Annotated in this window: 55 protein-coding genes and 2 tRNA genes (1 of these 57 cut by a window edge); 31 read left to right on the forward strand and 26 right to left on the reverse strand. The window is 67.4% G+C overall.

From position 1 onward, the window contains the following. Nucleotides 1-196: 196 nt before the first annotated feature. Genes CLV54_RS01510 through pknB form a run of 7 tightly spaced genes read left to right on the forward strand, consistent with a single transcriptional unit; the run spans nt 197 to nt 9,099 of the window. Entirely contained in the window at nt 197-946 is a 750-nt protein-coding gene (locus CLV54_RS01510; protein WP_100343186.1) for an FHA domain-containing protein, read from the forward strand. Continuing rightward, a complete protein-coding gene (locus CLV54_RS01515) occupies nt 943-1,482 on the forward strand; it encodes an FHA domain-containing protein FhaB/FipA (RefSeq protein WP_245861224.1) in 540 nt (179 codons plus the stop codon). Before CLV54_RS01510 ends, CLV54_RS01515 begins: the two co-directional genes overlap by 4 nt. A 4-nt stretch (nt 1,483-1,486) precedes the next feature. Then, nucleotides 1,487-2,722 (forward strand): Stp1/IreP family PP2C-type Ser/Thr phosphatase, encoded by a 1,236-nt coding sequence (locus tag CLV54_RS01520; RefSeq protein ID WP_100343188.1) that lies wholly within the window; start codon nt 1,487-1,489, stop codon nt 2,720-2,722. A gap of 19 nt (nt 2,723-2,741) precedes the next feature. After that, nucleotides 2,742-4,133: an FtsW/RodA/SpoVE family cell cycle protein gene (locus CLV54_RS01525; protein ID WP_245861226.1), complete on the forward strand. Its 1,392-nt coding sequence runs from the start codon at nt 2,742-2,744 to the stop codon at nt 4,131-4,133. Further along, complete coding sequence (locus CLV54_RS01530) at nt 4,130-5,584, forward strand: peptidoglycan D,D-transpeptidase FtsI family protein (protein ID WP_100343190.1); 1,455 nt, start codon at nt 4,130-4,132, stop codon at nt 5,582-5,584. The genes CLV54_RS01525 and CLV54_RS01530 overlap by 4 nt, the downstream gene beginning before the upstream one ends. Next, nucleotides 5,581-7,317 (forward strand): protein kinase domain-containing protein, encoded by a 1,737-nt coding sequence (locus tag CLV54_RS01535; protein WP_100343191.1) that lies wholly within the window; start codon nt 5,581-5,583, stop codon nt 7,315-7,317. The genes CLV54_RS01530 and CLV54_RS01535 overlap by 4 nt, the downstream gene beginning before the upstream one ends. Nucleotides 7,318-7,377: 60 nt before the next feature. Beyond that, a complete protein-coding gene (gene pknB, locus CLV54_RS01540) occupies nt 7,378-9,099 on the forward strand; it encodes a Stk1 family PASTA domain-containing Ser/Thr kinase (RefSeq protein ID WP_100343192.1) in 1,722 nt (573 codons plus the stop codon). Nucleotides 9,100-9,149: 50 nt separating this feature from the next. Here pknB and CLV54_RS01545 read toward each other — a convergent pair whose 3' ends face one another. Genes CLV54_RS01545 through CLV54_RS01550 form a run of 3 tightly spaced genes read right to left on the reverse strand, consistent with a single transcriptional unit; the run spans nt 9,150 to nt 10,813 of the window. Continuing rightward, nucleotides 9,150-9,803, reverse strand: a complete 654-nt coding sequence (locus CLV54_RS01545; RefSeq protein ID WP_100343193.1) for an anthranilate synthase component II — start codon at nt 9,801-9,803, stop codon at nt 9,150-9,152. Then, nucleotides 9,800-9,958 (reverse strand): hypothetical protein, encoded by a 159-nt coding sequence (locus tag CLV54_RS17655; protein WP_170061939.1) that lies wholly within the window; start codon nt 9,956-9,958, stop codon nt 9,800-9,802. Before CLV54_RS17655 ends, CLV54_RS01545 begins: the two co-directional genes overlap by 4 nt. Before the next feature lie 6 nt (nt 9,959-9,964). Beyond that, the gene (locus CLV54_RS01550; protein ID WP_211294406.1) at nt 9,965-10,813 is read right to left on the reverse strand and encodes a class E sortase; all 849 of its coding nucleotides are present in this window, start codon (nt 10,811-10,813) and stop codon (nt 9,965-9,967) included. A 136-nt stretch (nt 10,814-10,949) separates the two neighbouring features. Between CLV54_RS01550 and CLV54_RS01555 the strand changes: the two genes are divergently transcribed. Continuing rightward, a complete protein-coding gene (locus CLV54_RS01555; RefSeq protein ID WP_100343194.1) occupies nt 10,950-11,195 on the forward strand; it encodes a cell division protein CrgA in 246 nt (81 codons plus the stop codon). A 295-nt stretch (nt 11,196-11,490) separates the two neighbouring features. On the opposite strand, the gene CLV54_RS01560 is transcribed toward CLV54_RS01555, so the two are convergent. Continuing rightward, entirely contained in the window at nt 11,491-12,339 is an 849-nt protein-coding gene (locus CLV54_RS01560) for a rhomboid family intramembrane serine protease (RefSeq protein WP_100343195.1), read from the reverse strand. Nucleotides 12,340-12,424: 85 nt separating this feature from the next. Then, entirely contained in the window at nt 12,425-12,964 is a 540-nt protein-coding gene (locus CLV54_RS01565) for a peptidylprolyl isomerase (RefSeq protein WP_100343196.1), read from the reverse strand. Nucleotides 12,965-13,109: 145 nt separating this feature from the next. Here CLV54_RS01565 and CLV54_RS01570 point away from each other — a divergent pair, with 145 nt between their 5' ends. Next, nucleotides 13,110-13,646 (forward strand): hypothetical protein, encoded by a 537-nt coding sequence (locus CLV54_RS01570; protein WP_100343618.1) that lies wholly within the window; start codon nt 13,110-13,112, stop codon nt 13,644-13,646. A gap of 110 nt (nt 13,647-13,756) precedes the next feature. Here the strand turns inward: CLV54_RS01570 and CLV54_RS01575 are convergent, their stop codons facing one another. From CLV54_RS01575 to dnaA, 12 genes are all read right to left on the reverse strand, one after another. Then, nucleotides 13,757-14,179, reverse strand: coding sequence for an NUDIX hydrolase (locus CLV54_RS01575; RefSeq protein ID WP_100343197.1), 423 nt, complete (start codon nt 14,177-14,179; stop codon nt 13,757-13,759). Between the two features lie 87 nt (nt 14,180-14,266). After that, entirely contained in the window at nt 14,267-14,713 is a 447-nt protein-coding gene (locus CLV54_RS01580; protein WP_100343198.1) for a DUF7832 domain-containing protein, read from the reverse strand. Between the two features lie 122 nt (nt 14,714-14,835). Next, nucleotides 14,836-14,908, reverse strand: a tRNA-Ala gene (locus CLV54_RS01585). Nucleotides 14,909-14,959: 51 nt separating this feature from the next. After that, nucleotides 14,960-15,033: transfer RNA gene (locus CLV54_RS01590), tRNA-Ile, on the reverse strand. Between the two features lie 86 nt (nt 15,034-15,119). After that, nucleotides 15,120-15,524 (reverse strand): DUF3566 domain-containing protein, encoded by a 405-nt coding sequence (locus tag CLV54_RS01595; protein ID WP_100343199.1) that lies wholly within the window; start codon nt 15,522-15,524, stop codon nt 15,120-15,122. Next, nucleotides 15,517-18,045, reverse strand: coding sequence for a DNA gyrase subunit A (gene gyrA, locus CLV54_RS01600; RefSeq protein ID WP_425430255.1), 2,529 nt, complete (start codon nt 18,043-18,045; stop codon nt 15,517-15,519). Before gyrA ends, CLV54_RS01595 begins: the two co-directional genes overlap by 8 nt. Nucleotides 18,046-18,211: 166 nt before the next feature. Beyond that, a complete protein-coding gene (gyrB, locus tag CLV54_RS01605; RefSeq protein ID WP_100343201.1) occupies nt 18,212-20,185 on the reverse strand; it encodes a DNA topoisomerase (ATP-hydrolyzing) subunit B in 1,974 nt (657 codons plus the stop codon). Nucleotides 20,186-20,307: 122 nt separating this feature from the next. Beyond that, complete coding sequence (locus CLV54_RS01610) at nt 20,308-20,838, reverse strand: DciA family protein (RefSeq protein WP_100343202.1); 531 nt, start codon at nt 20,836-20,838, stop codon at nt 20,308-20,310. Further along, nucleotides 20,828-22,039 (reverse strand): DNA replication/repair protein RecF, encoded by a 1,212-nt coding sequence (recF, locus tag CLV54_RS01615; RefSeq protein WP_100343203.1) that lies wholly within the window; start codon nt 22,037-22,039, stop codon nt 20,828-20,830. Before recF ends, CLV54_RS01610 begins: the two co-directional genes overlap by 11 nt. Before the next feature lie 19 nt (nt 22,040-22,058). After that, on the reverse strand, nt 22,059-22,946 hold the full coding sequence (gene gnd, locus CLV54_RS01620; RefSeq protein ID WP_100343204.1) for a phosphogluconate dehydrogenase (NAD(+)-dependent, decarboxylating): 888 nt from the start codon (nt 22,944-22,946) through the stop codon (nt 22,059-22,061). 34 nt (nt 22,947-22,980) lie between these two features. Then, the gene (gene dnaN / locus CLV54_RS01625; RefSeq protein WP_100343205.1) at nt 22,981-24,132 is read right to left on the reverse strand and encodes a DNA polymerase III subunit beta; all 1,152 of its coding nucleotides are present in this window, start codon (nt 24,130-24,132) and stop codon (nt 22,981-22,983) included. 376 nt (nt 24,133-24,508) lie between these two features. Continuing rightward, the gene (dnaA, locus tag CLV54_RS01630; RefSeq protein WP_100343206.1) at nt 24,509-25,933 is read right to left on the reverse strand and encodes a chromosomal replication initiator protein DnaA; all 1,425 of its coding nucleotides are present in this window, start codon (nt 25,931-25,933) and stop codon (nt 24,509-24,511) included. 495 nt (nt 25,934-26,428) lie between these two features. Between dnaA and rpmH the strand changes: the two genes are divergently transcribed. The 8 genes from rpmH to CLV54_RS01670 all read left to right on the forward strand — a co-directional run bounded on the left by rpmH (nt 26,429) and on the right by CLV54_RS01670 (nt 32,842). Further along, complete coding sequence (gene rpmH, locus CLV54_RS01635) at nt 26,429-26,566, forward strand: 50S ribosomal protein L34 (protein WP_022895130.1); 138 nt, start codon at nt 26,429-26,431, stop codon at nt 26,564-26,566. A 9-nt stretch (nt 26,567-26,575) separates the two neighbouring features. Further along, entirely contained in the window at nt 26,576-26,917 is a 342-nt protein-coding gene (gene rnpA / locus CLV54_RS01640; protein ID WP_100343207.1) for a ribonuclease P protein component, read from the forward strand. Next, nucleotides 26,914-27,228 carry a membrane protein insertion efficiency factor YidD gene (yidD, locus tag CLV54_RS01645; RefSeq protein ID WP_100343208.1) on the forward strand — a complete coding sequence of 105 codons (315 nt, stop codon included), beginning with the start codon at nt 26,914-26,916 and terminating at the stop codon, nt 27,226-27,228. The genes rnpA and yidD overlap by 4 nt, the downstream gene beginning before the upstream one ends. An 8-nt stretch (nt 27,229-27,236) precedes the next feature. Then, on the forward strand, nt 27,237-28,211 hold the full coding sequence (gene yidC, locus CLV54_RS01650; protein ID WP_100343209.1) for a membrane protein insertase YidC: 975 nt from the start codon (nt 27,237-27,239) through the stop codon (nt 28,209-28,211). A 2-nt stretch (nt 28,212-28,213) separates the two neighbouring features. After that, nucleotides 28,214-28,756 (forward strand): Jag family protein, encoded by a 543-nt coding sequence (locus CLV54_RS01655; RefSeq protein ID WP_100343210.1) that lies wholly within the window; start codon nt 28,214-28,216, stop codon nt 28,754-28,756. A gap of 14 nt (nt 28,757-28,770) precedes the next feature. Further along, nucleotides 28,771-29,400, forward strand: coding sequence for a 16S rRNA (guanine(527)-N(7))-methyltransferase RsmG (rsmG, locus tag CLV54_RS01660; protein WP_100343211.1), 630 nt, complete (start codon nt 28,771-28,773; stop codon nt 29,398-29,400). A gap of 1,523 nt (nt 29,401-30,923) precedes the next feature. Further along, nucleotides 30,924-31,868: a ParA family protein gene (locus CLV54_RS01665; protein ID WP_100343212.1), complete on the forward strand. Its 945-nt coding sequence runs from the start codon at nt 30,924-30,926 to the stop codon at nt 31,866-31,868. Further along, complete coding sequence (locus CLV54_RS01670) at nt 31,868-32,842, forward strand: ParB/RepB/Spo0J family partition protein (RefSeq protein WP_100343213.1); 975 nt, start codon at nt 31,868-31,870, stop codon at nt 32,840-32,842. The genes CLV54_RS01665 and CLV54_RS01670 overlap by 1 nt, the downstream gene beginning before the upstream one ends. Here the strand turns inward: CLV54_RS01670 and CLV54_RS01675 are convergent. The 6 genes from CLV54_RS01675 to CLV54_RS17340 form a co-directional block, all read right to left on the reverse strand. Next, entirely contained in the window at nt 32,839-33,825 is a 987-nt protein-coding gene (locus CLV54_RS01675; protein ID WP_100343214.1) for a D-alanine--D-alanine ligase family protein, read from the reverse strand. The genes CLV54_RS01670 and CLV54_RS01675 overlap by 4 nt on opposite strands. Before the next feature lie 15 nt (nt 33,826-33,840). After that, nucleotides 33,841-35,163 carry an aminotransferase-like domain-containing protein gene (locus CLV54_RS01680; RefSeq protein ID WP_100343215.1) on the reverse strand — a complete coding sequence of 441 codons (1,323 nt, stop codon included), beginning with the start codon at nt 35,161-35,163 and terminating at the stop codon, nt 33,841-33,843. 146 nt (nt 35,164-35,309) lie between these two features. Further along, entirely contained in the window at nt 35,310-35,636 is a 327-nt protein-coding gene (gene trxA / locus CLV54_RS01685; protein WP_100343216.1) for a thioredoxin, read from the reverse strand. An 8-nt stretch (nt 35,637-35,644) separates the two neighbouring features. Beyond that, a complete protein-coding gene (gene trxB, locus CLV54_RS01690) occupies nt 35,645-36,619 on the reverse strand; it encodes a thioredoxin-disulfide reductase (protein WP_100343217.1) in 975 nt (324 codons plus the stop codon). 209 nt (nt 36,620-36,828) lie between these two features. Then, nucleotides 36,829-38,475 carry a murein biosynthesis integral membrane protein MurJ gene (gene murJ, locus CLV54_RS01695; protein WP_100343218.1) on the reverse strand — a complete coding sequence of 549 codons (1,647 nt, stop codon included), beginning with the start codon at nt 38,473-38,475 and terminating at the stop codon, nt 36,829-36,831. Continuing rightward, the gene (locus CLV54_RS17340) at nt 38,468-40,810 is read right to left on the reverse strand and encodes a DUF6049 family protein (RefSeq protein WP_157802759.1); all 2,343 of its coding nucleotides are present in this window, start codon (nt 40,808-40,810) and stop codon (nt 38,468-38,470) included. Before CLV54_RS17340 ends, murJ begins: the two co-directional genes overlap by 8 nt. A gap of 197 nt (nt 40,811-41,007) precedes the next feature. Here CLV54_RS17340 and CLV54_RS01705 point away from each other — a divergent pair, with 197 nt between their 5' ends. The 10 genes from CLV54_RS01705 (at nt 41,008) to CLV54_RS01750 (ending at nt 49,794) form a co-directional block, all read left to right on the forward strand. Continuing rightward, nucleotides 41,008-42,432 carry a CCA tRNA nucleotidyltransferase gene (locus tag CLV54_RS01705; RefSeq protein ID WP_100343219.1) on the forward strand — a complete coding sequence of 475 codons (1,425 nt, stop codon included), beginning with the start codon at nt 41,008-41,010 and terminating at the stop codon, nt 42,430-42,432. A 208-nt stretch (nt 42,433-42,640) separates the two neighbouring features. After that, nucleotides 42,641-43,708: an inositol-3-phosphate synthase gene (locus CLV54_RS01710; protein WP_100343220.1), complete on the forward strand. Its 1,068-nt coding sequence runs from the start codon at nt 42,641-42,643 to the stop codon at nt 43,706-43,708. Between the two features lie 74 nt (nt 43,709-43,782). Then, a complete protein-coding gene (locus tag CLV54_RS01715; RefSeq protein ID WP_100343221.1) occupies nt 43,783-45,027 on the forward strand; it encodes a glycosyltransferase in 1,245 nt (414 codons plus the stop codon). A gap of 230 nt (nt 45,028-45,257) precedes the next feature. Continuing rightward, entirely contained in the window at nt 45,258-45,644 is a 387-nt protein-coding gene (gene rpsF, locus CLV54_RS01720) for a 30S ribosomal protein S6 (RefSeq protein WP_100343222.1), read from the forward strand. 5 nt (nt 45,645-45,649) lie between these two features. Next, the gene (locus CLV54_RS01725; RefSeq protein ID WP_100343223.1) at nt 45,650-46,162 is read left to right on the forward strand and encodes a single-stranded DNA-binding protein; all 513 of its coding nucleotides are present in this window, start codon (nt 45,650-45,652) and stop codon (nt 46,160-46,162) included. A gap of 58 nt (nt 46,163-46,220) precedes the next feature. Continuing rightward, a complete protein-coding gene (gene rpsR, locus CLV54_RS01730) occupies nt 46,221-46,484 on the forward strand; it encodes a 30S ribosomal protein S18 (protein WP_012039648.1) in 264 nt (87 codons plus the stop codon). Between the two features lie 10 nt (nt 46,485-46,494). After that, on the forward strand, nt 46,495-46,947 hold the full coding sequence (gene rplI, locus CLV54_RS01735) for a 50S ribosomal protein L9 (RefSeq protein WP_100343224.1): 453 nt from the start codon (nt 46,495-46,497) through the stop codon (nt 46,945-46,947). Between the two features lie 417 nt (nt 46,948-47,364). Next, nucleotides 47,365-48,771 carry a replicative DNA helicase gene (gene dnaB / locus CLV54_RS01740; RefSeq protein ID WP_100343225.1) on the forward strand — a complete coding sequence of 469 codons (1,407 nt, stop codon included), beginning with the start codon at nt 47,365-47,367 and terminating at the stop codon, nt 48,769-48,771. An 88-nt stretch (nt 48,772-48,859) separates the two neighbouring features. Beyond that, nucleotides 48,860-49,519 (forward strand): HdeD family acid-resistance protein, encoded by a 660-nt coding sequence (locus tag CLV54_RS01745; protein ID WP_157802760.1) that lies wholly within the window; start codon nt 48,860-48,862, stop codon nt 49,517-49,519. Then, nucleotides 49,516-49,794, forward strand: a complete 279-nt coding sequence (locus CLV54_RS01750) for a hypothetical protein (protein ID WP_100343227.1) — start codon at nt 49,516-49,518, stop codon at nt 49,792-49,794. The genes CLV54_RS01745 and CLV54_RS01750 overlap by 4 nt, the downstream gene beginning before the upstream one ends. Before the next feature lie 166 nt (nt 49,795-49,960). Here the strand turns inward: CLV54_RS01750 and purB are convergent, their stop codons facing one another. Both purB and CLV54_RS01760 read right to left on the reverse strand, forming a co-directional pair. Next, nucleotides 49,961-51,346: an adenylosuccinate lyase gene (gene purB / locus CLV54_RS01755; RefSeq protein ID WP_100343228.1), complete on the reverse strand. Its 1,386-nt coding sequence runs from the start codon at nt 51,344-51,346 to the stop codon at nt 49,961-49,963. A 61-nt stretch (nt 51,347-51,407) separates the two neighbouring features. Then, nucleotides 51,408-51,935 (reverse strand): low molecular weight protein-tyrosine-phosphatase, encoded by a 528-nt coding sequence (locus CLV54_RS01760; protein ID WP_100343229.1) that lies wholly within the window; start codon nt 51,933-51,935, stop codon nt 51,408-51,410. Between the two features lie 89 nt (nt 51,936-52,024). On the opposite strand from CLV54_RS01760, the gene CLV54_RS01765 reads away from it, so the two are divergent. Together CLV54_RS01765 and CLV54_RS01770 are read left to right on the forward strand one after the other, a co-directional pair. Then, nucleotides 52,025-52,450 (forward strand): hypothetical protein, encoded by a 426-nt coding sequence (locus CLV54_RS01765; RefSeq protein ID WP_157802761.1) that lies wholly within the window; start codon nt 52,025-52,027, stop codon nt 52,448-52,450. An 81-nt stretch (nt 52,451-52,531) separates the two neighbouring features. After that, the gene (locus CLV54_RS01770) at nt 52,532-54,034 is read left to right on the forward strand and encodes an alpha/beta hydrolase family protein (RefSeq protein ID WP_100343231.1); all 1,503 of its coding nucleotides are present in this window, start codon (nt 52,532-52,534) and stop codon (nt 54,032-54,034) included. Nucleotides 54,035-54,128: 94 nt separating this feature from the next. On the opposite strand, the gene CLV54_RS01775 is transcribed toward CLV54_RS01770, so the two are convergent. Beyond that, nucleotides 54,129-54,521 carry a phage holin family protein gene (locus CLV54_RS01775; protein WP_100343232.1) on the reverse strand — a complete coding sequence of 131 codons (393 nt, stop codon included), beginning with the start codon at nt 54,519-54,521 and terminating at the stop codon, nt 54,129-54,131. A 170-nt stretch (nt 54,522-54,691) separates the two neighbouring features. On the opposite strand from CLV54_RS01775, the gene CLV54_RS01780 reads away from it, so the two are divergent. Together CLV54_RS01780 and CLV54_RS01785 are read left to right on the forward strand one after the other, a co-directional pair. Next, complete coding sequence (locus CLV54_RS01780) at nt 54,692-55,798, forward strand: histidinol-phosphate transaminase (protein WP_100343233.1); 1,107 nt, start codon at nt 54,692-54,694, stop codon at nt 55,796-55,798. 4 nt (nt 55,799-55,802) lie between these two features. Next, on the forward strand, nt 55,803-56,488 hold the 5' portion of the coding sequence (locus CLV54_RS01785; RefSeq protein WP_100343234.1) for a thiamine pyrophosphate-dependent dehydrogenase E1 component subunit alpha. 436 nt of this gene lie beyond the right edge of the window; the window shows 686 of its 1,122 coding nt (coding positions 1-686); it begins with the start codon at nt 55,803-55,805; the stop codon falls past the right edge of the window.

A 56,488-nucleotide genomic window follows, 5' to 3' on the forward strand; every position in this document is an offset into this window, starting at 1 on the left:
AGTCCCGGCGGCACGAGGATTCTCTGGGGTCCGGCGGAGCTTTCGCGAGGCCTGGGCGAACCGGGGCACGCGACGTCCGCGGGCCCTGCACAATCGCCCGCGAACGCCCGCGATCCACCCCGAGAACACCTGGGCTCGTCTTTCCAGCCTGGACAAGTAACATGCTCATAGCCGTGCGAACCAGATCGGGAGACCTGTGGGCATACTGGACAACTTTGAGAAAGGTCTTGAGCGGGCGGTCAATGGCGCCTTCGCCAAGACCTTCAAGTCGGGGCTTCAACCCGTCGAGATCACCTCTGCCCTTCGCAGGGAGCTCGACACGAAAGCCGCCGTCGTCTCACGCGACCGCATTCTCGTTCCCAACCGCTTCGTCGTGCGGATGTCGCCGAAGGACTACGAGCGGATGGCGGCCATGGGGCCCACCCTCGTCGACGAGCTCACGCAGCTCGTGCAGCGTCACGCCTCCGGCCAGGGCTACCAGTTCGCGGGCGCCGTGACCATCGCCCTCACGCGCGACGAGTCGCTCAGCGAGGGCCTCGTGCAGGTCGACTCGCAGAACGTCAAGGGCGAGGTCTCCTGGACCCCGGTTCTCGACATCGGCGGCAAGCGCTACCCGATCGTCAAGTCGCGCACGGTCATCGGGCGCGGCAGCGACGCCGACATCACGATCGACGACACGGGCACCTCGAGGCGCCACGTCGAGGTCATCTGGGACGGCGGCCGGGCCCAGATGCGCGACCTCGGCTCCACGAACGGCTCGCAGCTCAACGGACAGCCCGTCAAACAGGCGCTCCTGGAGCCGGATTCGGTCATAACGATCGGTCGAACCCGTATTGTGTTCCGAGTGCTCCCCCAAGCATCCGCCATCGACCAGTTCGCCGACCTCCGCGTCGACGATCAGACGACCCGCCACGACATGAACGGCTTCTGGGGGCCCGCCTCGTGACCAGCGAACTGACTCTGCTCGTCTTGAGGATCGGATTCCTGATCCTCCTGTGGGCTTTCGTCTTCGCGATCGTCTACGCGCTGCGCTCCGACCTGTTCGGGCAGCGTGTGCGCAAGCTCCAGCCCGAGGCCGCCGCCGCGCCCGCGGCGAGCGCGAGTGCGAGCGCCCCCGCTCCGGTCCGGCCGCCGCAGGCGCCCCTGGCGCCGCAGCCGCCCGTCAGCTCCCGCCCCGTGGCGACGACGACGACGGCGAGCCGCCTCGTCATCACCTCCGGCTCGAAGGAGGGCATGGAGATCCCGCTCGGCCGCGAGCCGCTCACGATCGGGCGCTCGAGCGAGTCCGGCCTCGTGATCCGCGACGACTACACCTCGACGCATCACGCGAGGCTCATGCTCTGGAACGACGAATGGATGGTGCAGGACCTCGACTCCACCAACGGCACCTTCCTCGATGGCAAACGAGTGACGGTGCCGACCAAGGTTCCGCTCAACACGCCGATCAAGGTCGGCGCGACGAGCTTCGAGCTGCGGCGGTAGGTGGATGGCGACACAGACGAAGGGCGCAGCCGTCTCCCACGTTGGAAAGATCCGCTCCAACAACCAGGACTCCGGCTACGCGGGTAGAGAGCTGTTCGTCGTCGCCGACGGCATGGGCGGCCACGCGGGCGGCGACGTCGCCTCCGCGATCGCGGTCAAGCGCATCATCGAGGCCGACACCGACTACCCCACCGTGCACGACGCGGAGTTCGCCCTGCAGGCGGCCCTCGTCGCCGCCAACGCGCAGCTGAGCGAGACCGTCTTCGAGCACGCGGAGCTCACCGGGATGGGCACGACGGTCAGCGCCATCCTGCGCGTGGGCGACCAGATCGCCATCGCCCACATCGGCGACTCGCGCATCTATCTGTATCGCCAGGGCGAGCTCAGCCAGATCACGACCGACCACACCTTCGTGCAGCGCCTCGTCGACAGCGGGCGCATCACCGAGGAGGAGGCCATGGTGCACCCCCGTCGCTCGGTGCTCATGCGGGTACTCGGCGACGTCGACTCCTCCCCCGAGATCGACACCCAGATCATGTCGATCATCCCCGGCGACCGCTGGCTCATCTGCTCCGACGGGCTGAGCGGCGTCGTCATGCACGACGACATCGAGAGCATCCTCGCCTCGAGCGACGACGTCGACACCGCCGCCGACCGTCTCGTCAAGGCGAGCCTCGACGGCGGGGCGCCCGACAACGTCACGGTCGTCGTCGTCGACGTGACGGATGCCCCGGTGCCGCCGGCCGCGCCCGTCACCGTCGGCTCGGCCTCCGTGCCCCTCGCCTTCGACGGCAAAGAGCTCGCCCCCGCACCCCGCGCGCTGCGCCTGCCGAGCCTGCGCCACCACCCGGTGCGCCAGACCCACTTCGAGCCCGAGTCGGAGGACTACCTCGACGAGCTCATCGAGGAGGACGCCCGCCGGGCCCGCCGTCGCAAGATCACCTGGCTCGTCGGCATCGTGCTCGTGGTCGCAGCCCTCGTGGTCGCCGCGATCATCGGCTACCAGTGGACGCAGTCGCTGTACTTCGTGGGCGTCGACGCCGACGGCACGATCGCGATCTACCGCGGCATCCAGCAGAACCTGGGCCCCATCTCGCTCTCGAGCCTGTATACCGACACGGGCATCGACGTCGACAGCCTGCGCGTCTACGACCGCATGCAGGTGGAGCAGACGATCAGCGCCGACTCCCTCCAGGGCGCCCTCGACATCGTGGATCGGTTGAAGAATGCCGGCAACTGAGAACCGCTCGGGGCCCGTCATGGATGCATCGCCCCGACGCACGAGCGCGAACCCCACGGCACCGATCCGTCGTATCCGCCTGCCCAAGAAGCTCCGCAACCTCGAGCTCGCGCTCATCGTCTTCGCGTGCGTGATCAACGCAGGCTCCATCGTGCTCGTGCAGCTCGGCGCCCTCGGGCACATCGACACCCAGCTCGTGATGCTCGGTGCCGGGCTCTCGGTGCTCGTGCTCATCTTCCACGTGATCATGCGCTATCTGGCGCCCAACGCCGATCCGTTCATCCTGCCGATCGCGACCGTGCTCAACGGCCTCGGCATCGCCGAGATCTACCGCATCGACATCGCCGAGGGCGACTCCGGCTGGCAGAGCGCGGCCGTGCGGCAGATCGTCTGGACGGCCATCGCGATCGCCTGCGCCATCGCCGTGATCGTGATCGTGCGCAACCACCGCGTGCTCTTCCGCTACACCTATCTCGCGGGCCTGGTCGCCGTCGTGCTGCTGCTCCTGCCCCTCGTGCCGGGTCTGGGCCGCGAGGTGAGCGGGGCCAAGGTGTGGATCAGCTTCGGGGATTTCGCGACCTTCCAGCCCGGTGAGATCGCGAAGATCGCCCTGGCCGTGTTCTTCGCCGGCTACCTCGTGCGCATCCGCGACAGCCTCAGCATGGTGGGCACCAAGTTCCTGGGGATGACCTTCCCGCGCTTCCGCGACCTCGGGCCGATCCTCGTGGTGTGGGCCCTCTCGATGTCGGTCATCATCTTCCAGCGCGACCTCGGAACGGCCCTTCTGTACTTCGGGCTCTTCCTCGTGATGCTCTACGTCGCCACGGGGCGGCTCAGCTGGGTGCTGCTCGGTCTCGTGCTCTTCATCGGCGGCGCCCTGATCGCGAGCCAGACCCTCGACTACGTCAACGGCCGGTTCACGAACTGGCTCGACGCCTTCAGCCAGGCGAGCTTCGACGCCGACGGCGGGAGCTATCAGCTCGTGCAGGGCATCTTCGGGCTCGCCAACGGCGGGCTCATCGGCACCGGCCTCGGCCAGGGGCGACCCGACCTCACCCCCGTTCCGCAGAGCGACTACATCATCGCGAGCCTCGGCGAGGAGCTCGGGCTCGCCGGCATCTTCGCGATCCTCGCCCTCTACCTGCTCTTCGTCAGCCGCGGCTTCCGCATCGGCTTCGCCGGACAGGACGACTTCGGCAAGCTGCTCTCGGTGGGGCTCGCCTTCGTCGTGGCCCTGCAGTGCTTCATCGTCATCGGCGGCGTCACGCGGGTGATCCCGCTCACCGGGCTCACGACGCCGTTCCTCGCGGCGGGCGGTTCCGCGCTCGTCGCCAACTGGATCATCGTGGGCCTCCTCCTGCGCATCAGCGACACCGTGCGCAACCAGCCCCGGATGGTGGTGGGCCCGTGAACCGTGAACTCAAACGCGTGAGCGTCGTCGTGCTCGTGATGTTCCTGGCCCTGCTCGGCTCGAGCACGGTCATCCAGGTGCTGCAGGCCGACAACCTGAACGCCGACTCCCGCAACACCCGAACCCTCTATGCCAGTTACTCGACCGAGCGCGGCCCCATCCTCGTGGGCGGCCAGCCGATCGCCCAGTCCGTGCCCACCGACGACAACTACAAGTTCCAGCGCGAGTACCCGCAGGGAGTGCTCTACGCGCAGGTGACCGGCTACATCCCCGTCAACGGCGAGGCGACCGGCATCGAGGCATCGCTCAACGACTACCTGAGCGGCACCTCCAACCAGCAGTTCTTCAACAAGATCAACAGCATCCTCACCGGCAAGAAGCCCCAGGGCGCCTCCGTCGAGGTCACGATCGACGCCACGGCTCAGCAGGCCGCCTACGACGCGCTCGGCGACTACCAGGGCTCGGTCGTCGTGACCGAGCCGAAGACCGGGCGCATCCTCGCGATGGTCTCCAAGCCCGGCTTCGACCCGAACGTGCTCGCCGTGCACGACGGCGAACAGGTCATCAGCGCCTACGACGAGCTGCTCAACGCACCCGGGGATCCGCTCATCAACCGCGCCATCGGCGGCGACCTCAACCCGCCCGGATCGATCTTCAAGCTCGTCGTGGCATCCGCTGCGCTCGAATCGGGCAAGTACACGCCCGACAGCAGCTTCCCCAACCTGGGCGAGTTCCAGCTGCCCGGCAGCTCGAGCGTCGTCATCAACTCGGGCGGCGGAACCTGCGGCGGCGGCAGCACCGTGACGATCGCCACGGCGATCGCGCTCTCGTGCAACATCCCGATGGCCGAGCTCGGCATCGAACTCGGCAGCGGGCCCATCCGCGAGATGGCCGAGAAGTACGGCTTCAACGTCGAGCACGAGATCCCGATGACCGTCGAGGCGAGCACCTACCCGGTCATAACCGACGACGCATACACGGCTCTGTCGGCGTTCGGCCAGTACGAGGTGCGCGCGACGCCCATGCAGATGGCCATGGTCGTCGACGGCATCGCGAACGGCGGAGTCGTGATGGCGCCGAACCTCGTGCAGTCGATCACGGAGCCGAATCTGACTCCGATCGAGACCTTCGAGCCGAAGGAATACAGCCGCCCGATCAGCGAGAAGACCGCCCAGGAAATCACCCAGATGATGGTGCGGTCGGTCCAGAGCGGGGCGGCGACTAATGCAACAATAGACGGAGTCAGCGTGGCCGGTAAGACGGGCACCGCCGAGAACGGGGCAGACGATCCCTACACTCTGTGGTTCACCGGATTTGCCCCTGCAGAGGATCCGCAATACGCAGTCACAGTCCTCGTGGAGGACGGTGGTGGTCTCGGCCAGACTGGATATGGCAACGGGATTACTGCTCCGATCGCAAAACAGGTACTAGAGGCGGTGCTGAATAAATGAGACCCACAGCAGGGCTCACCTTCGGGGGACGATACGAGCTGCAATCGCGCATTGCGATCGGCGGCATGGGCGAGGTGTGGCAGGCCACAGACCTCGTGATCGGTCGTACCGTCGCGATCAAGATCCTGAAAGACGAATACCTCGGAGACCCCGGGTTCCTCGAGCGGTTCCGGGCCGAGGCGCGTCACGCCGCCCTCGTCAACCACGAGGGCATCGCGAACGTCTTCGACTACGGCGAGGAAGAGGGCAGCGCCTACCTCGTTATGGAGCTCGTGCCGGGTGAGCCGCTCTCGGCGATCCTCGAACGCGAGCACGTTCTCAGCACCGACCGTGTGCTCGACATCATGGCCCAGACCGCGGCCGCTCTGCAGGCTGCGCACTCCGCTGGCCTCGTGCACCGCGACATCAAGCCCGGCAACCTGCTCATCACCCCCGAGGGCCGGGTCAAGATCACCGACTTCGGCATCGCGCGCATCGCCGATCAGGTTCCGCTCACGGCGACCGGTCAGGTCATGGGAACCGTGCAGTACCTCTCACCCGAGCAGGCGAGCGGCCACCCGGCGTCACCGACGACCGACATCTACTCCCTCGGCATCGTGGCCTACGAGTGCCTCGCCGGCCGCCGCCCCTTCACGGGCGAGTCGCAGGTCGCGATCGCGATGGCCCAGATCAACGAGGCGCCGCCCGAGCTGCCCGTGACCGTCGCCGTGCCCGTGCGCAACTTCGTGCTCGCGTGCATCGCGAAGAACCCCGCCGACCGTCCGGCCTCCGCCGCGCATGTCGCCCGCGCGGCTCAGGCGCTGCGCCGCGGGGACATCGCCGCGGCCGCTGCCGCCGTTCCGGCGATCCTCGGCGGCGCGGCGGCGCTGCCCACCCAGGCGACGACGCTCCTTCCCTCGTCTGCGCCGACCCAGGCGACGACCCTGCTCCCCGCCGGCGCGCCGCTCGACGAGCAGGAGGAGCCACTCGAGAAGAAGAAGCGCAGCCCGTGGACGTGGCCGCTCATCGCGCTCATCGCGCTTCTGGCGATCGCGCTCGTCGGCACGATCATCGCGATCCTCATCCCCCAGGGCGGCGGCACCACACAGCCTTCGCAGTCGACCACCTCATCGTCGACCCCGTCCAGCACCCCCACGCGGACGAGCACTCCGACGACGACCCCGACTCCCACGACGGTCACCGTCACCGAAGACCAGTTCCTCGGCAAGTCGAGCGGCGAGGCGCGCGACATCCTGCAGAACGAAGGCCTCGTGGCCGACGTGCAGCAGGGCAACGCGGCGACCACGCCCGAGCAGGTCGACACGGTCTACTCGGTCAACCCGACCGGGAACCTGCAGGAGGGCGCGACCGTCACCCTCAAGGTCTACGGGCCGATGGCTGCGATCACCCCGCCGAGCTCCTCACCGGCGCTCAACGGCGGCGGCCCGACCTTCGAGCCGAACGCGAGCGTCAAGGTCAAGTGGGCGGCCGGGCAGTGCCCCGCCGGCCAGGAGCTCACGGGCTACAAGCTCTACTCCAACGATCCGAGCGTCTCGATCCCCAACGCCGGAAGCTTCCAGGCCTCGGTGACAGACACGACGATCACGGCGGGCAGCGACTCCTTCAGCCTCACCTACACCTTCTTCTGCGGGCCGGTCGAGTCGGGGCAGTCACCTCCGCTCGACGTCACAGTGCAGGCGGCCTCGAACCCGACGAACACGCCCGCGGGTGACGAGGGCGACGGACAGGGATAGCCTCACGTCGTCCCATTACACTGTCGGTAGTTCTTTCACTGCCATACCTGGAGTTGCACCGTGACCGAAGACACTCGCCTCGTTGCGGGCCGCTATCAGGTCGGTGAGCTGGTCGGCCGGGGTGGTATGTCAGACGTCCACAAGGGCGTCGACACACGCCTCGGGCGCACCGTCGCGATCAAACTCCTGAAGACCTCCCTCGCGACCGACCCCGTCTTCCGCACGCGCTTCCGCCAGGAGGCGCAGGCGGCGGCGAGGATGGCGCACCCGACGATCGTGCGCGTCTTCGATGCGGGCGAGGAGACCATCACCGGTCCGGGCGGCGCCGAGGCGCAGCTGCCGTTCATCGTCATGGAGTACGTCGAGGGCACGCTCCTGCGCGACATCATCAAACGCGGGCCGCTCGACCCGAGCGAGGCCGTGCGGATCACCGAGGGCATCCTCACGGCTCTCGAGTACTCCCACCGGGCGGGAGTCGTGCACCGCGACATCAAACCCGGCAACGTGATGATCACCAAGACCGGCCAGGTCAAGGTCATGGACTTCGGCATCGCCCGGGCGATCTCCGACTCGTCGACGACCGTCGCGCAGACGACGGCGATCCTCGGGACGGCATCGTACTTCTCGCCCGAGCAGGCGAAGGGCGAGACGGTCGACGCGCGAACCGACCTCTACTCCACGGGCGTCGTGCTCTTCGAGATGCTCACCGGCAAACCGCCGTTCCGCGCCGAGACCCCCGTCGCGGTCGCCTATCAGCACGTCAGCGAGACTCCGGTCAAGCCGAGCAGCATCAACTCGAGGGTCTCGCCGGCACTCGACACCGTCGTCATGCGCGCCCTCGCGAAAGACCGCTTCGAGCGGTACCAGAGCGCTGCCGAGTTCCGTGACGACGTGGAGATCGCCGGCCAGGGCCGGGTCCCCATCCACAAGACCTTCGACGAGACGGCGGGCCTCTTCGGAGCGCCACCACCACGCACCTCCGGCTCCGAGCTCGCGCTCAAACAGCTCACCGAAGACGACAGGATGGTCCGCACCCAGAACCGGCCGCCCGTCGTCTGGATCTGGGCGGGCATCGCGAGCATCGCGGTGATCATCTTCGCCGTCGTGTTCTGGGTGCTCAGCCTCACGCCCACCCAGGTTCTGCCCGACACCTCCCGTGAGGTCCCGAACCTCGCAGGAATGACCTACGACCAGGCACAGACGGCCCTGCAGGAGGACGACCTCGCCGCGACGCGTGTCGACGTGCCGAGCGAAACCGTAGAAGTCGACCAGGTCATCGAGACGATGCCGCCGGCCGGAACGATCGTCTCGCCCGGCCAGGTCGTCAAGGTCTCCGTCTCGACCGGCAAGCAGCCGGTGGAGATCCCCGATCTCACCAACCTCCCGCTGGGTCAGGCCGAGGCCGCTCTCGCCACCGCCGGGCTGACCCTCGGCACGGTCGACAGGGAGAACTCCCCGACGGTGCTCGCCGACGTCGTGCTGCGCTCCGACCCGGCGGCGAAGGCGGCCGGCCACGCCGGCGACACCGTGAACCTCGTCGTCTCGAGCGGCGTCGTCACGATCCCGGATGTCGTCGGCCAGCCCCTCGGCTCGGCCACGGTCGTCCTCACGGGCGAGAGCCTGCAGCTCGTCGTGACCCCCCAGCCCGATCCCGCCTGCCCGGCGCAGCCGGGGTCACCGGTGACCCAGCAATCGCTCGCCCCGGGCGATGTTCCGCAGAAGTCGGCGGTCACCCTCACCTACTGCGCGGGCGACGCACAGCCGGAGGCTCCGGCCGGCTGACCCGAGCCCTGCTGAAGGCCCCCGCGCGGCTGCAGCCCCGCATTCGGCCTCTAGTCGCGCCCGGGCTCGCTCAGACGCACGAGCGGGTTGAGCGAACGCGCCGCCTCACGCGCGGCGGGCAGACCGGCGACCGCCAGCCAGTTGCCGAGCATCCGGTACCCGCCCTCGGTCAGCACCGACTCCGGGTGGAACTGCACACCGTAGATGTGCGCCTCGCGGTGCCGAAGACCCATGATGACTCCCCCGCTCGTGCGCGAGGTCACCTCGAGCTCGAGGGGAACCGTGCCGTCGACGACGGCGAGGGAGTGGTACCGCGTGGCCGTGAACGGCTGAGGCACCCCGTCATAGAAGTCGCTGTCGTCATGGCTGATGAGCGAGGTCTTGCCGTGCATGAGCTCTTCGGCGTTCGTGACCGTGGCGCCGAAGGCCTCGGCGATCGCCTGATGCCCGAGGCACACTCCGAGCAGCGGCGTGCCGGTGCTCAGCGCCGCGCGCACGAAGGGGATCGAGGTTCCCGCGTCGGCCGGCTTACCGGGCCCCGGCGAGAGCAGCACCGCGTCGTACTCGGCGATGCGCGCCGCTACGTCGGATGCCGGGAAGAGATCGTTGCGCACGACCTCGGTCTCGGCGCCCAGCTGCAGCAGATAGCCGTTGAGGGTGTAGACGAAGCTGTCGTAGTTGTCGACGACGAGGACGCGGGTCATCCGCCCACCGTCGCTTCCTGCGGGTTGATCATCTGGTCGACCCAGGGGAAGACCCAGGTCGCGAGCACGAAGAGCACGGCGGCCACGAGGATGAGCACGAAGATGATGCGCAACCAGACCGGTCCGGGAAGGATTCTCCACAGCGATGCGTACATGTCTTTTTATCCTTGAGCTTGGACGTCGGCGTTCACGGCCGCGGCGATGTCGGCGGGCGGGCCGGCCGAGGTCGGCTGCCACGACTCGAAGACGCCGTAGGCGATGATGCGTTCCGCCGTCGAGTACAGGGGGTTGCAGCTCGTGAGCGTGATGATGCGGTCGGTGGGCGCGATGCCGTCGACACCGGGAACCGGGTTCAGCACGTCGACCTGGGTGTCTTGCACGTACTCCAGGTCACGGAAGCGATAGGTGTACCAGCCGTCTTGCGTCTGCACGTAGATGGGGTCGCCGAGCTGGAACTCGTTGATGAGATGCATACCGCCGCCGTAGGCGCTGCGGTGGGCGGCCACCGCGAAGTTGCCGACCTCGCCGGGCATCTGGGTTCCCGGGTAGTGGCCGATGCCGAGGTACTCGCTGTTGAGCACGTTCGTTCCCGTGCCCTCCGCGATCTTGCGGGGCTTGTTGATGTCGTAGCGCGGGATGTAGAGCACCGCGAAGGCCTCGCCATCGGTCGGGGCCGCTCCGACCACGGGGTCGCCGTAGCCGACGGCGGGGTCGGGCGGCGGGGCGGTCGGGTCTTGCGTCGCGCGATCGTTCTCGATGAACTGCTGGGTGAGGTCTTGCGCCGCCGAGGCCTGTTGGTTCGACATGATCCAGTCGTTCCACCAGAGCTGCCAACCCAGGAAGAGCAGGACGACGACACCTCCCGTGATGAGCACTTCGCCGAGCACGCCGAAGAAGGTCGGCCGTGATCTGCGTCGCCTGTTGCGCGGGCGCCGCATCGGTGTGTCGTCGTTTCGCCGGGGGTTCGGATCGTCGCGGGGCACACCGAGCTCATCAAAGAGGTCAGTCATGGCAGAATTCTATCCGGCGAAGTCGACGTGTCTTCCGTGAGTTCGCCGTGTGCCGGAGTGGGGGCCGGGCGCGCCCGGAGCACCGTGACGGATGTGCGCCATCCACCGGTTGCGCCGACACTGTAGAATCTCCCACATGGCACGCGCGAAGACCAACACCAAGCCCGTACGGACGGACGAGTCCACCTCCGGAGAGCAGGCCCCCAACCCGGTGTGGTTCAAGCCGGTCATGTTCGGCTTTATGCTGCTGGGGCTGGCCTGGATCATCCTCTTCTACGTGAGCCAGGGCACTCTGCCCGTCAAGGATCTCGGTTCGTGGAACATCCTCATCGGCTTCGGCATCGCCTTCGTCGGCTTCCTCATGACAACACGCTGGCGCTGAGGCCATTCCTCCCCTCGCCCGACTCGCGTGATCCCGGCGGTTCACGCACCCGCCCTTCACGCACCCCGTAGGCCACCCGCGTAGCTCGCGCACTCCGGGTCACGGCATCCACCGGTCTGCCACCCGGTCCCTCCGGCCCTCCGCTCGCAGCGATTCGAGCCGCCGCGCCGCTCCCGTCTCAGCGCACGCGCGCACTCCGACGGGCAGGATGTCACATGCTTCGTGTCACGCACACGGGGTACAGAGCAATTACACCGGTGTAACTATCCCCACTGTTAATAAACCTGTGGATAACTCAGACGAGGGTGTAGCCCTTGATGACGCTGGCGACGATGAGCACGACCGCGAGCGCGACGAGAAGCGTGATCTGCAGCCCCTTCTGGTTGCGGCGCCGCGTCTCGGTGAAGATGAGGCCCACGAGCGCACCGCCGACGAGTCCGCCGAGGTGCGCCTGCCACGCGATGTTGAAACCCGGGATGAATCCGATCACGAGGTTGATCGCCAGCAGCACGAGCAGCTGCGCGCTGTTGCCGCCGAGCCTGCGCTGGATCACGAAGAAGGCGCCCATGAGGCCGAAGATGGCTCCGGATGCCCCGACCACGGGAACTCGCGGGTCTGCCAGCAGCAGCACCCCGACCGAGCCGGCGAGCCCGCTGATGAGATAGAGCGAGAGGAAGCGGATGTGGCCGAGATAGCTCTCGAGGAGCCGGCCGAAGATCCACAGCGTGTACATGTTCAGCAGGACGTGCAGATAGAACGAGGTCGAGTGCACGAACACCGCCGTGAGGAGACGCCACGGCTCGAACAGCACCGGAGTCGAGTAGACGCCCGCGTATTGGAGCGCCTGGGTGACCCCCAGTCCGGGTATGAGCTGCAGCACGAACACCAGGATGGTGACCGCGATGAGCACATAGGTGACGGTCGGGCGCCCCTCGCCGGTCAGGCGGGTGAGCACCCGGCGCTTCTTGATGCGCGGAGCCGACTGCCTCTGCTCCTTCATGCACTCCGGGCAGATGACGCCGACCGCGCCCTGCGTCTGGCATTCGGGGCAGATCGTGCGACCGCATCGCTGGCACAGCACGAAGCTCTGCCGGTCGGGATGCCGGTAGCAGTAGTTGTCCCGGGACGCGGGGGCCTCGGTCACGGAGTCCTCTTCGGGGAGCTAGGGGTTGAGGTGCGGATTCGCGGACGTCGGGAGCTCAGACGCCCAGGAGCTCGAGGAGCTCGGGTCAGACGTTCTCGACGGTGACCGATTCGATCACGACATCGTCGAGCGGGCGGTCGCGGCCGTCGGTCGGGACCTTGCCGAGCTTGTCGACGACCTGGCGGGAGGCCTCGTCGTCGACCGAGCCGAAGATCGAGTGCTTGCCCTGCAGCCAGGTGGTCGGGCCGACGGTGATGAAGAACTGCGAGCCGTTGGTGCCGCGGCCCCCCTGGATGCCGGCGTTGGCCATGGCGAGCACGTAGGGCTCGGTGAAGTCGAGCTCGGGGTTGATCTCGTCGTCGAACTGGTATCCCGGCCCGCCGATGCCCTGACCGAGCGGGTCGCCGCCCTGGATCATGAACCCGGGGATGATGCGGTGGAAGATCGTTCCGTCGTACAGCTTGTCGGTGGAGACCTTGCCCGTGGTGGGGTGGGTCCACTCGATCTCGCCCGTGGCGAGGCCGACGAAGTTCTTGACGGTCTTCGGGGCGTGGTTGCCGTAGAGGTTGACCTTGATGTCACCGTAGTTGGTGTGGAGCGTAGCGACGGCCGTGTGCTTTGACATGTGTCAATTCTTGCACAGCGCCCACGCGCAACCCCCTCGTGCCAGTTCCGCTCACCGCTGAATCACGGCCGGCTCGCAGAGCGCTCACGGCGCTTTCAGTGGCAAGATGGTACCTGTTCGTTACACGACGTCAATGGAGGTCCAGATGAGTCTGTCACGCAAGCGCCGCAAAGAACTCAAGCGCCTCAGGGGAACGGCCGAGGATCTCTGGCGCGACCAGCAGGCCGTCATCGACCGGGCCAACGCGATCGCCCGCGAGGCGAGCCGCCAGGTCGGCAACATCACCCGCGAGCAGGTCTCGCCGCGTGTGAAGGACACCCTCGACCAGTACGTGCGCCCGAACCTCGAGCGGGGCATGTCGCTGAGCCGCACAGCCGCGGACTCCGCCAAGCGCCAGTTCGTCGGAAACGTGCTCCCCGCGGTGGGCACGGCGATCGGCACAGCGCTCAGCGTCGCCGACATCGCGAAAGACAGTCGCGTGCGCGCGGCCGTCGACCGCTTCAACAAGCAGAACGTCGTTGTGAAGAAGTCCGGCCCGGGCTTCGGAACCTACCTCGCGATCGGGCTCGGCATCGTCGCCGCGGCCGGTGTCGCGTACGCCGTGTGGCAGACCTTCCGGGCCGACGACGAGCTCTGGGTCGCCGACGACGAGGGCGACCCGCTGGTGGGCCCGGCCGAGTAGAGCAGCTCGAGACTCGCGCAGATACGCCGGGGGCGGGATCCACAACACGGATGCCGCCCCCGGCGTTTTTCGATGTCGCGGTGTTCGAGCGGCCGCAGCGCGTCGAACGGCTAGATGCTCACCCCGGCGAACCGCAACCCCACATCGACGAGCCCGACGCGGTCGAGAGCGGCGACCTCCTCGAGCGGGAACCAGGCGGCGCGGTCGGTGCTGCCGCCGATCTCGTCGGTGAGCTCGCCCGAGACGACCCGGGCGCGGTAGACGATCCGGAGCGCGTGCAACGGCACGCCTTCGCCGTGGGTGCGGCGCGCGGCATCCACGACATGGGAGTTGATGCCGATGAGCTCGCCGAGCTCGGCCGTGTAGCCCGTCTCTTCGAGGATCTCGCGGAGCGCGGCATCCGCGGGGTCTTCGCCGGGGTCGATGCCGCCGCCCGGCAGGGTCCAGCCGGAGTGGCCGTTCTCGTTCCAGTGGGCGAGCAGCATGCGCCCGCCTTCGATGATGACGCCGTATGCCGCTACTCGGATGTCCACCCGACCACGATACGTGATGCGGCTTCGAGCACTACGGGATGCGCAGCGAGTCGAGCAGACGATCGAACGTCGTGCGTGCGGACGCGTTCACAGATAGCTCGGCGAGCCCGCGGCCCTCCAGCCGTCGAAACGCTCACGGATGTGCGGCGCGATCCGGTCGAAGTTCGACCAGCTGTCGGCCACCTCGTAGATCTCCTCGGCATCCTCGTCGAAGACGTCGACGTAATCGTCGACGTAGGGCGAGTCGTCGTCTTCGCCGGCGTAGTATGCGACGGCGAACGCATTGCCCTCCTCATCGAGCTGGTCGTCGACGAGCGCGCCGTCGAGCAGGAGGATGAACGCGCCGGGGGTGATCTCGCGCTGCATCAGCTGGGCGACATCCTCACCCGCATCGTCGAGCAGTTCCTCGCTCGCGAGATCGGCCAGCACGCACCAGGTCAGGAACATGCCGATGTGGGTCGCTGCCGCGGACCGGGGCAGACCCTCGGGGAACTCCCCGTCGTAGTGCCAGGAGGCGTCATCGTATTTCACCACGCTCCGAGGATAGCCGCCTCCCCAAGCCCGCGAGTGGTCGCGAATCGGGGGTGTGGGCCGTTCTGCACCCCCGATTCACGTCCACTCGCGCGATCGTGGAGTCCAGTTGGAGAGTCAGAGGGTGGAGCCTAGGGGAATCGAACCCCTGACCTCCTGCTTGCAAAGCAGGCGCTCTACCAATTGAGCTAAGGCCCCTCAACCGACCAGGGGATGCACCCCTGTGGAGTGATCCCCGTGAGGGTTTTGTGGGGATACCAGGACTTGAACCTGGGACCTCTTCGTTATCAGCGAAGCGCTCTAACCGCCTGAGCTATATCCCCGATTGGGCAGATTAGAGACTACCCGAAGCTTCCCGTTTCTCCCAATTGGCCGTGTGCGAGAACACGCTCGATCGGGCGAGGAGAAGCTAGTTGTTGGTGAAGCCGACGAGCAGCCCGCCCGTGATCTTCACGCTGAGGTTGTAGAGGAGCGCGATGATCGCGCCCAGCGCCGTCACGACCACCGTGTTGAGAATGGCGACGACGACGGCGAAGCCCATGACCTGACCCAGCCCGATAAAGCTCTGCAGGTCGGTCGTGCCGCCCGTGATGTCGGTGAACAGCTCGTTCGCGTTGTCGAAGATGCCGGTCTGCGACAGCACGGTGTGAATGAGGAAGGTTCCCACGATCGTGACGACGGCCAGGCAGATCGCGACGAGGAACGACAGCTTCACGGCCGACCAGAAATCGATGTAGACCAGCTTGAGACGGACCTGCTTGTTACTGCTCGGTCGACTCGATTTTCTCGCGAGTTTTTCGGCGACGCTACTCATTCGCTACCTCTTCCTTCCCGGCTTCGCTCTCCGCAACACCCGCTTCGGTTTCGACGGTGTCCAGATTGCGTTCGGAGTTCTTCGCGATGGAGATGATCCGGTCATCCTCAGCGAATTTTGCAAAGACTACGCCCATGGTGTCCCGGCCCTTGGCCGGAACCTCGGCGACAGCAGAGCGTACCACTTTGCCGCTGGCAAGAACCACAAGGACCTCATCGTTGTCCTCCACGATGAGCGAGCCCACGAGGTCGCCGCGCGCCTCCTGGAGTTTCGCCACCTTGATGCCGAGACCGCCACGATTCTGCAGGCGATACTGGTCGACCGAGGTTCGCTTCGCGTATCCCCCCTCGGTCACGATGAAGACGTACGCCTCCTCGGTCGAGCGCTCCGCGGCATCCTCGCCCTCTGTCCCGGATGCGGAGATCGCACCGTTCGAGGTGACGACGGATGCGTCGAGCAGTTGGTCGGAATCGCGGAAGTGCATGCCGATGACCCCGGAGGTCGAGCGCCCCATGGGTCGCAGCGCGGCATCCGATGCGGTGAACCGCAACGACATGCCCTTGCGCGACACGAGCAGCAGATCGGAGTCCTCGTTGACCAGCAGCGCAGAGACGAGCTCGTCGCCGTCGCGCAGCTTGATCGCGATGATGCCGCCCGAACGATTCGTGTCGTACTCGGCGAGCGGGGTCTTCTTGATCAGGCCGTCACGCGTCGCGAGGGCGAGGTAGTGCGCCGCCTCGTAGTCGCGGATGTCGAGGATCTGGGCGATCTCCTCATCCGGCTGCAGGGCGAGCAGGTTCGCGACGTGCTGGCCCTTCGCGTCGCGGCCGGCCTCCTGCACCTCGTAGGCCTTCGCCCGGTAGACCCGCCCCGTGTTGGTGAAGAAGAGCAGCCAGTGGTGCGTCGTCGTCACGAAGAAGTGCTCGACGACATCCGCCGCCCGCAGCTGGGCGCCCTTGACGCCCTTGCCGCCGCGGTGCTGACTGCGGTAGTTGTCGCTGCGGGTGCGCTTGATGTAGCCGTCGCGCGTGACGGTGACGACCATCTCCTCCTCGGGAATGAGATCTTCGACGCTCATGTCGCCGTCGAAGCCGAACATGATCTCGGTGCGGCGGTCGTCGCCGAAGCGATCGCCGATCTCGCTGAGCTCTTCGCTCACGATCGTGCGCTGGCGCGTCGGGTCGGCGAGGATCGCCTTGAAGTCGGCGATCTGCAACTCGAGCTCGGCGGCCTCGTCCACGATCCTCTGGCGTTCGAGGGCGGCGAGGCGGCGCAGCTGCATCTCGAGGATGGCGCGGGCCTGCAGCTCATCGATCGTGAGCAGCTCCATCAGACCGTCGCGCGCATCCTCGACCGTGGAGGAGCGGCGGATGAGGGCGATGACCTCGTCGAGGGCGTCGAGCGCCTTGAGGTAGCCGCGCAGGATGTGGGCGCGCTCCTCCGCCTTGCGCAGGCGGAAGGTCGTGCGGCGCACGATGACCTCGAGCTGGTGGTCGACCCAGGCCGTGATGAAGCCGTCGAGCGGGAGGGTACGGGGCACCCCGTCGACGATCGCGAGCATGTTCGCGCCGAAGTTCTCCTGCAGCTGCGTGTGCTTGTACAGGTTGTTGAGCACGACCTTCGCGACCGCGTCGCGCTTGAGCACGATGACGAGGCGCTGGCCGGTACGGCCCGAGGTCTCGTCGCGGATGTCGGCGATGCCCGTGATCTTGCCGTCTTTGACGAGCTCGGCGATCTTGATCGCGAGGTTGTCGGGGTTCACCTGATACGGCAGCTCGGTGACGACGAGGCAGGTGCGGCCCTGGATCTCCTCGACCGCGACGACGGCGCGCATCGTGATCGAGCCGCGGCCCGTGCGATAGGCGTCGTGGATGCCCTTGACACCCAGGATCTGGGCGCCGGTCGGGAAGTCGGGGCCCTTGATCCGCTGCATCAGGGCCTCGAGCAGCTCCTCGCGGTTCGCCTCGGGGTTGGCGAGGTACCAGAGGGCGCCCGCCGAGACCTCGCGCAGGTTGTGCGGCGGGATGTTGGTGGCCATGCCGACCGCGATGCCCACCGAGCCGTTGACGAGCAGGTTCGGGAACCGGCTCGGCAGCACTGTCGGCTCGAGAGTGCGGCCGTCGTAGTTGTCTTGGAAGTCGACGGTCTCCTCGTCGATGTCGCGCACCATCTCGAGCGCGAGAGGGGCCATCTTCGTCTCGGTGTACCGGGGGGCGGCCGCGCCGTCGTTGCCGGCGGAGCCGAAGTTGCCCTGGCCGAGCGCGAGCGGGTAACGCAGGCTCCACGGTTGCACGAGACGCACGAGCGCGTCGTAGATCGACGCGTCGCCGTGCGGGTGGAACTGGCCCATGACCTCGCCGACGACGCGCGAGCTCTTCGAGAACGCGCGGTCGGGGCGGTAGCCGCCGTCGTACATCGCGTAGATGACACGGCGGTGCACGGGCTTGAGCCCGTCGCGCACCTCGGGGAGGGCGCGGCCGACGATGACGCTCATCGCGTAGTCGAGGTAGGAGCGCTGCATCTCGAGCTGCAGGTCGACCTGGTCGATCTTGCCGTGGACGCTCAGGTGCACCGCGGCCGCTGCCGCGGCATCCGCCTCGCTCGTGACAGGGACGTCGGGAACGGCCGACGAGATGTCGTCGGGCGTGATGTCGTCGGATGGCGTGATGTCGTCAGATGGCGTGTTGTCAGATGTCAAGGAAACGTACGTCCTTCGCGTTCTTCTGGATGAAGCTGCGGCGTGACTCGACATCCTCGCCCATGAGGGTCGCGAAGATCTCGTCGGCGGCAGCGGCGTCGTCGAGGGTCACCTGCAGCAGCGTGCGGGTCTCGGGGTTCATCGTGGTCTCCCACAGCTCTTTGAAGTCCATCTCGCCGAGACCCTTGTAGCGCTGGATCCCGTTGTCTTTCGGGATGCGCTTGCCGGATGCCGCACCCAGCTCGAGAAGCGCGTCGCGCTCCCGATCGCTGAAGACGTACTCGTGCGGGGAGTTGGACCACTTGAGCCGGTACAGCGGCGGCTGCGCGAGGTACACGTAGCCGAACTCGATGAGCGGGCGCATGTAGCGGAAGAGCAGGGTCAGCAGCAGTGTCGTGATGTGCTGGCCGTCGACGTCGGCATCGGCCATGAGCACGATCTTGTGGTAGCGGGCCTTCTCGGGGTTGAAGTCCTCCCCGATCCCGGCGCCGAACGCCGTGATCATCGCCTGCACCTCGTTGTTCGCGAGCGCGCGGTCGAGCCGGGCCTTCTCGACGTTGAGGATCTTGCCGCGCAGCGGCAGGATCGCCTGAGTCTCGGGGTTGCGGCCCTGCACGGCGGAGCCGCCGGCCGAGTCGCCCTCGACGATGAAGATCTCGGAGATCGACGGGTCTTTGCTCTGGCAGTCCTTGAGCTTGCCGGGCATGCCGCCGCCCTCGAGCAGGCCCTTGCGCCGGGCGGTCTCGCGGGCCTTGCGGGCGGCCAGGCGAGCGGTCGCCGCCTGGATCGCCTTGCGGATGATGTCTTTGGCCTGCCCCGGGTTGCGGTCGAACCAGTCGCCGAGTTGATCGCCGGCGACCTTCTGCACAAACGCCTTCGCCTCGGTGTTGCCGAGCTTGGTCTTCGTCTGGCCCTCGAACTGCGGCTCGCTGAGCTTCACCGAGATGACGGCGGTGAGACCCTCGCGCACGTCGTCGCCCGAGAGGTTCTCGTCTTTCTCCTTGAGGATGCCCTTCTCACGCGCGTACTTGTTGACGAGCGTCGTGAGCGCGGCACGGAACCCCTCTTCGTGGGTTCCGCCCTCGTGGGTGTTGATCGTGTTGGCGTAGGTGTGCACGCTCTCGTTGTACGCGGTCGTCCACTGCATCGCGACCTCGAGGGAGATCTTGCGATCGCTGTCCTCCGACTCGAACGAGATGACCTCGTCGTGGATGATCTCCGACTTCTTGGCCGTGTTCAGGTACTCGACGTAGTCGACGAGTCCCTTCTCATAGAGATAGGAGTCGCTGTGGAAGGAGCCGTCGTCGAGGGTCTCGCGCTCATCGGTGAGCGTGATGCGCAGCCCCTTGTTGAGAAAGGTCATCTGCTGGAACCGCGCGCGCAGGGTCTCGTAGTCGAACTCGACGGACTCGAAGATGTCGGCGTTCGGCCAGAAGGTGATGATCGTGCCGGTCTCGCTCGTCTCCTCGCCCTCGGCGAGGGGGGCCTTCGGCACGCCGATGTGATAGCTCTGCCGGTAGACGTGGCCCTCACGACGCACCTCCACGTCGAACTCGGTCGAGAGGGCGTTGACCACGGAGCTTCCCACGCCGTGCAGGCCACCGGAGACCGCGTATCCGCCGCCGCCGAACTTTCCGCCGGCGTGCAGTTTGGTGAGGACGACCTCCACGGTCGAGATCTTCTCGATCGGGTGGATGCCGACGGGGATGCCGCGGCCGTTGTCGACGACCCGCACCCCGCCATCCTGCCTGATGGTGACTGTGATGTCGTCGCAGTATCCTGCAAGGGCCTCGTCGACGGAGTTGTCGACGATCTCGTAGACGAGATGGTGCAGACCCCGGGGACCGGTGGAACCGATGTACATCCCGGGACGCTTGCGTACCGCCTCGAGGCCTTCAAGAACCTGAATCTGGCTTGCGCCGTAGGTATTTTCCTGCTCAGCCGATCGTGGTTCCGTTGTCATATGAAATTAGGCTCCTGACCGTCATGCTTTCGACCATTCATTCTATCAAATAGAGGCTTGGCAACGACTGACATTCGACGATCTGGGGCCTTCTTTTACGCAGGGTGACCTGATTTGCCTCACTAACCGTAGGTATCGCGCGGACCACGCCCTGGAATCGACCTGGGGCCGCGTTTCCACGAAGGGGTGTTAGGCCCCAGGAACTTGATCGATTCGATCCCGGCGTCGGGGTAGCGCACGGCGATGTGGCTCATGATCTCGACACGCATGTGGCGCAACTGGGTCGCCCAGGCCGTCGAATCGCATTGCACGGTCAGCACGCCCTCCTCGATCCCCACCGGGCTCGAGTGCTGAGCGGTCTCGGCGCCGGCGAGCTCGCTCCACGACGCCACCAGATCCGATTGGGCGAGAGGCGACGACCAGCCGAGCTGCTGGGTGAGCGAGTCGACGACGTCGCCGAGGCCGCGGGGATCGCGGCCCGAGCCGAAGGGGACACTCGAGGCCTTCTGCTCCCGCCGGCCCTTCGTGGGCCTCTTCCCCCGCAGGCTAGGGTCGCCGAAGACCGCCTTGAAGCGGTTGTAGACGACCTTCGACTCCGTCTCGCGGGATGCCGCGGCTGAGGTCGCCGGCCGATCGCCTGTGTCATTCGACATCCGTGGCCTCCACGACCTCGCCCGAGCGGATGTGGATCGTGTTCTCGCGCAACGCCTCGGGAACGTCGTCGAAGACGGCCGCGGTGATGATCACCTGCTGGTAGCCCGCGACCGCCTCGGCGAGACGGGCCCGGCGGCCGCGGTCGAGCTCGGCGAAGACATCGTCGAGCACGAGTACGGGGTCGCCGCTCGGCGAGTCCCGGCGCAGCAGCTCGGCGGCACCGAGTTTGAGGGCGAGCGCGAACGACCACGACTCACCGTGGCTCGCGTAGCCCTTGGCGGGCAGGCCGTTGAGCTCGAAGACGACGTCGTCGCGATGCGGGCCGACGAGGGTGACGCCGCGGTCGAGCTCCTTCCGGCGGATGTCGGCGAGTGCCTGGGTGAAGGCGGCACGGATGTCGGCCCGTTCGGCGGGCTGCGCATCGGACGACGCGACCGTCGACCCCGCGGCATCCGCGTCGCCGCCGGAGCCGGTGGCATCGTCGGCTCGATCGGGATCCGCACCGAGAATACTGAGCGATCGGATGAGACGGGGCGTGTGATCGCCGTCGGCCACCGAGTGGTAGGCGTCGCGCACCGGCTGGGCGAGCGCGGCCACGAGACGCGCGCGCTCATCGATGATCTCGGAGCCGAGCTCGATGAGGCGTTCGTCCCAGACGTCGAGGGTCGAGAGGGCTGCGCCCTTGATCCCGGTCGCCCGTGCCGACTTCAACAGGGTGTTGCGCTGTTTGAGCACCCGCTCGTAGTCGGCGAGCACGCCGGCGATGCGCGGGGAGCGCACGACGATGAGCTGATCGAGGTACCGTCTGCGACCCGACGGGTCGCCCCGCACGAGCGCGAGGTCTTCGGGCGCGAAGAGCACGCTCGAGAAATACCGCGGAAGGTCGCGCACCCGCACGGCGCCGCGATTGACCTGCGCCTTGTTGGGGCCCGAGCGGTTGATCTGCACCTCGACGAGGAACTCGCGCTCGCCGTGCGCGACGCGGGCGCGCACGATCGCGGCGTCCGCTCCCTGCCGCACGAGCGCCTGATCGGTCGAGACCCGGTGCGAGCCGAGGGTGCTCAGATAGCCGAGCGACTCGACGAGATTGGTCTTGCCCTGGCCGTTGCGGCCGACCACCAGATTGGGGCCGGCCGACAACGACACGTCGGCATGCCGGTAGTTTCGGAAGTCGACGAGATTGAGGTGGGTGACCTGCACGTGCGTCCGGTCTGGCCGACTAGTCGGCTTTTTTGACCGCGTGACCGCCGAACTGGTTGCGCAGAGCGGCGACGGCCTTCATCGCCGGCGAATCCTCCTGGCGGGAGACGAAGCGGGCGAAGATCGAGGCGCTGATGGTCGGAACCGGAACGGCGTTCTCGATGGCCTCCTCGATCGTCCAGCGGCCCTCGCCCGAGTCGTCGACGTAGCCCTCGATGGCCTCGAACTCCGGATCCTCCTCGAGCGCTCGCACGAGGAGCTCGAGCAGCCAGGAGCGTACGACGGTTCCGCGCTGCCAGGCCTTGAAGGTTCCGGGGACATCCTTGATGATGTCCTTCTTGGTGTCGAGCAGCTCGTAGCCCTCTGCGTAAGCCTGCATAAGCGCGTACTCGATGCCGTTGTGCACCATCTTCGCGTAGTGACCGGCGCCGACCTCGCCCACGTGCACGAATCCCTCGTCGCGGGGGCCTTCGGGGCGCAGCGCGTCGAAGACCGGCATGACCCGCTCGACCTCGGATGCCGGGCCGCCGACCATAAGCCCGTAGCCGTTCTTGAGACCCCAGACACCGCCCGAGACGCCGGCGTCGATGAAGTTGACCCCCGTCTTGGCGAGCAGCTCGGCGTGCTTGAAGTCCTCGGTGAAGCGCGAGTTGCCGCCGTCGATGACGAGATCGCCCTCGACCAGGTGCTCGGAGAGCTCGACGATGACGCTGTCGGTGATGGCGCCGGCCGGAACCATGACCCAGATGACGCGAGGGGCCGGAAGCGCTGCGACGAGATCGCCGAGCGAGGCGACATCCGTGACCGCGGGGTTGCTGTCATAGCCCGTGACCTCGATGTTGTGGTCGCGCAGACGCTCGCGCATGTTGTTGCCCATTTTGCCGAGACCGACAAGACCGATGTGCATGGGGATCCTTCGTTCGAATTCGAAAAAAATGCGCTCAGCGCAGGAGGAGGTTGGGTTGCAGGAGGTAACGGTAGCTGTCGGAGGTGACCTGCTCCTTCGACGACTGACCGGTGATCAGCACGGGCCCGGGTTTGTTCGGATTGTCGGTCTTGGTGAACGAGATCCGCACGAACTCGGAGTGCACGGCGCTCAGGCCGTCGAGCAGGAACTGCGGCTTGAGGCTCACGACGGTCTCGGTTCCGGTGAGGATGGCGTCGATCGTCTCGGACGCCTGAGCCTGCTCGGATCCGAGGGCCTCGAGAGTGAGGCCGTCGTTCGTGAAGCTGTAGCGCAGGGCGGCCTCTCGCTCGAGCACGAGCGAGACACGACGGGTCGCCTCGATGAGCTCGGCCGTGTTGAGCACGGCGTAGTTCTCGACCGTGTCGGGGAAGAGCCGGCGCACGGGAGGGAAGTTGCCCTTGATGAGCAGCGAGGTCACGGTCTTCTTGTCGCCCGTGAAGGCGATGAGCTCACGGTCGTCTTTGCTCGTGATGGCGATCGAGATCGTTCCGCTGTGGCCGAAGGTCTTGCCGACCTCCTGCAGGGTGCGCGCGGGCACGAGGGCCGTGATCGGCTCGGCCGAGGCGCCGTTGCTGCCGGAATCCCAGTCGATCTCGCGCACCGCGACGCGGTAGCGGTCGGTCGCGACCAGGCCGAGGCTCGTCTCTCCCACCTCGAGCTGCACTCCGGTGATGACCGGCGTGACGTCGTCACGGGATGCCGCGACCGCGACCTGCGCGACGGCGGCCGCGAACTCGTCAGCAGGCACGAGACCCGTCTGCGCACTCACCTGAGGGATGCTCGGATATTCCTCGACGGGCATCGACAGCAGTGTGAAGCTCGCGGATCCCGAGCTCACGCGGATGCGGGAGTCCTCCGTCGAGAAGTGCACGGGTGCGTTGGGGAGCTTGCTCGCGATCTCGGCGAGAAGCCGGCCGGAGACGAGCACGGTGCCGGTCTCCTCGACGTCGGCGGCGATTGTCGTCTGCGCCGAGACCTCGTAGTCGAAGGAGGAGAGCTGGAGGCCGGTCTCGTTCGCCTCGATGAGGACGCCGCTCAGGATCGGGAGGGTCGTGCGCTGTGGAAGCAACTTGACGGCGAAGGAGACCGCTTCGCTGAACACATCGCGATTCGCCTGGAACCTCACGAAGTACCCCAATCGATGAAGAGCCGAATAGTCGTCACCATGCTAGCTGTCTTTGTCATTCCTGGACCGTCCCAGATCTGTTCGGGCGGCCTGCCCGTGAAGGTTATCCCCTCCCCCAATTAATTAAGAGAAGGGTTAATGGTGTTAACCGGTGTGGAAACTGTGGATAACTCTGTCGATGCCAGGCGGCACTTGGGAACTACATCCGTGTGACTTGTTGAACCGACAGGAAACCGCGGTGGAAAGCGGGAGTTGATCGCGGCCGGAAATCTTTGTCATTCACAGCCCGGCTCGAACAGTGAACATATTGCCCACGAATCGGGCGAGAGTTTCCACAAGTTATCCACAGGTCAAAAAGTCCGCGGGATCCGAGCGGTCACATCTTGTTGTATCGGTGGTTCTGCTTGATGCGGCTCGTGAGCTCGGTGACCTGATTGTAGATCGAGCGGCGCTCCTTCATGAGCTCGCTGATCTTCTTGTTGGCGTACATGACCGTGGTGTGGTCGCGGTTGCCGAACAGCTGCCCGATCTTGGGCAGGGAGAGGTTCGTCAACTCGCGGCACAGGTACATGGCGATCTGGCGCGCCGTCGCGATGGCCTGCGAGCGTGACGAGCCGTACAGGTCGTCGACGCTCAGCTTGAAGTACTCGGCCGTGTTGTTGATGATCTCGACGGGCGCGATGACGTTGTCCTCATCGAGGGTGATGAGGTCTTTGAGCACCGTCTGCACGAGCGCCATGTCGACAGGGGTGCGGTTGAGGCTCGCGAACGCCGTGACCCGGATGAGGGTTCCCTCGAGCTCGCGGATGTTCGAGGAGACCTTCGAGGCGATGAACTCCAGGATGTCGTCGGGCACCTGCATCTTCTCGCTCTGCGCCTTCTTGCGCAGGATCGCTATGCGGGTCTCGAGGTCGGGGGCCTGCACATCGGTGATGAGGCCCCACTCGAAGCGGGAGCGCATCCTGTCTTCGAAGCCCGTGAGGTGCTTCGGTGGCAGATCGCTCGTGATGACGACCTGCTTGTTGTGATCGTGCAGGGTGTTGAAGGTGTGGAAGAACGCCTCCTGGGTCTCCGCCTTTCCCTGCAGGAACTGGATGTCGTCGATGAGCAGGATGTCGATGTTGCGGTAGCGCTGTTGGAACACCGAGCCGCGGTTGTTCGCGATCGAGTTGATGAAGTCGTTCGTGAACTCCTCCGAGCTCACATAGCGAACGCGGATGCCGGGATAGAGGCTCATCGCATAGTGCCCGATCGCGTGCAGCAGGTGGGTCTTGCCGAGGCCGGACTCGCCGTACACGAAGAGCGGGTTGTAGGCCTTGGCGGGCGCTTCGGCGACGGCGACCGCTGCGGCGTGGGCGAAACGATTGGAGCCGCCGATCACGAAGTTGTCGAAGCTGTACTTCGGGTTGAGCCGGGCGTCGTGCGGGCGTTCGGCGGGTGCGCTCTCGTAGAGCGGCTGCGCCGGCGGCGGGGTCTCTATATAGGAGGGCTCGACCGTCTCGACGGTCGTCTGCGGAGCGTCGTGCTCGAGCTCGGGGTTCACGACGACGTAGTAGGTGGTCATGGCCACCGAGTCCTCGAGCGTCGTGATCGCGCGCAGCAACGAGGTGCGCATCCGCTGGTTGAGCATGTTCGCGGTGAAGTCGTTCGGCACCTCGAGGTAGAGCGTGCCCGCCGCCACCCCCTTGGGCTCGACGAGGTTCAGGAATCCGTAGAGAGCCGGAGTGATGTCGTCGTCCGTCGACAGGATCGACAGGATCGCCCCCCAGACTTCGGAAATGTCTTGTTCGGCTTCAGCCATGGCTCCCCGTGCTTCTACTGTGTAAGGATCTGACATCCGGCGCCGCCCCCGCGCTGCCCGCGATCCCGTTTGGTGCGTTCATGCTGCGACTGCAGCATCCGATGATGCTTTGTGTGGTGCAGATGGTTCGTGTCGTGCCAAGTCGTGTTTGTGCACGGTTGTTGCGTGGTGCAAAGTATTCACAAAGTTATCCACGGGGTACCGAAAATCTGCGGTATTCCGCGCTGCTTGCGCCGACCAGCCTGGGGATAACTAAGGGTCTTACGCTAACTAGTCGCGTGCCCGCTATCAAGTTGACTGTAGATTCGTACCGCGTGTCGCGGCCGGAATTCACCCATAACTGTGGAGAATCGATCGTTTACACAGCCTGAGTTTGACCTAAGTCAAGCGGAGCCGTATTTTTAATCAGTTGACCTGTGCCTGTCTGGCACCATTCAAGTTTTCCGGCCACATGAGTTTTGGCCTGCGAAGAACCGAAACAGTGGAGACCGAATCATGAGTAAGAGAACCTTCCAGCCGAACAACCGCCGCCGCGCCAAGGTGCACGGCTTCCGCCTCCGTATGCGCACGCGCGCCGGCCGTGCGATCCTCTCCGCTCGCCGTCGTAAGGGCCGCACGGAACTCTCCGCTTAACAGCTGACGGTGCTCGCCAAAGCCAACCGGATCACTCGTGGAGACGATTACCGAGTGACGGTGCGCCGGGGGGTCCGATCGGTCGGTGAGCACACCGTCACGTACGTGCGTGCGAACTCGTCGAGCGATCAGGTGCGCTTCGGCTTCATCGTCGCCAAGAACGTCGGCAACGCGGTGGTACGCAATCGCGTACGCCGGCGGCTGAAGGCCGCCGCGAGCACGGGCCCGTGTCAAACGGCGAAGCCCGGCACCGACGTCGTCGTGCGAGCGCTTCCAGCTTCCGTCGAGGCTTCATGGGCTACCCTGCAAGCAGAGATTTCCTTGGCAGTGAGTAGAGGCAGCGTCAGATGACGAACACGCCGGTGTCGGTGGCTGTGCTCTTGCCGCGCAATATCGCTGTGCTCGCACTTCGCGGCTATCGCGCCGGGATCTCCCCGCTCTACGGTGATGTCTGCCGTTACTATCCCTCCTGTTCCGCCTACGCTCTGCAGGCCATACAGGAACACGGTGTCGTCATCGGCAGCGCTTTGGCCGCCCGGCGTCTGGCACGGTGCCATCCGTGGGCGGAGGGCGGAATCGACGACGTGCCGTTGAAGTCGAAACGCCGTTACACCACCACACCATTCGGATTCGTCGTGGCGGACAGCCACGGAAAGGGTTAACCCGACTTATGCCCGACATCATCGGCACAGTCCTGTGGCCATTGAAATGGGTCGTGGAGTTGCTCCTCGTGGCCTTCCACTGGCTGTTCACGAACGTGGGCATGGATCCGGCGGCCGGGCTCACCTGGGTGCTCTCCATCGTGGGCCTGGTGCTCGTTGTGCGTGCCGCGCTCATCCCTCTCTTCGTGCGGCAGATCAAGAACCAGCGCAGGATGCTCGAGGTCGCCCCTCAGCTGAAGAAGATCCAGGACAAGTACAAGGGCAAGAAGGATCAGTTCTCTCGCGAGGCGATGTCCCGCGAGACCATGGAGCTGTACAAGCGCACGGGAACCAACCCGTTGAGCTCGTGCCTGCCGATGCTGCTTCAGATCCCCATCTTCTTCGCGCTCTTCTCGGTGCTCAACGACGCACAGCACGGCAAGCAGGGTGTCGGCCCGCTCAACGCCGAGCTCGGCAAGCAGTTCGGTGACGCTTCGCTCTTCGGAATCGCTCCCCTCCACTCGAGCTTCTCCGCGGCGATGAACGCGAACCCCCCGCAGGTGGCCGTTATGGTCATCGCGGCGATCATGGTCGTCCTGATGACCGGATCCCAGTTCTTCACTCAGCTGCAGATCGTCTCGAAGAACATGTCGCCGGAGACCAAGGCGAGCCCGATGTTCCGTCAGCAGCGCATCCTGCTCTACATCCTCCCCCTCGTCTTCGCCTTCTCGGGATTCACCTTCCCCCTCGGCGTTATGTTCTACTGGCTCACCACGAACATCTGGACGATGGTTCAGCAGTTCATCGTGATCCGTCGTATGCCCACTCCGGGCAGTGACGCAGCGAAGGCCCGCGAGGAGCGGCTCGCCCGCAAGGGCAAGCTCAAGATCGAGGAGTCGTCGGCTGCCGGCGACACGATCGTGGTCGAAGAGAAGAAGCAAACACAGCGTCAGCAGCCGGTCGGCAAGAGCCGTGCGAAGAAGCAATCGGGCGGAAAGAAATAGACATGACAGACTCAGTTCAGCTGGAGAACCTCGAGAGCGCCGAGAGCTCCCCCGTCGTCGACGCGCCGGTCGAACCTCCGACTCAGTCGCAGTTGGAAGACGAAGGCGACATCGCCGCCGACTACATCGAGGAGTTCCTCGACATCTGCGACCTCGACGGGGACATCGACATCGACGCGCGCAACGGACGGGCCTACCTCTCGGTCAATGCCAACGAAGGCAGCAACCTGCGCGTGCTCTCCCGCCCAGAGACGGTGAACGCCCTTCAGGAGCTCACCCGTCTCGCGGTGCAGAGCCGCACGGGTTCGTACTCGCGGCTCATCCTCGATATCGGCGGATCCCGCGAGACCCGCGAAGGTGAGCTCGCCGAGCTCGTCGAAGCGGCGATCGAGCGGATCGAAGCGGGTGCGGAGAGCGCCGCGCTGCCGCCCATGTCGTCGTACGAGCGCAAACTCGTGCATGACATCGTGGCAGACAAGGGCTTCTTCTCGGAGTCCGAAGGCGAAGGCCGCGACCGTCACACGGTCATCACGCGCTCCGCATAGTTTCACGTGAAACAGTGACGGAGATCCTCGAAGCCGAGCCGGATGCCGCGGCTGTTCTCTTCGGTGAGCAGCTCGACTTCGCCCGGCGGTTCACGAACAACCTTGCTCGTCAGGGCGAGGAGCTCGGGCTCATCGGCCCCCTCGAGCTCCCCCGCCTGTGGACTCGTCACATCCTCAACTCAGCGCTCGTAGCTCCCCTGCTTCGTCCCGGTCGAGTCGGAGATGTCGGCTCGGGAGCGGGTCTGCCCGGTCTGGTCCTCGCGATCGCGCGACCCGACGTCGAGTTCGTTCTCATCGAGCCCATGGAACGACGTGTCGCGTGGCTCAATGATCAAGTCGCAGAGCTCGAGCTCTCAAACGTGCAGGTCGTGCGCGCTCGCGCCGAGGAGGTCAAGCTCGACGAGCGTATCGACCAGGTGACCGCTCGCGCGGTCAGCGCCTTGCGCACGCTCATCCCGCTGACCGCTCCGCTGGTCGGCGCCGGCGGTGAGCTCGTGCTCATGAAGGGCGCGGGCGCCGCCGCCGAGATCGCCGCCGCCGAGAAGGCCATCAGGAAGTATCGGCTGTCTGAGCCCGAGATCCTCGTGCTGGGAGAAGGCCTGCTGCCTGAGGTCACCCGCGTCGTTCGAGCAACGGTCGGCTAGAGGCGTCTCCCCGAGCCGCTCCCCTGCCTAGTCGGGCAGCGACGAGACGCGTCAGGGAGTGACGGTGAGGCCTTCGACCCAGGAGGGCCGAGGATCCGGGAGCATCACGGACCTCCAGGACGATCGGGCATGGAGACGTTTCACGTGAAACATCTCGGAAAGGTGATTCGCCGTCGTCCTTTGGCTACGGCTCCGTTGCTGCCGCCCTCGCGATGGAATCTGCGCCGGATGCGAGTGCTCCATCGATGCTCGGGCTGGGTGTCGCTGCTGTGTTGGCTCGTGGGTCGACCTGGTCGGGAGCACCTGACTCCTGACCACGCGAGAGGCGTACGGGCCGCCCGACTGCGGTGGCGTATCGCTGCGTCTTTCGGACAGGGTGTTGTTGTCGGGGCGCACGGCATCTCCGGGCGCACGACGTTGAGAGACAGTACGGGGTGCGGCAATGGATAGCGGAGTAACGCGAGGTCTCGCGGTGACGCCGAGTCGGATGTGTGCACGCTGTGGCAGACGGACTCGGTTTCAGTGCGTTCGGCGCTCCGTGTTCGGCGCTCCGGACTCACCTCCTGCCATTGGCATGATGCATGTCTCCGAACTCACCACCCCTGGCTATTACTCCCACTGCTCCGTACTCACCACCCCATCACTCCATTTATTGTTTGCGATTCACTGGCCACGCTTATCGCAGCCGATACGTCGTTGTGTAGTACCCGTTGTGGTTCGCTCCGTGCCCGACACCTCGCCTCAAAGGGTCGACACGGTCGGTTCGACGCGAATGTACCCGGGCGAGTGACACGAAGGTTTCACGTGAAACATCTCTATACGACGTCAGCCCGTCCCAGGTCGGACCACTGCCTGCGACGCGTGGGATGGGAGAGTTTCACGTGAAACCTCAGGACAGAAGTCCTCCCGGATCCCTGCCTCTTCTCCGTCACGGCGAGGAGACTGGGAGAACAGAGATATCGACGAACGCAGGGATCGTCGAACGCAGGTATCGACGACCGATGATCCGGCGACGTGAGCGGCAATCGGTGACGAGAGGTGAGCAACCGTCGAGGGCGGACTGGCACGAAGTGGACTGGCAGAAGTGGACTGGCAGAAGTGGGTTGCACGAAGCGGATTGCACGAGGGGGACTGGCTCGACGTGGTGATCCGGTGTGGTTCGGGCCGGGTTCGGTCACCGGTGACGGCATTCCTGACGGGAAGCTCGCGGCCCACTCCTCCACGTGTGCTGTGGATGGGCTCCCAGCAACGCTCGAGACATGGATTCAGCACATCGGGCGTCGGGTGGGCGACTACAGTTGGAAGCGGACGGCGTGCGGACGACGGCCGAGACGCATCGGATCTCATGGCGTCACGACATGGCATCACGACACATCGATATGACCTCACGACACATGACTTCACAACCATGACTTCACAACGATGACCCCACAACGCGACATCTGGGCGGCGTGCGCAGGCACACCAGTCCGCCGACATCGATGACGTTCGTGTTCGGCGGGTCCAGACGTTTCACGTGAAACATCGCGAGCAGGAGAACCACAATTACCGATACATCCTCGAGCTTCGACACGCCTCTGGCTCACGAGCTCGCCGAGATCAGGCGCCGGAAGCAGGCGCTCGCCTCGTCGTCGCTCCCCCTTCCCTCGAAGACCCGCATCATCACGGTGAGCAACCAGAAGGGTGGCGTCGGTAAGACCACCACGACTGTGAACCTCGCCGCGGCTCTCGCTCGGTCGGGTGCCAAGGTGCTGGTGATCGACCTCGATCCACAGGGCAACGCCTCGACTGCGCTCAGTGTCGAGCATCGTGCCGACGTGCAGAGTGTGTACGACGTGATCGTCAGCGATGAGGAGCTCGGCGACGTCGTGCAGAAGAGCCCCGAGTTCGATCGCCTCTACTGTGTTCCCGCCAACATCCATCTCGCCGGCGCGGAGATCGAGCTCGTCTCGCTCGTCGCCCGCGAACAACGGCTCGGCCGCGCCCTGCGTCGCTACCTCGACAGCCTCGACGAGCCCTTCCACTACGTGTTCATCGACTGCCCGCCCTCGCTCGGGCTCCTGACGATCAACGCATTCGTCGCGGCGACCGAGGTTCTCATCCCGATCCAGTGCGAGTACTACGCGCTCGAGGGTCTGAGCCAGCTGCTGCAGAACATCCAGCTGATCGAACGGCACCTAAACCCCGACCTGCAGGTCTCGACGATCCTTCTGACGATGTACGACTCGCGGACGAACCTCGCCAATCAGGTGGCGCAGGATGTGCGCGATCACTTCCCTCGCGAGACCCTCGACACGATCATCCCGCGCTCGGTTCGAGTGTCGGAGGCCCCGAGTTACGGGCAGAGTGTCATCAGCTACGACCCGAACTCGTCTGGATCGCTGTCGTATCTCGAGGCGGCCGCTGAGATGGCTCGACGTGGTGTGATGCCGAAGAAATCCGAGTCGACGAATGGAGAAGGCGAATAATGGCAGCAAAAAGAGGTGGATTGGGCCGGGGCATCGGTGCTCTCATCCCGACATCCGATGAGGTTCGCCCCGCACGCCCCGTCGACGTCTTCTTCCCCGACCACGAGGCCGATGCGACCGCGGCCGCCGAGAATCCGGAGGTCGAGCTCATCGCGGTGCCCGGTGCCCGGCTCGCGAACCTCTCCCCCGCCGACATCGTCCCGAACGCCGTGCAGCCGCGCAGCTACTTCGACGACGAGGCCCTCGATGAGCTCGTCATCAGTATTCGCGAATTCGGGGTGCTGCAGCCGATCGTCGTCCGGCCCCTCGCCGGCCAGGAGGGCAAATACGAGCTCATCATGGGTGAGCGTCGGCTCCGTGCGACCAAGCGGGTCGGCCTGGAGACGATCCCCGCGGTCATCAAAGACACCGCGGATGAGGACATGCTCCGCGATGCGCTCCTGGAGAACCTCCACCGCGCCAATCTGAACCCTCTGGAAGAGGCATCGGCCTACCAGCAGCTGCTCGCTGACTTCGGGATCACCCAGGATGAGCTCGCGACGCGCATCGGGCGGTCCCGTCCGCAGATCACCAACACGATCAGACTCCTCAAACTGCCCGAATCGGTGCAGAACAAGGTCGCCGCGGGGGTCCTCAGCGCCGGGCACGCGCGTGCGATCCTCTCCGTGGGCGACCTCGAGGGCATGCAGAACCTCGCCACCAAGATCGTGAACGAGGATCTCTCGGTGCGCGCGGCCGAGGCGGCCGCGACATCCGGCCCTCGCACCCGCAAAGCGCGACCGAACGCCGGAAAGAAGCGCGGTCACCTCGACGAGATCGCCGAACGCCTCGAGGACCGGCTCGACACTCGGGTCAGGGTGTCTCTCGGCGCGAACAAGGGTCAGCTCGTCATCGAGTTCGCGACCGTGTCGGATCTCAACCGGATCCTCGGCGAGCTCGGCGAGCCCGGTTTCGGCGGAAACCCGGTCGTCTAGACGGGTTCCGGCGTCGAGCTCTCGGCCTGGGCGTCGCGGATGGCCGCTTGGGCCAGCTGTCCGTAGACGGTTCCCAGATCGAGGCCGGCTGCCTCGATCGCCTGGGGAACGAGAGACGTCTCGGTGAGGCCCGGGAGCACGTTCGCCTCGAGGAACCACGGAACGCCCTCGGCGTCGATGATGAGGTCGACCCGGGAGATGTGCCGGAGGCCCAGGAGCTCGTGGATGGCGACGGCCGTGCGCCCGGCGAGGGCCGAGGCCTCATCCGACAGTCGGGCCGGGGTGTAGAAGAGCGTCTCCCCCGCGTTGTACCGGGCCTCGAAGCTGTACACCCCGCTGAGCGGCTCGATCTCGACGGCGGGAAGCGCCACGGGGCCGTCCCCCGTGTCGATCACGGCGATCGCAACCTCGGTTCCGACGATCTTCCGCTCGATGAGCGCGACATCGGCGTAGGTGTAGGCGTCGACCATGGCGCGCGGCAGGTCGTCTGCCGAATCCACGATCGTCACGCCCTGGGCCGAGCCGCCCTGGGCCGGCTTCACGACGAGCGGAACGCCGAAGGAGCTGAGCACGCGCTCGAGAACGCTGTTCGCTCCGAGCTCGCGGAAGGTGTCCTTCGGCAGCGTTATCGAATCGGGCGTCGCGAACCCGGCGCGGGAGACGAGCGACTTGGCGGTCGGCTTGAACCAGGCGAGACGGGCCGAGTCGGCGCGGGAACCGACGTAGGGGATGCCCTCGCCGTCGAGCAGGGCACGCAGCGCGCCATCCTCGCCGCTCGCGCCGTGCAGGGCGGGCCAGATCACGTCGGGGCGGCTGCGCGCGATGTCGGGAAGCAGCGACGCATCCGGATCCCGCACCACCACGCGGTGGCCCGCGCCCGTCAGCGTGGAGGCCACACGGCGGCCCGAGCGGAGCGAGACGTCACGTTCGTGTGAGATGCCCCCGGCCAGAACGACGACGTCGAGGTCTGAAAAATCTGCCATGATCAGGACTTTCTTCTAGTGCATGTCCGACGGGGGGAAGGAGTTGCGTGGCGTGCGCACCGCGTCGAGCGATCCTGTTCCGGCAAAGGTCTCGAGCAGGTCGAGCTCGCCGTTGATGACGGTCGCGAGGCGACGCACGCCGACTCTGATGCTCTCCGGCGTCGGATAGCAGAACGAGAGCCTGATGTTCTGCCGCCCGCCGCCATCCGCATAGAACGCCGTTCCGGGAGTGTAGGCGACGAGCTCGGTCACGGCGCGCGGCAGCATGGCCTTCGAGTCGAGGTGCGCGGGAAGGGTGAGCCAGACGTAGAAGCCGCCCGTCGGGTTGGTCCAGCTGAGCTCGGGCAGGTGCTCGGAGAGTGCCGAGAGCATCGTCTCCTTGCGCTCGCGGTAGACGCCGCGGAAGGTGTTGATCTGCCCCTTCCAGTCGGCGTTCTTCAGGTACTCGCTGATCACGAGCTGGCTGAACGAGCTCGGGCAGAGGATCGCCGCCTCGTTGGCGAGGATGAGCTTCTCACGGATGGCGTGCGGCGCGAGGGCCCAGCCGACCCGGAAGCCCGGCGCGAGGGTCTTCGAGAAGGTGCCCAGGTAGACGACGCCGTCGGACTCGACCGAGCGCAGGGCCTGCGGGGGCGGGCCGTCGAAGTAGAGCAGGCCGTACGGGTTGTCTTCGAGAACGAGGATGTCGTTCTGCTTGGCGATCTCGAGGATCTCGAGTCGCCGCTCCCAACTGAGCGTCACTCCCGCTGGGTTGTGGAAGTTGGGGATCGTGTACAGGAACTTGATGGTCTTGCCGGCGGCCTTGAGGGAGGCGATGTGCTCTCGCAGCGCCTCGGGGATGAGACCCCACTCGTCCATGGGCACATGGTCGACCTCGGCCTGGAAGGAGTTGAAGACGACCATCGCCGTGACGTAGCTCGGGCCCTCGGCGAGAACGACGTCTCCCGGGTCGATGAAGAGCTTGGTCACGAGCTCGAGAGCGTGCTGCGAACCGGTCGTCACGATGACGTCGTCGGCGCTGCCCTGGATGCCCTCGAGCGCCATGACCTCGAGAATCTGCTCACGAAGTGCGGGAACTCCCTGGCCAGAGCCATATTGCAGGGCCGTGGGGCCGAGGTCGCGCATCACCCGGTTGAGGGAGTCGGTCACGAGATCCTGGGGCAGGGCGGAGACGAACGGCATGCCGCCGGCGAGGGAGACGACCTCGGGCCGGGAGGCCACGGCGAAGAGGGCTCGCACCTCGGAGGCGCTCAGCCCGGCTGTGCGCTGGGCGTAGTGGTGATACCACGGGTCGAGGTTGTTGCCCGTCGTCCGGCCGGTGTTTGCCTTCTCTGACACTGACTATCTCCGTGCTGTTCGCGTGATGACGCCCGATCGTGAGGAGGTGATCGAAAGACGTGTATCAAGACTAGAGGGTCGTGGATATGGAAAGACCCCGCCTGGACTGTGCCAGGCGGGGTCGGATGTTCGTCGAATCCGGTCGCCTAGCTGAGGAAGGCGGCCAGGTCGGCTTCGAGGGCGGGCTTCGGCTTGGCGCCGATGACGGTCTTGACGACCTCTCCACCCTGGTAGACCTTCATCGCGGGGATGGAGGTGATCATGTACTTCGCCGCGGTCTGCGGGTTGTCGTCGACGTTGAGCTTGACGATCTCGATCTTGTCGGCGTGCTCTGCGCCGATCTGGTCGAGGATCGGGCTGACGGCACGACACGGGCCGCACCATTCGGCCCAGAAGTCGACGAGGATCGTCTTGTCCGACTTCAGGACTTCCTGCTCGAAGTCGGCGTCGGTGACACTGCGTGCGGTGGACATTTTTCTCCTTAGTGGGTTACTACAGCGAGTTCGTTCTCACTGGCGTCGGCCAGCGGAGCCTGTGGGAGGGACGCGAGGTACTCCTCGGCGTCGAGTGCGGCCACCGTTCCCGAGGCCGCGGCCGTGACGGCCTGGCGGTAGTGCGGGTCGATGACGTCGCCCGCGGCGAAGACGCCCGGCAGGTTGGTCTTGGAGCTGCGGCCGGAGACGGCGATCGTGCCGTCGTCGGTCAGATCCAGCTGACCGTGCACGACGTGGGTGCGAGGGTCGTTGCCGATCGCGACGAAGAGGCCCTGCACGTCGAGCGCGCTGACCTCGCCGGTCACCGTGTCGTTCAGGATGACGCCCGTGACGCCCTCGTCGCCGGTGATGCCCGTGACCTCGGAGTTCCAGACGAACTCGATCTTCTCGTTCGCGAAAGCGCGGTCTTGCATGATCTTGGACGCCTTGAGGCTGTCACGACGGTGGATGACGTAGACCTTAGACGCGAAACGCGTGAGGAAGGTCGCCTCCTCCATCGCCGAGTCGCCTCCGCCGACGACCGCGATCGTCTTCTCGCGGAAGAAGAACCCGTCGCAGGTGGCGCACCAGCTGACGCCGTGGCCCGAGAGGCGCTCTTCGTCGTCGAGGCCGAGCTTGCGGTAGGCGGAACCCGTCGCGACGATGATCGACTTCGCCTCGTGGGTCTCGCCCGACCCCAGGGTGACGCGCTTGACGTCGCCCTCGAGCTCGAGGCTCGCGACATCGTCGTAGACGACCTCGGCGCCGAAGCGCTCGGCCTGTGCCTGGAACTGTGCCATGAGGTCGGGGCCCTGGATGCCCTCGGGGAATCCCGGGTAGTTCTCGACCTCCGTCGTGTTCATGAGCTCGCCGCCCGCCTCGACCGAGCTGGCGATGACGAGCGGCTTCAGGTTCGCTCGTGCAGCGTAGATGGCGGCCGTGTAGCCGGCCGGACCCGAACCGATGATGATGATCTCGCGCAAGCGCTGTCTCCTTGACGATGACGGTGAACTACCGGAAACTGCCGGGCTGGGCAGTCACGCTGAGGGGTACAACACATCCTAGTTGGATGCTATTCCGCGGCCGGCCGGGCGTTCACAGGGTTGTGTCAGCTTGTCTCGGGCACCCGTTCCGGCCGCTTCCGAACCGCGGCCTCCACACCGCTCCCACCCCTTCTTCGGAGCGGAGGCGGCTACGGCCTGCCCCGCCGCAGCCGGCGCACGACCGGGGCCACGGCATCCGCCAGATCGGGCGAGCGCAGCATCACGAGACCCACGAAGTAGACGAGCGCCATGGCGATGCCGACGACGATCATGCACAGGATGGCGCCGAACTTCGAGCTCACGCCGAAGCCGCCGTCGCTCGTGCCGCCCAGGGCCCACAGCACCAGCAGGCCGACGAGCAGCGCCGGGAACGCGGCGATGATGTACTTCGCCATGCTCGGGGCGAAGCTGCGGCCGCCGAGTCCGCCGATGCGGCGGCGGAGCAGCACGGCCGCGAGGATGAGCTGGGCGGTGCCGGCGACCGTCGTGACGACCGCGATCCCGAGCGCGCGGACCTCGACGGGCAGCAGCAGACAGGCCACGACCCCGGCGCTCAGCAGGATCGCCTGGAAGAGCGTGAAGAAGAAGGGGGTCCTGGTGTCGCCGAGCGCGTAGAAGGTGCGCTGCACGACGAAGAGCACGCTGAAGCCGACGAGCCCGAAGACGAAGGCGATGATGAGGTTGCCGACGGCCTGGATCTCGCCGAACTCGTCGGTGTAGATGGCCGCGAAGGGGTAGGCCACGACGATGAGCACGGCCGCGGCGAGCACGATGAGCAGCCCGATCGAGCGGATGGCGGAGGAGAAGTCCGATCGCAGTGCGCCGTAGTCGGGGCCGCCCCCCTCCCCCGGGCTGCGGGGGCGCCCGTGCTCGCTCATCCGGGTGAAGTACACGGTCGCGATCGACAGGGTGATGATCGAGTGCGGCAGCATGAAGACGAGCCACGAGGTCGAGAGCGCGAACGTCGACGGGGCACCCGAGTCTCCCGCCGTGTTGGCGATGTTGGTCTCGATGAGTGCCGCGATCTGGGTGACGATGAGCATCGCGAAGGTCCAGCTGGCGATGCGCCCGGCCTCGCCGAGCCCCACTCCGCGCCAGCGGAAGTCGGGGCGGTATCTGAGCCCGATCCGCCGCCAGAAGTAGAAGAGCACGATCGCCTGCGAGGCGATCCCCAGAGTGGCCGATCCGCCGATGATCGCGATCATCGCCGGAGTCCAGAACGACGTTCCCCGAGTGCCGTCGTCGGCGCCGAAGAGCACGATGAAGAGCACGATCCCCGCGATCCCCACGACGTTGTTGAGGACGGGGGCCCAGGTGTACGGGCCGAACGACTTGCGCGCGTTGAGCACCTCGCCGAGCACGGTGTACATGCCGTAGAAGAAGATCTGGGGGATGCTCCAGTAGGCGAAGGCGGTGGCGAGGGCCAGCTGCGCGGAGGAGTACGAGCTCGCGTACAGGAAGACGATGAGCGGGGCGAGCAGCGTGGCGACGATCGCCGTTCCCGCGAGCACGACGAGTGCGATGGTCACGAGCTTGTTGATGTAGGCCCGGCCGCCGTCGAGGTGGAGGCCCGCGCGCACGATCTGGGGCACGAGCACGGCGTTGAGGACGCCGCCGGCGACGATGACGTAGATGCTGTTGGGCAGCATCGTGGCCGTGGCGATCGCGTTGCCGCTCACGCTCGTGACGCCGACGGCGTTCGCGAGCACGATGGTCTTGACGAAGCCCAGTATCCGCGAGACCACGGTTCCCGAGGCGAGGAGCAGGCTCGCGCGGCCGACGCCGCCCTCAGCCATCGCGCGGCCGCTCGGGGGTGGTCGGGTCAGGGGCGGGGTCGGCAGGGGCGGGGTCGGCGGGCGATGCGGGTGCCGTCGCGGCATCCTCGGTCGCGGCATCCGCCGTGTCACCGGCCTCGCCGGCTTCACCGGCCTCGGCGGCCGCGCGGGCCTTGCGCCGCCGCGAGATCGTGCGCAGAACGCCGAAGCCGAAGAACCCGATGACGAGCACGGCGAGGATCGTCGCGCCGATGCCCTCCCAGTCGGCGTGCACGCTCACGTTGAGGGTCGAGGGCTGGTCGATCTCCACGCCCGCGGGGCTCACGAGCTGCAGCTGCAGCGAGACCTGGCCGTTGCCCACGCGGGCCTCGACGGGCAGGCGGGCGCTCGCCCGGGAGTTGGCCTCGACCGTCACGCTCGTGCCGCTCTCGACCTGCAGGCGCCCGTTCGACGGCGTCGCGCGGATCTGCACGGTCGCCGGCAGGTCGAGGTCGTTGACGACGGTGACCGGGATGTAGGAGTCGGGCGAGGCCATCGTGATGTCGGTCGCGGGCGCGATCGTGACCGAGTGCAGCGTCGTGTAGCTCTCGACCTGGTGCGCGTTGACGATGTCGCTCCAGCCCTGCTCGTCGTCGATCCAGGAGACCGCGAGGATCGCGAGCACCTCGAGGCGCTCCCGCCCGGTGAGCAGCGCGGGGTCGGTGAGCACGGTCGCGAACTGCTCGAGCTGTGTGCCGCGCTCGACGAGCGCGCGCGTGGACGCGATGCGCGCGTCGCTCTCGGGGTGGTCGACCAGGGTCGTTCCCGTGGCCGGCGCCGAGGCCATGACGCCCTCGAGGCCGGCGGGATCCGACCACGGGGTGTCGAGGCCGGCCACCGTCTCCGAGATCCGGAACGAGGAGGGCGCCCACTGCCGGTCGAAGGTCGCGAAGACGGTGCGGGGCTGTGCGGAATCCGCGCTCGCGATGATCGCGAGCCTCGACGAGACCTCGCTCATCGCCGAACGCCACTCGGCATCGCCCGAGGAGGCCATCGCGTCGCGCAGCGCGTGCGAGACGCCGTCGTCGCTCACGATCGCACTGCTCTCACCCACGGATGTCGCGGTGATCGGCGTCTCGCCGGCCGTGGTGTTCTGCACGTTGCCGCTCGAGAGGATCGTGGTGGTCACGCCGCTCGCCGCGAAGACGGGCAGGTCGGCGGCGGTCACGGTGCCGTCGCCGGGCCAGCCGATGCCGGTGGTCGTGTAGTCCCAGTCGAGGAGCTCCTCGAGCGTGGGGGCGGCGGGGGCCTCGGTGGTCGGCTCGGGCGTGGGCTCCGCGGATGCGGTCGGCTCGGAGGCATCCGCGCTGGTCGAGGTGGCGCTCGAGGCATCGGCCGCCGGCGTCTGAGTGGGGAGGAGCTCGCTCGGCGGGTTCTGGAAGCGCGCCGCGTCGAGGGCGAAGGCGAAGGAGGTGGGCGCCAGCAGTGCGGGCAGGCCGCTCTGCGCCTGCACGGCGATGTCGGCGTCGCCGTAGGCGAGCGGGAAGATCTCGTTGCTCGCGTTGCGCAGGCGCTCGAGCCACTGCACCGCCGACTCGGGGGCGTCGCTGCCGAGGGCGCGGATGGAGGCGATGATCATCGGGTCGACGCCGATCGCCACGGGGGTGTCGGCGACTCCGTCGAGCTCGCGCGTGAGGATGCCGCTGAGGCCCGTGTAGGTCTCCAGCGTCTGCGCCGAGATGAGCCCCGTGCTGCCGGCGGGGGTGATCATGGGCAGTGCGACCGCGATCCTGGCGGGGGTGATCGCCTCCCCCGAGTACCAGACGAGCGAGCTGCGGCCCTGGGCCACCTCGTCGTCACCGGAGCGCCAGACCGCCGCGAGACCACGGGCGCCCCAGCTGTCGGTCGGGCTCAGGCCCACTTGGGCGGCGGGGATCACGATCGATCGGGTGCGCGACTCGGTGGGCCCGAGCGGCTCGGTCGTCAGCGAGGCGATCGGGCGCCCGAGGTCTGCGGGGGCGGGGGTCTCGGGAGCGGCCGTCGGCGTGCTCTCGCCGGATGCGTCGTCGCTGCCGTCGCTGCCGTCGCCGCCGTCGCCACCGGGGTGCAGCCACGCATCGAGGGCCGCCGTGGTCTCGAAGCGGGAGCCGGCGAGCGAGACGTCGAGCGTGCCCGCCGGGATGGTCGTCTGTCCGTCGTTCTCGAGGGTGAGGGTGAGGGTGAGGTCTTGCCCGGGTGTGAGCTCTCCCGTTCCGGCGGGGCTCAGCTGCAGGGTGACACCCTCTGTGGCGGCCTGGGCGGCGGTGGGGAAGGCGATCGGGAGGGCGACGACGGTCGCCACGAGCAGTGCGAGGGCGAGCAGGGCCTGCAGCGTCATCCTGCCCGCGGATCGTGCCGACGGCCGGGGATTTCGCGAGTGCGGGAGCACCGTGGCGCTCGGGCCCGGGGGGGCCACGGGCGCACGTCGATCCCCAGCAATCGACTCAGCCACCATAGAGGCGATTCTACGATGACGAGCCCCGGCGAAAGCTGGACGGCGCGGCCTGCCTGCGACGGGCAACTACCATTGAGCGCATGCAGAGCGTCGCGGCAGCCCTCGAACGCCTCCGTGAGCTGGCAGCCTCCCCCGTCGTCTCCCGGGTGGCGCGAGCCTTCGACGACGCCGGCTACGAGCTCGCCCTCGTCGGCGGCCCCGTGCGCGACGCGTTCCTCGGCCACCGCTCCGTCGACCTCGACTTCACGACGGACGCCCGGCCCGACGACATCCTTCGGGTGCTCGCCCCCATCGCCGACTCGCACTGGGAGATCGGGCGCGAGTTCGGCACGATCGGCGCCCAGTTCAGCGGCGAGACGGTCGAGATCACGACCTACCGGGCCGACAGCTACGACGGCCGCTCGCGCAAACCCGAGGTCGTCTTCGGCGACACCCTCGAGGGCGATCTCGTGCGCCGGGACTTCACGGTCAACGCCCTCGCGCTGCGGGTTCCGCAGATCGTGCTCGTCGACCCCTCCTCGGGCGTCGACGACATGGTCGCCGGCCGGCTGCGCACCCCGAGCGCTCCCGCGGTCTCGTTCGGCGACGACCCGCTGCGGATGATGCGGGCCGCACGGTTCGCCTCGCAACTGGGTTTCACGCTCGACGACGCCACCCGCGAGGCGATGGTCGGGCTCGCGGACCGCATCACGAACATCTCGGCCGAGCGGGTGCGCGACGAGATCGTCAAGCTGCTGAAGACCGAGCATCCGCGGGCCGGTCTCGACCTCCTCGTCGACACGGGCCTCGCCGAGCTCGTGCTGCCCGAGCTCCCCGCGCTGCGCCTCGAGATCGACGAGCACCACCGCCACAAAGACATCTACGAGCACAGCCTGACCGTGCTCGATCAGGCCATCGAGCTCGAGCACTCGCGGCATCCGGGCGCCGAGCCGGATGTCACGCTGCGGCTCGCCGCGCTGCTGCACGACATCGGCAAGCCCGCCACCCGCAGGCTCGAGCCGGGCGGGCTCGTGAGCTTCCACCACCACGACGTCGTGGGCGCCAAGCTCGTCAAGAAGCGGCTGCGCGAGCTGCGCTTCGACAACGACACGATCGCCTCGGTCGAGCGCCTCATCGAGCTGCACCTGCGCTTCTTCGGCTACACGGAGGGGGCCTGGACCGACTCCGCGGTGCGCCGGTACGTGCGGGATGCCGGCGACGAGCTCGAGCGCCTGCACATCCTGACCCGCGCCGACGTGACCACCCGCAACCGCCGCAAGGCCGACCGCCTCGGCTTCGCCTACGACGACCTCGAGGAGCGCATCGCGGTTCTGAGCGAGGAGGAGGAGCTCAAAGCCGTGCGGCCCGATCTGAACGGCGAGCAGATCATGGCGATCCTGGGCCTCTCCCCCGGTCGTGAGGTCGGCGAGGCCTACCGCTTCCTCATGGAGCTGCGTCTCGACGAGGGACCGCTCGGCGAGGAGGAGGCCCGCCGCCGCCTCGAGCAGTGGTGGGCGCAGCGCTGACGCGGCCGGCACGCCGCTGACGCCGCCGCGCACCTCGCCGACCCTGCCGGCACGTCACGGAGCGTCGCCCAAGTCGATGATGCATCTACATCAGGTCTACAGTGGGTTCCTGGCCCCGCATCCGACGGCGCACTCCCTTCCCCTGTCGACAACCCGACGCTGAAGCTGCGCGCCGCGGGGAGCGCAAGAACTTCGAGGAGTCCAGTCCATGGGAATCAAGGTCGCCATCGCCGGCGTCGGCAACTGCGCCAACGCGCTCATCCAGGGCGTCACCTTCTATCGCGACGCGAGCGACGACGAGCCGACGCCGGGGCTCATGCACGTGCGCTTCGGCGACTACCACGTGGGCGACCTCGAGTTCGTCGCGGCCTTCGACGTCGACGCGAGCAAGGTGGGCGCCGACCTCGCCCAGGCGATCTGGGCCGGTCAGAACGCGACCCTCCGCTTCGCCGAGGTGGAGGCCACGGGCGTCGTCGTCGACCGCGGGCCCACCCTCGACGGCATCGGCGAGTACTACCGCGACGAGATCGAGGAGTCGGACGCCCCCGCCGTCGACGTCGCCGCGCGGCTGCGCGAATCCGGCGCGGAGGTGCTCGTCTGCTACCTGCCCGTGGGCTCGGACGAGGCGGCCAAGCACTACGCCCAGGCCGCACTCGACGCGGGTGTGGCCTTCGTCAACGCGATCCCCGTGTTCATCGCGAGCGACCCGGTGTGGGCCGCGAAGTTCACGGATGCCGGCCTCCCGATCGTCGGCGACGACATCAAGAGCCAGCTCGGCGCGACCATCACGCACCGGGTGCTCGCCCGCCTGTTCGAGAGCCGCGGGCTCATCCTCGACCGCACCTACCAGCTCAACGTGGGCGGCAACATGGACTTCAAGAACATGCTCGAGCGCAAGCGCCTGACCTCGAAGAAGATCTCGAAGACCCAGTCGGTCACAAGCAACCTCGACGCCGAGATCCCCGCGCGCGACGTGCACATCGGCCCGAGCGACCACGTGCCGTGGCTCGAGGACCGCAAGTTCGCCTTCATCCGCCTCGAGGGGCGCGGCTTCGGCAACGCGCCCGTGAGCCTCGAGTACAAGCTCGAGGTCTGGGACTCGCCCAACTCGGCGGGTGTCATCATCGACGCCGTGCGCGCCGCGAAGATCGCCCTCGACCGCGGTCTGGGAGGCCCTGTCGAGGCCGCGGCCGCCTACTTCATGAAGTCTCCGCCGAAGCAGCTGCCCGACGACGTGGCCCGTGAGCGCCTCGAGGCCTTCATCCACGAGGCCTGAGCGCGCGGTGCGCCGGGTCCGCCGAGTGCCGCGCCCGCAGTGCGCTCGCCCGGCGGGCGGGGCAGGATGAGGGGATGAGCGTGTCCCGGGTCTGCTTCGTCAGCGTGCACACCTCGCCGCTCGCCCGGCCGGGAACGGGGGATGCGGGCGGCATGAACGTGGTGGAGCTCGCGCTCGCCGAGGCGCTCCAGGCCCGCGGCATCCGCGTCGAGATCGTCACCCGGTCGAGCGCACCGGATGACGCGGGGCTCGTCGTCCTCCCGAGCGGCGTCGCCGTGCGCTCCCTGCGCGCCGGGCCGCAGCGTCCCGTCGCCAAGGAGGATCTCGCCGCGGTCGTGCCCGAGTTCGCCGCCGCGATGGCGCGGCTCGAACGCCCCGACGTCGTGCACTCGCACTACTGGCTCTCGGGGCTCGCGGGCGTGCAGGCCGCGCGGGGCTGGGGGGTTCCGCACGTGCAGAGCTTCCACACCCTCGGCGCCATGAAGAACGCGAGCCTCGCGCCGGGCGACCGCGGCGAGCCGGTGGCGCGGATCGAGGCGGAGCGCCGGATCGTGCGGCACTCGCGGCTCGTCGTCACGACGACCGAGGCCGAGCGTGACAGCGTCGTGCGCGACTACGGGGCCTCGCCGTCGCGCGTCGCCGTGGTCGCCCCCGGGGTCGACGACGTGCTCTTCCACCCCGGCGCCGTGCCGCCCTCCCGTCGCGCGCCCCTCCTGCTCGTCGTCGGGAGGGTGCAGCCGCTCAAGGCGCAGGATCTCGCGATCAGGGCGTTCGCCCGCCTCGACCCGGCGCTCGGCGCCGAGCTCGCCATCGTCGGCGAGCCCACTCCCGGGGCCGACGGCTACCTGCGCGAGCTCGAGGCGCTCGCCGCCCGTTCGGGCGCCGGCGGGCGGATCCGCTTCCTGGGCTCGCAGAGCCGGGCGGATGTCGCGCGGCTCATGCGCGAGGCCGCCGTGCTGCTCGTCCCCTCCCACTCCGAGAGCTTCGGTCTCGTCGCGCTCGAGGCGGCCGCGAGCGGAACGCCGGTCGTCGCCCGGCGCACCCAGGGCCTCGTCGAATCCGTGCGGCACGGGGTGAGCGGCATCCTCGTCGACGGCGGGGCCCCCGGCGGAGAGGACGAGGCGGAGGAATGGGCGCGCGCGATCGCAGCCCTGCTGGCCGACCCCGAGCGCCAGGCGGAGCTCAGCGCGGACGCTCGTGCGTGGTCCGCTTCCCTGTCGTGGTCGGGGGCGGCGCAGCGGCTCGGCGAGCTCTACCTCCTCGTCTCCACCCACCCCACTCCAACCCACCCCACTCACAACGACGGACTTTCCGCCTAAAACGCGTCTGAATCGGCCCGAAGCGCGCAGAACCGGCGCGATCTCCGTCGTTGTGAGTGGATGTGAGTGGGAGGGCGAGACGGGGTGGGATGTCCGGGCTCGCTTAACCCCGCGGCATCCGCTAACCTAGGCAGGTTGTCCAGACGCCATTCGGCCGAGGGCGACCGATGTACAACCCTCCTGTCACAGACCGTCTGTGACCGTTCTAGTCCAAAGGAGGTGGGTTAGTCATGCATCAGTACGAGTTGATGGTCATCCTCGATCCAGAGATCGACGAGCGCACCGTGGCTCCGAGCCTCGACAAGTTCCTCAACGTGGTGCGCAACGACGGCGGAACCGTCGACAGCGTGGACATCTGGGGCCGACGTCGTCTGGCTTACGAGATCAACAAGAAGACCGAAGGAATCTACGCCGTCGTGCAGCTCACGGCGAAGTCGGAGACCACGGTCGAGCTCGACCGCCAGCTGGGCCTCAGCGAAGCCGTCATGCGCACCAAGGTCCTGCGCGCAGAAGAAGGCATCGCCCAGGTCGCAGAGGCCAAGAAGCTCGCCGACGAGAAGGCGGCCCGCAAGGCCGCGGCTCCCGCCAAGACCCCCGCGGTCGCGAAGGAAGCCTAAGTCTCATGGCAGGCGAGACCGTAATCACCGTGGTGGGCAACCTCACCAGCGATCCGGAGCTGCGTTACACGCAGAACGGGCTGGCGGTCGCCAACTTCACCATCGCCTCGACGCCGCGCACCTTCGACCGTGCGAGCAACGACTGGAAAGATGGCGAGGCTCTGTTCCTGCGCGCGAGCGTCTGGCGTGAATTCGCCGAGCACGTCGCGGGAACACTGACCAAGGGGGCCCGGGTTATCGCAACGGGACGTCTCAGGCAGCGGTCGTACGAGACGAAAGAGGGTGAGAAGCGCACCTCGATCGAGCTCGAGATCGATGAGATCGGTCCCTCGCTGCGTTACGCGACTGCGTCGATCACCCGCACCTCGTCCTCCTCACCGCGCGGTGGCTCCTCCGGCGCAGCCGGCGGCCCTGCCGACGAGCCGTGGGCGCCCAGCGCTCCGTCGTCAGGCGGCGGGGATGTCTGGAACACTCCCGGCGGCGGTGGCGGAAGCTACAGCGACGAGACCCCCTTCTAAAGCTCCGTATGTCACCGGGCCGTCGTGCCCGTGACTCTTCACATCAAAGGAAATCAACATGGCTGGAAAGAGCAGCGGCGATCGCCGCAAGCCGCTCCGCGGGGCCAAGGGCGGAAAGAACGCCGCTCCCGCGAAGTCGATCCGCGTTGGTGTCATCGACTACAAGGATGTCGCGACACTGCGCAAGTTCATCTCCGAGCGCGGCAAGATCCGTGCTCGCCGAATCACCGGGGTCTCCGTTCAGGAGCAGCGCCTCATCGCCCGTGCCGTGAAGAACGCACGCGAGATGGCGCTCCTCCCCTACGCCGGCTCAGGCCGTTAAGGAGTAACGCATGTCCAAGGTAATTCTCACGCATGAGGTCTCCGGCCTCGGCTCGGCCGGTGACGTCGTCGAGGTCAAGAACGGCTACGCGCGCAACTACCTCGTTCCCCAGGGCTACGCCGTGGGGTGGAGCCGTGGTGGCGAGAAGCAGGTCGAGCAGATCAAGGCCGCCCGCGTCGCCCGCGAGCACGCCACGATCGAGGAGGCCCAGCACCTCAAGCAGGTGCTCGAGGCCAACAAGGTCAAGCTGACGGTCAAGGCCGGCACCGGCGGTCGCCTCTTCGGCTCGGTCAAGACGGCCGACATCGCCGACGCGGTGGCCGCAGCGGGCTTCGGCTCGCTCGACAAGCGCAAGATCGAGATCACCACGCCCATCAAGGCGACCGGTGAGCACGAGGCGACCATTCGCCTGCGCGACGAGCTCACGGCCACGATCACCCTTCAGGTGGTCGCCGCCAAGTAGGCGCGCAACGCAAATTGTTACGAGTGTAGCGGTGGGCCAGTCCCACCGCTACACCTATTTAAGTGCGGATTTTGTACAGCTTTGTACACAGCCGGAGAACCCCTCGTCAACATTCAAGGTCAGGTCTAAACAAGTTTTTGCCCACAGGGCTGTGGCATTTTAATCCCTGATCAACGGCGATTTACTAGCAAAAACTTTTCCCTTGTCCACAGGGGATCCCACAGTTTCTACACACACGCGTCGGCGTTTCGCGCATATTCTCCACAGCGTTGTCCACAGGCTTGTTTGTGCCGGGGTCGTGCCGGTCCCTAGTGTGGGTCAGCACCGTCGGCAGGGGGGAACGCCGCACGGCATCCCCGGGATGTCAGCGGTGCGACGCAGACTGGTACAGGCAGGTTCGAACGGAAGAGGGGCAGAGTGTCGATAGCTCATCTCGGTCTGGCAGGCGATTCGCGGAATCCCGGTGACTCCCGGTACGGCGGATCGACGGGAGGCGACGGCCGCAACAGTGAGCGCACACCGCCCCACGACCTCCTCGCCGAGCAGAGCGCCCTCGGCGGCATGCTCCTGAGCAAGGATGCCGTCGCCGACGTCGTCGAGACCGTGCGGGGCATCGACTTCTACATCCCCAAGCACGAGATCATCTTCGACGCGATCCTCGCGCTGTACTCGCACGGCGAGCCCACCGACGTCATCGCCGTCACCGACGAGCTCACCAAGATCGGCGAGCTCTCCCGCGCCGGCGGCGCCGACTACCTGCACACGCTCACGAGCCTCGTGCCCACGGCGGCCAACGCCGGCTTCTACGCCTCGATCGTCGCCGAGCGCGCCCTCCTGCGCCGGCTCGTCGAAGCCGGCACGCGCATCGTGCAGATGGGCTACTCGGGCGAGGGCGAGGTGCTCGACCTCGTCAACAACGCTCAGGCCGAGATCTACCAGGTCACCGGCAACACCGACAGCGAGGACTACGTCCCGCTGACCGACGCCGTGAACGTCGCGATCGACGAGATCGAGGCCGCCAAGCACCGCGACGGCCAGATGACGGGTGTCCCCACGGGCTTCGCGCAGATGGACCAGCTGACCAACGGCCTCCACCCCGGCCAGCTCATCATCATCGCCGCCCGTCCGGCGCTCGGAAAGTCGACCCTCGCCCTCGACTTCGCCCGTGCGGCGGCCATCAAGCACGACATGCCCACGATCTTCTTCTCCCTCGAGATGGGGCGAAGCGAGATCGCCATGCGCCTGCTCTCGGCCGAGGCATCCGTGCCCCTGCAGAACATGCGCAAGGGCACCGTCGACGCCCGTGATTGGACGACGATCGCGAGCACCCGCGGCCGCATCAACGACGCGCCGCTCTACATCGACGACAGCCCCAACATGACCCTCGTCGAGATCCGCGCGAAGTGCCGCCGTCTCAAGCAGCGCGTCGGCCTCAAGATGGTCATCATCGACTACCTGCAGCTCATGACGAGCGGCAAGCGCGTCGAGAGCCGCCAGCAGGAGGTCAGCGAGTTCTCGCGTGCGCTCAAGCTGCTCGCCAAAGAGCTCCAGGTGCCGGTGATCGCACTCTCCCAGCTCAACCGCGGCCCCGAGCAGCGTGCCGACAAGAAGCCCGCGCTGAGCGACCTCCGCGAGTCGGGCTCTCTCGAGCAGGATGCCGACATGGTCATCCTCCTGCACCGCGAGAGCGCCTACGAGAAGGAGAACCCGCGTGCGGGCGAGGCCGACCTCATCGTCGCCAAGCACCGCAACGGCCCGACCGACACGATCACGGTCGGCTTCCACGGCCACTTCTCCCGCTTCGCCGACATGGCGGTCGTGTAGGCGGTCGCCCCGCGCCCCGAGCGCATCCGGCGGGCTGCCTCAGCGCGTAAACTGTCTGGGTCAGTCAGTACGAATGGAAGAGGCCCTCGTGACCACGTCCCAGGACGCCGCCCCTGTCGGGGATCGCTACTGGGTCATCCCCGTCGCGCGTGGAGTCGTCGCCGCGATCGCCGCGGTGATCGTGACCTTCAACGCCGACCACTCCGCGCAGCTCGGCCTCGTCGTCTTCGGCGGCTTCGGCATCGTCACGGGCCTGCTCGTGGCCGTCGTGAGCTGGCGCACGATGGTCGACGGCGTGGGGCGCGCGTTCTTCCTCGGCCAAGGGCTCATCGGCGTGGCATCCGGAATCGTGGCCCTCGTCGCCAACGACGCCGGCAACTCCTTCTTCGTCTACCTCGTGAGCGTGTGGGCGGCCCTCAGCGGCTTCCTCGAGCTCTACAGCGGGTTCCGCTCGCGCCGCACCTCGCCGGCGGCCCGCGACTGGCTCGTCATCGGCGTCATAACGGCGGTGCTCGCGCTCGTCTTCCTCCTGCTCCCCATCAACACCAACGCCGTCGTCGCGGTCGGGCTCCTCGGGGCGTACACGGCGATCGTCGCCGTCTACCTCCTGATCGCGGGACTCTCGCTCAAGTGGTCGCCGGCCTCCCCCGCGGCCGACTCTTCGACCCAGCCGGCTCCATCCGAGGCCGGACACGGCACCATCACCCGGCCTGCATCGCCAGACCAGAACACCGAGACCGCTTCGTGAGCAGCAACGACAAACCCAAAGCCCGCAGAGAAGACGTACTCAGGCCCGTGGAGCTCCTCGTGCTCTCCGGCGTGCTCGGAGTCTTCACCGGGCTCATCACCCTCATGGCGACGCGCGACTTCGTGCTCGCGGCCATCGGCCTGGGGGTCGCGTTCATCGTCTCGCTCGTGCTGCTGGCGATGTTCGCGCTCAGTATGAAGCCGGATGCCGGCGAGGCCGTCGACCTCGACGAGCAGAACGGCGACACCCCGCCGCCGCCCGTCAGCCCGCACTGACGCCGGGTCCCGGCATCCGCTCGTCTTCTTCTGTCTGAACTCAAAACGACGGAGATTCGCCCTTTTTCGGGGCCCCCGTGCGTGAAACGGGCCGAAAACGGGCGAATCTCCGTCGTTTGGAGTTCACCCGTGCGAGTCAGCGGTGACGGGAGGGATGCGGGGCGGCTCAGGCGTCGAGGTAGTCGACGAGCTCGTCGGCGAGGCCGATGTAGCCGGCCGGGGTGAGCTCGAGCAGGCGGGCCTTGGCCTCGTCGCCGATCTCGAGGGCCGAGACGAAGGCCACGAGGTCGTCCTGGCCGATGCGCTTGCCACGGGTGAGCTCCTTGAGCAGAGCGTAGGGGTCTTCGATCGTGCTGCGGCCGGCGGTGACCTCCGCGCGGATGACGGTCTGGATCGCCTCGCCGAGGATCTCCCAGTTCGCGTCGAGGTCGGCCGCGAGCCGCACCGTGTCGAGGTCGATCTCGCCGAGGCCGCGGCGGATGTTGTCGAGGGCGAGCAGGGAGTGGCCGAGGCCGACGCCGATGTTGCGCTGGGTGGTCGAGTCGGTGAGGTCGCGCTGCAGCCTGGAGGTCACGAGGGTCTCGGCGAGGGAGGCGAGGAGGGCCGAGGAGAGCTCGAGGTTCGCCTCGGCGTTCTCGAAGCGGATCGGGTTGATCTTGTGCGGCATGGTCGACGAGCCCGTCGCACCGGCCTGCGGGATCTGCCGGAAGTAGCCGAGCGAGATGTAGGTCCAGACGTCGGTCGCGAGGTTATGCAGAACGCGGTTGGCGTGCACAACGCGCTCGTAGAGCTCCGCCTGCCAGTCGTGCGACTCGATCTGGGTGGTGAGCGGGTTCCAGCCGAGGCCGAGGCCCGTGACGAACTCGCGTGAGATCGTCGGCCAGTCGGCCGTGGCATCCGCTGCCCGGTGGGCCGCGAAGGTCCCGGTCGCGCCCGAGAACTTCCCGAGGTACTCGGTCGCATCGATCTGCGCGCCGATGCGCTCGAGGCGGTAGACGAAGACGGCGAGCTCCTTGCCCATGGTGGTGGGCGTCGCGGGCTGGCCGTGGGTGCGGGCGAGCATGGCGTCGGCCCGGTGGCGCCGGGCGAGCTCGCGCAGCAGCGCGATGACGGAGCGGTAGGCCGGCATCCACACCTCGGTGACGGCGGCCTTGACGGTGAGCGCGTAGGAGAGGTTGTTGATGTCCTCGCTCGTCGCGGCGAAGTGGGTGAGCTCGGCGATCGAGTCGAGTCCGAGGCTGCTCAGGCGGCGGCGAACGAGGTATTCGACGGCCTTCACGTCGTGGCGGGTGGTGGCCTCGAGCTCGGCGAGCTCATCGATCTCGGCCTGGCCGAAGTCGCTCACGAGCGCGCGCAGCGACGCGATCTGGGAGGGGTCGAGGGGCTTGGAGCCGAACATGCCCCGCTCGGTGAGGGCGATGAGCCACTCCACCTCGACGTGCACGCGGGCGCGGTTGAGCCCGGCCTCGGAGAGGTGCTCGCCGAGCTCGGTGACGGCGGTGCGGTAGCGGCCGTCGAGCGGACTGAGCGGCTGGGGAGGAAGGTGGCTCATCGGATTCCCGTTCGTGATGGTGCGTGATTCGTGATGGTGCGTGTGCGGCGCAGCGGGATGGTCACCGCGTGCTGGATCGGATCGCCGGCTCGATCTGTCGGAAAAGGGCCGTGCTCGACCTCTCTATCATGCCCAAGACCGCGTCGAACATCGCATCGTCGGAGTAATAGGGGTCGGGAACGTCGACGTTCCCGCCGGATTCCGGGTCGAAACTGCGCAGCAGGTGGATCTTGCCGTGGTCGCGTGCGTCGTTCGCCCACGATCGGAGGATGCGGTCCTGGCTGCGGTCGAGGGCGACCACGATGTCGAGCTGGCCGTACCAGGCCGACTCGAACTGACGGGCGCGGTGGTGGCTGCCGTCGTAGCCGCGTTTGGCGAGTGCGGCGATCGTGCGCTCGTCGGCCTGCTCGCCGACGTGCCAGTCGCCCGTTCCCGCCGACGTCGACACGACCTTGCCGGTGAGCCCGGCGCGCTCGACGAGTTGCCGCATGACGACCTCGGCCATGGGCGAGCGGCAGATGTTGCCCGCGCAGACGAAGCAGATGCGGAAGGGTATCTCAGCCTCGTCGGATCCTGATGCGAAGCTCATAGGCCCATTCTGGCCTTGATTCCTCTCCTGCACACCACTGCGAAGGGCGGCGGATGCCCCAGAAGCGAGCTGCGCGTCGAAAGCGGGCCGTGACGCTCGCGAAGCTGGTCGTGGCGTCGTGGCGTCGTGGCGTCGTGGCGTCGTGGCGTCGTCGTGGTGTCGGAACGTGTTGTCGGAATCGAGGGAAGGAAGAGGTCGCGGTGGAATCGGAGGTCATCGAGGTCATCGCCCGGCAGGCCGCTGTCGTGCGGTCGGTGCGCGAGGAGGCGGAGGCCGGCCGGGCGCTTGTCGAGTCCGTGGGCCGCACCGAGGGATGGCGGTCTCCCGCGCAGCGCGCCTTCGCGGTGCGGGCGCGGGAGCTCTCGGTGACGCTCGAGCTGCTGCTGGGGCAGCTGGGGCACACGGCAGCGGCGCTCGAGCGGGCGGCCGCGGCGCGGGCACTCGCGGGGGTCGACAGTGTCGGTGGTGCCGAGAGTGTCGGTGGTGCCGAGCTCGGCGAGGTGTGGTCGCGGTGAGGGGGCAGAGGCAGGGAGAGAGACGGATGTGTCGCCCGGCTCGGCATGACAGTGCGGGCGAGGTGCGGGGCGAGTGGGAGCATGAGTGACGGGCTGGTCGTGGGCGGCGGCGGGCCGATCGTCGTCGCCACCGAGGAGCTGCTCGCGTGCGCGGCATCCTGCGCGGCCGTCGCGGCGCAGGCGGAGGCATGGGCCGCGCGGCTTCGGGCCGTGAGCGCGCTCGTGCCGGGAGCCTCGGTGCGGTGGGGCGATGAGGCGGCATGGAGCCTCATCGAGGCGGGTCTCACCGCGACGCGTCTGGGGGAGGACGCGCAGAGGCTGCGGGGCGAGCTGCTCTCCTCGTCCGACGACTATGTGCGGGCGGAGCAGACCCTGGCGCGCATCAGCGGCAGCTGGGGCTCGATCCTGGGCTACTCCGGCGGGCTGCTGTGGCCGGCGCTCGCGCTCGCCGCCGTGCCCGCGCTTGCGACGGCGGGCACGGGAGCCGTTCTCGCCCTCCTCGGCACGTCGATGCTGCGCGGGCGTTCACCGGCTTCAGTGCTCTCCGCCGTGTCGGCCGCGGTTCGCGGCCGGCCCGAGCTCTACAGCAACCCGGCCGTCGTGCACCTCGTGCGCGTGCTCGTCTCCTCGGCCGACGACGCGATGCTCGGGGCGGCTCGGATCCCCCGGGCCCCCGAGCGGTCCGGCTCCGGGCGGTCGGGCGGGGAATCGGGGGCGGGGGCCCTCGGGATCACGGGCGCCGCGACCGTCGTGTCGTGGGCGGTGCGGCCGGCAGGGCTCGGCGAGACGCCCGTCGCGGTGCGCCGGGCGGGGGTCTCGGTCGCCGCGCCACCACGGGGCTACGCAGAGCTGGCGGCGCGGATGCCGTCGTCGGCGTCCGGCTCTGCGCAGATCCGCATCGAGCGCTACGAGGTGCCCGCGCCGCCGTCCGCGTCCACCCCCACGGGCGCGCACCGCACCCGCTGGATCGTCTACACGGGCGGCACGATCGACTCCGGGCTGCGCACGGCCTCCGAGCCGTGGGACATGGCCTCGAACCTGGCGGGCATCGCCGACGATGGCGGTGGCTCCTACCGGGCGACGCTCGAGGCGATGAGGGCGGCCGGTATCGAGCAGGGCGACGAGGTGCTGAGCGTCGGATACTCGCAGGGCGGTCTCGTGGCGGCGCGGATCGTGGAGTCCGGCGAGTTCGCCTCGGCAGGGCTCGTGACCTTCGGGTCTCCGAGCGAGCAGATCGCCGCGCCGGAGGGTGTTCCCGTCACGGCGATCCGCCACGAGGAGGACCTCATCCCGGCTCTCGGCGGAATGGCCGATGCCGAAGCGGGTCGCGGTTCCGATCCCGGCGCGGTCGACGGCAGGCTCACCGTTCGGCGGGCGCTCTTCGACGAGTCACCGCCTCCGAGCGACGAGGCGTTTCCCGCCCACTCCTTCGAGCGCTACCGCGAGACCGCCGCCCTGCTCGACGAGTCGGGTGAGGAGCGCATCTCGCGCGCGCGGGAGGGCATCGAGACGTTCACCGCGGGAGCCCACGGAACGAGCGTGCTCTACCGGGCGACCCGGGTGGAGCAGGGCGAGACGAGGTGAGGTGAGGTGGGCTGATGCCGAGGCGATACGAGTGGGTGCGAGTGCGAGTGCGAGTGCGAGTGCGGGTGCGGGTGCGGGTGCGGGTGCGGGTGCGTCAGCGCCGGCCGGCGAGCGGGCGCAGGATGAGCCCGAGCAGCCAGGAGATGATGCCGAGCACGATCGCGCCCAGCACGCCCCACCAGAAGCCGTCGATGTAGAGGCCGAAACCGAAGAGGCCGGAGATCCAGGCGACGAGCAGCAGCAGCAGTCCGTTGACGATGAGCGCGAGGAGGCCCAGGGTGAGGATGTAGAGGGGGAACGCGACGATCCGCACGACCGTGCCGACGACGCCGTTGACCACGCCGAAGATGAGGGCGAGGAGCGCGTAGGTGAGGATCGTGGCGAAGGTGTCGTCTGCGTAGGCCTCGACCCGCACGTTCGGCGCGAGGATGAGGGTGGTGATCCACAGGCCGATGCCGTTGACGATGAGCGAGATCAGGAAGCGCATGCGACAACTATGACATCACCCGCCACTGCGCTGTCAACGGTGTCGTGGCGATCCGGCGGCGATCCGGCGACCGGCGCGCGGTGACCGACGGCGGGCGATCGCGCGGCCCGGGCGTATCGGGCGGCCAAGACATAACGAACCCGGAATGGGCCTGCCAGTAGGGTGAAACAGTGAGTACGCCAGAGGTTCCCCCCGTCAGACTCCGACCCGAGATCGTGGCCATGGTGCCGTACCGGCAGGGCAAGGCGGCCTCTGCGGACGCCTACAAGCTCTCCAGCAACGAGAACCCCTTCGACCCCCTGCCCGGGGTGCTCGAGGCGATCGCGGGCGCCACGGCGATCAACCGCTACCCGGATGCCACGGCGCTCGCGCTGCGCACAGCGCTCGCCGAGCGTTACGGGGTGACCCCCGACGGCATCCAGGTGGGCTCCGGCTCGGTCGCGGTGCTCACCCAGCTCGTCACGGCGGCGGCGGGCCCCGGTGACGAGGTCGTCTTCTCCTGGCGCTCCTTCGAGGCCTACCCCGGCATCGTCGCCGTCGCGGGGGCGACCCCCGTCGCCGTGCCGAACCGCGCCGACCACGGGCACGACCTTCCCGCGATGGCGGCGGCGGTCACCGAGCGCACACGGGCGCTCATCGTCTGCACTCCCAACAACCCCACCGGCGCGATCGTCACGGTCGCCGAGTTCCACGCGTTCATGGCGAGCGTGCCGCGCGACATCCTGGTCATCCTCGACGAGGCCTACATCGAGTTCGTGGGCGATCCCGACGCGGTGCGCGGTCCCGAGCTGCTCGCGCAGTACCCCAACCTCGTCGTCCTGCGCACCTTCTCGAAGGCCTACGGGCTCGCCGGGCTGCGGGTCGGCTACGCGATCGGACCGGTCGCGATCCTCGACGCCGCGCGCTCCTCGGCCATCCCGCTCTCGGTCACCGCGCAGGCCGAGACCGGTGCGCTCGCGAGCCTGGAGCACGAGGAGCAGCTGCTCGAGCGCGTCGTCGCCATCGCCGAGCGTCGCCACGAGATCTGGAACCAGCTGATCGCGCAGGGCTGGAGCGCCCCCGAACCGCACGGCAACTTTCTCTGGCTGCCCACGGGCGAGGCGACGGATGCCGCGGCCGCGGCCTTCCACGAGGCCGGGCTCGTCGTGCGCCCCTTCCACCCCGACGGCATCCGGATCTCGGTGGGAGAACCCGAGTCTGTTGAGAAACTCCTAAGGGTTTCGGCTGAGATTGTCGGGAAGCTACCAAACGGGCATCCCGGACGCAGGGTAGCTTAGAACGGTGGCCGCACAAGAAACCCCCACGGTTCAGTTCCTCTCACCCGAGGGCGTGCTCGAGCCCAACGACTCCGCCGCCGAGTTCGCGTCGTATCTCGACCGGCTCGGCGAAGACGACTATCGCCGTTTCTACCGCGACATGGTCGTTGTGCGGCGCTTCGACATCGAGGCGGCGAACCTGCAGCGCCAGGGCCAGTTGGCGCTCTGGGTTCCGAGCCACGGCCAGGAGGCGGCGCAGGTCGGCTCCGCCTACGCGACGCGTGCGCAGGACCACATCTTCCCCTCCTACCGCGAGCACGTCGTGGGCATGATCCGCGGGCTCGACCTCGTCGACATCCTGCGGATGCTGCGCGGCGGCACCCTCGGCGGCTGGGATCCGGAGCAGAACGGCAACTTCCACCTCTACACGCTCGTGCTCGGGGCGCAGACGCTGCACGCCACCGGCTACGCGATGGGCATCCAGTTCGACGGCACGACGGCGACGGGCGATCCCGAGACCGACGAGGCCGTGATCGTCTACTACGGCGACGGCGCCTCCTCGCAGGGCGACGCGAACGAGGCGCTCGTCTTCGCGGCGAGCTACCAGACCCCGCAGGTCTTCTTCCTGCAGAACAACCACTGGGCCATCTCGGTGCCCGTCGAGCGCCAGTCGCGCACGCCGCTGTACCGCAGGGCGAGCGGCTTCGGCAT

The organism is Compostimonas suwonensis, from assembly GCF_002797855.1.
In the GTDB taxonomy this organism is placed as follows: Bacteria; Actinomycetota; Actinomycetes; order Actinomycetales; family Microbacteriaceae; genus Compostimonas; species Compostimonas suwonensis.

Excerpts from the sequence above, each read along its gene's own strand:
- CLV54_RS01520 (WP_100343188.1), top strand. The coding sequence starts at position 1,487 with ATGGCGACACAGACGAAGGGCGCAGCCGTCTCCCACGTTGGAAAGATC.
- CLV54_RS01525 (WP_245861226.1), top strand. The coding sequence starts at position 2,742 with ATGGATGCATCGCCCCGACGCACGAGCGCGAACCCCACGGCACCGATC.
- CLV54_RS01535 (WP_100343191.1), top strand. The coding sequence starts at position 5,581 with ATGAGACCCACAGCAGGGCTCACCTTCGGGGGACGATACGAGCTGCAA.
- CLV54_RS01545 (WP_100343193.1), bottom strand. The coding sequence starts at position 9,803 with ATGACCCGCGTCCTCGTCGTCGACAACTACGACAGCTTCGTCTACACC.
- CLV54_RS17655 (WP_170061939.1), bottom strand. The coding sequence starts at position 9,958 with ATGTACGCATCGCTGTGGAGAATCCTTCCCGGACCGGTCTGGTTGCGC.
- CLV54_RS01550 (WP_211294406.1), bottom strand. The coding sequence starts at position 10,813 with ATGACTGACCTCTTTGATGAGCTCGGTGTGCCCCGCGACGATCCGAAC.
- CLV54_RS01555 (WP_100343194.1), top strand. The coding sequence starts at position 10,950 with ATGGCACGCGCGAAGACCAACACCAAGCCCGTACGGACGGACGAGTCC.
- CLV54_RS01565 (WP_100343196.1), bottom strand. The coding sequence starts at position 12,964 with ATGTCAAAGCACACGGCCGTCGCTACGCTCCACACCAACTACGGTGAC.
- CLV54_RS01570 (WP_100343618.1), top strand. The coding sequence starts at position 13,110 with ATGAGTCTGTCACGCAAGCGCCGCAAAGAACTCAAGCGCCTCAGGGGA.
- CLV54_RS01595 (WP_100343199.1), bottom strand. The coding sequence starts at position 15,524 with ATGAGTAGCGTCGCCGAAAAACTCGCGAGAAAATCGAGTCGACCGAGC.
- gyrA (WP_425430255.1), bottom strand. The coding sequence starts at position 18,045 with ATGCAGCGCTCCTACCTCGACTACGCGATGAGCGTCATCGTCGGCCGC.
- gyrB (WP_100343201.1), bottom strand. The coding sequence starts at position 20,185 with ATGACAACGGAACCACGATCGGCTGAGCAGGAAAATACCTACGGCGCA.
- CLV54_RS01610 (WP_100343202.1), bottom strand. The coding sequence starts at position 20,838 with ATGTCGAATGACACAGGCGATCGGCCGGCGACCTCAGCCGCGGCATCC.
- gnd (WP_100343204.1), bottom strand. The coding sequence starts at position 22,946 with ATGCACATCGGTCTTGTCGGTCTCGGCAAAATGGGCAACAACATGCGC.
- dnaA (WP_100343206.1), bottom strand. The coding sequence starts at position 25,933 with ATGGCTGAAGCCGAACAAGACATTTCCGAAGTCTGGGGGGCGATCCTG.
- rpmH (WP_022895130.1), top strand. The coding sequence starts at position 26,429 with ATGAGTAAGAGAACCTTCCAGCCGAACAACCGCCGCCGCGCCAAGGTG.
- yidD (WP_100343208.1), top strand. The coding sequence starts at position 26,914 with ATGACGAACACGCCGGTGTCGGTGGCTGTGCTCTTGCCGCGCAATATC.
- yidC (WP_100343209.1), top strand. The coding sequence starts at position 27,237 with ATGCCCGACATCATCGGCACAGTCCTGTGGCCATTGAAATGGGTCGTG.
- CLV54_RS01655 (WP_100343210.1), top strand. The coding sequence starts at position 28,214 with ATGACAGACTCAGTTCAGCTGGAGAACCTCGAGAGCGCCGAGAGCTCC.
- CLV54_RS01670 (WP_100343213.1), top strand. The coding sequence starts at position 31,868 with ATGGCAGCAAAAAGAGGTGGATTGGGCCGGGGCATCGGTGCTCTCATC.
- CLV54_RS01675 (WP_100343214.1), bottom strand. The coding sequence starts at position 33,825 with ATGGCAGATTTTTCAGACCTCGACGTCGTCGTTCTGGCCGGGGGCATC.
- trxA (WP_100343216.1), bottom strand. The coding sequence starts at position 35,636 with ATGTCCACCGCACGCAGTGTCACCGACGCCGACTTCGAGCAGGAAGTC.
- murJ (WP_100343218.1), bottom strand. The coding sequence starts at position 38,475 with ATGGCTGAGGGCGGCGTCGGCCGCGCGAGCCTGCTCCTCGCCTCGGGA.
- CLV54_RS17340 (WP_157802759.1), bottom strand. The coding sequence starts at position 40,810 with ATGACGCTGCAGGCCCTGCTCGCCCTCGCACTGCTCGTGGCGACCGTC.
- CLV54_RS01705 (WP_100343219.1), top strand. The coding sequence starts at position 41,008 with ATGCAGAGCGTCGCGGCAGCCCTCGAACGCCTCCGTGAGCTGGCAGCC.
- CLV54_RS01710 (WP_100343220.1), top strand. The coding sequence starts at position 42,641 with ATGGGAATCAAGGTCGCCATCGCCGGCGTCGGCAACTGCGCCAACGCG.
- CLV54_RS01715 (WP_100343221.1), top strand. The coding sequence starts at position 43,783 with ATGAGCGTGTCCCGGGTCTGCTTCGTCAGCGTGCACACCTCGCCGCTC.
- rpsF (WP_100343222.1), top strand. The coding sequence starts at position 45,258 with ATGCATCAGTACGAGTTGATGGTCATCCTCGATCCAGAGATCGACGAG.
- CLV54_RS01725 (WP_100343223.1), top strand. The coding sequence starts at position 45,650 with ATGGCAGGCGAGACCGTAATCACCGTGGTGGGCAACCTCACCAGCGAT.
- rpsR (WP_012039648.1), top strand. The coding sequence starts at position 46,221 with ATGGCTGGAAAGAGCAGCGGCGATCGCCGCAAGCCGCTCCGCGGGGCC.
- rplI (WP_100343224.1), top strand. The coding sequence starts at position 46,495 with ATGTCCAAGGTAATTCTCACGCATGAGGTCTCCGGCCTCGGCTCGGCC.
- purB (WP_100343228.1), bottom strand. The coding sequence starts at position 51,346 with ATGAGCCACCTTCCTCCCCAGCCGCTCAGTCCGCTCGACGGCCGCTAC.
- CLV54_RS01760 (WP_100343229.1), bottom strand. The coding sequence starts at position 51,935 with ATGAGCTTCGCATCAGGATCCGACGAGGCTGAGATACCCTTCCGCATC.
- CLV54_RS01770 (WP_100343231.1), top strand. The coding sequence starts at position 52,532 with ATGAGTGACGGGCTGGTCGTGGGCGGCGGCGGGCCGATCGTCGTCGCC.
- CLV54_RS01775 (WP_100343232.1), bottom strand. The coding sequence starts at position 54,521 with ATGCGCTTCCTGATCTCGCTCATCGTCAACGGCATCGGCCTGTGGATC.